This window comes from Sphingomonas kaistensis (assembly GCF_011927725.1).
Classification (GTDB): Bacteria; Pseudomonadota; Alphaproteobacteria; order Sphingomonadales; family Sphingomonadaceae; genus Sphingomicrobium; species Sphingomicrobium kaistense.
The window spans coordinates 165,976-223,646 of the sequence record NZ_JAATJC010000001.1 but is presented as its reverse complement, the minus strand read 5'-3'; the positions used below and the strand labels follow the sequence as shown (position 1 = coordinate 223,646).

46 protein-coding genes, 1 tRNA gene and 1 pseudogene (1 of these 48 running past the window's edge) are annotated in these 57,671 nt (G+C 68.2%); 30 read left to right on the top strand and 18 right to left on the bottom strand.

Features of this window, described 5'->3' with window-relative positions; translation table 11 throughout:
• Positions 1-1,354 carry the 3' portion of a hypothetical protein gene (locus tag GGQ97_RS01040; RefSeq protein ID WP_245197791.1) on the top strand. The gene continues 149 nt to the left of window position 1, outside the view, so 1,354 of the gene's 1,503 nt are visible here — the last part of the coding sequence; its start codon lies beyond the left edge, outside the window; its stop codon occupies positions 1,352-1,354.
• Complete coding sequence (locus GGQ97_RS01035; protein WP_168067240.1) at positions 1,351-2,115, top strand: OmpA family protein; 765 nt, start codon at positions 1,351-1,353, stop codon at positions 2,113-2,115. Before GGQ97_RS01040 ends, GGQ97_RS01035 begins: the two co-directional genes overlap by 4 nt.
• Here GGQ97_RS01035 and GGQ97_RS01030 read toward each other — a convergent pair.
• Genes GGQ97_RS01030 through GGQ97_RS01010 form a run of 5 tightly spaced genes read right to left on the bottom strand, consistent with a single transcriptional unit; the run spans position 2,096 to position 9,728 of the window.
• The gene (locus GGQ97_RS01030; RefSeq protein ID WP_168067239.1) at positions 2,096-3,610 is read right to left on the bottom strand and encodes a tannase/feruloyl esterase family alpha/beta hydrolase; all 1,515 of its coding nucleotides are present in this window, start codon (positions 3,608-3,610) and stop codon (positions 2,096-2,098) included. The genes GGQ97_RS01035 and GGQ97_RS01030 overlap by 20 nt on opposite strands.
• Positions 3,610-6,348 (bottom strand): TonB-dependent receptor domain-containing protein, encoded by a 2,739-nt coding sequence (locus tag GGQ97_RS01025; protein ID WP_245197790.1) that lies wholly within the window; start codon positions 6,346-6,348, stop codon positions 3,610-3,612. The genes GGQ97_RS01030 and GGQ97_RS01025 overlap by 1 nt, the downstream gene beginning before the upstream one ends.
• 58 nt (positions 6,349-6,406) lie before the next feature.
• Positions 6,407-7,435, bottom strand: a complete 1,029-nt coding sequence (locus GGQ97_RS01020) for a hypothetical protein (RefSeq protein WP_168067238.1) — start codon at positions 7,433-7,435, stop codon at positions 6,407-6,409.
• Positions 7,432-8,553 (bottom strand): CapA family protein, encoded by a 1,122-nt coding sequence (locus GGQ97_RS01015; protein WP_168067237.1) that lies wholly within the window; start codon positions 8,551-8,553, stop codon positions 7,432-7,434. Before GGQ97_RS01015 ends, GGQ97_RS01020 begins: the two co-directional genes overlap by 4 nt.
• Complete coding sequence (locus GGQ97_RS01010; protein WP_168067236.1) at positions 8,550-9,728, bottom strand: cytochrome P450; 1,179 nt, start codon at positions 9,726-9,728, stop codon at positions 8,550-8,552. The genes GGQ97_RS01015 and GGQ97_RS01010 overlap by 4 nt, the downstream gene beginning before the upstream one ends.
• Before the next feature lie 76 nt (positions 9,729-9,804).
• On the opposite strand from GGQ97_RS01010, the gene GGQ97_RS01005 reads away from it, so the two are divergent.
• Entirely contained in the window at positions 9,805-10,797 is a 993-nt protein-coding gene (locus GGQ97_RS01005) for a LacI family DNA-binding transcriptional regulator (protein ID WP_168067235.1), read from the top strand.
• Here GGQ97_RS01005 and GGQ97_RS01000 read toward each other — a convergent pair.
• Positions 10,794-12,068: an alpha/beta hydrolase family protein gene (locus GGQ97_RS01000; protein ID WP_168067234.1), complete on the bottom strand. Its 1,275-nt coding sequence runs from the start codon at positions 12,066-12,068 to the stop codon at positions 10,794-10,796. The genes GGQ97_RS01005 and GGQ97_RS01000 overlap by 4 nt on opposite strands.
• Before the next feature lie 49 nt (positions 12,069-12,117).
• Between GGQ97_RS01000 and GGQ97_RS00995 the strand changes: the two genes are divergently transcribed.
• From GGQ97_RS00995 to GGQ97_RS00975, 5 genes are all read left to right on the top strand, one after another.
• Positions 12,118-13,467: an MmgE/PrpD family protein gene (locus GGQ97_RS00995; RefSeq protein ID WP_168067233.1), complete on the top strand. Its 1,350-nt coding sequence runs from the start codon at positions 12,118-12,120 to the stop codon at positions 13,465-13,467.
• 55 nt (positions 13,468-13,522) lie between these two features.
• A complete protein-coding gene (locus GGQ97_RS00990; protein WP_168067232.1) occupies positions 13,523-14,944 on the top strand; it encodes an aldehyde dehydrogenase in 1,422 nt (473 codons plus the stop codon).
• A 61-nt stretch (positions 14,945-15,005) separates the two neighbouring features.
• On the top strand, positions 15,006-15,842 hold the full coding sequence (locus GGQ97_RS00985) for a p-hydroxycinnamoyl CoA hydratase/lyase (protein ID WP_168067231.1): 837 nt from the start codon (positions 15,006-15,008) through the stop codon (positions 15,840-15,842).
• 68 nt (positions 15,843-15,910) lie between these two features.
• Entirely contained in the window at positions 15,911-18,004 is a 2,094-nt protein-coding gene (locus tag GGQ97_RS00980) for an acetate--CoA ligase family protein (protein ID WP_168067230.1), read from the top strand.
• 6 nt (positions 18,005-18,010) lie between these two features.
• Entirely contained in the window at positions 18,011-18,874 is an 864-nt protein-coding gene (locus GGQ97_RS00975) for an amidohydrolase family protein (RefSeq protein WP_168067229.1), read from the top strand.
• Here the strand turns inward: GGQ97_RS00975 and GGQ97_RS00970 are convergent.
• Entirely contained in the window at positions 18,871-19,323 is a 453-nt protein-coding gene (locus GGQ97_RS00970; protein ID WP_168067228.1) for a MarR family winged helix-turn-helix transcriptional regulator, read from the bottom strand. The two genes, GGQ97_RS00975 and GGQ97_RS00970, sit on opposite strands and share 4 nt — an antisense overlap.
• A gap of 71 nt (positions 19,324-19,394) precedes the next feature.
• Here GGQ97_RS00970 and GGQ97_RS00965 point away from each other — a divergent pair, with 71 nt between their 5' ends.
• Positions 19,395-20,888, top strand: coding sequence for an alpha/beta hydrolase domain-containing protein (locus GGQ97_RS00965; protein ID WP_168067227.1), 1,494 nt, complete (start codon positions 19,395-19,397; stop codon positions 20,886-20,888).
• Here the strand turns inward: GGQ97_RS00965 and GGQ97_RS00960 are convergent.
• The gene (locus GGQ97_RS00960; RefSeq protein WP_168067226.1) at positions 20,885-21,388 is read right to left on the bottom strand and encodes a MarR family transcriptional regulator; all 504 of its coding nucleotides are present in this window, start codon (positions 21,386-21,388) and stop codon (positions 20,885-20,887) included. The two genes, GGQ97_RS00965 and GGQ97_RS00960, sit on opposite strands and share 4 nt — an antisense overlap.
• A 102-nt stretch (positions 21,389-21,490) precedes the next feature.
• Here GGQ97_RS00960 and GGQ97_RS00955 point away from each other — a divergent pair, with 102 nt between their 5' ends.
• The 8 genes from GGQ97_RS00955 to GGQ97_RS00920 are packed head-to-tail and all read left to right on the top strand — an operon-like array spanning position 21,491 to position 31,229.
• Positions 21,491-22,015, top strand: coding sequence for a TRAP transporter small permease subunit (locus tag GGQ97_RS00955; RefSeq protein ID WP_168067225.1), 525 nt, complete (start codon positions 21,491-21,493; stop codon positions 22,013-22,015).
• Complete coding sequence (locus GGQ97_RS00950; RefSeq protein ID WP_245197789.1) at positions 22,005-23,306, top strand: TRAP transporter large permease; 1,302 nt, start codon at positions 22,005-22,007, stop codon at positions 23,304-23,306. The genes GGQ97_RS00955 and GGQ97_RS00950 overlap by 11 nt, the downstream gene beginning before the upstream one ends.
• The gene (locus GGQ97_RS00945; protein WP_168067224.1) at positions 23,303-24,346 is read left to right on the top strand and encodes a C4-dicarboxylate TRAP transporter substrate-binding protein; all 1,044 of its coding nucleotides are present in this window, start codon (positions 23,303-23,305) and stop codon (positions 24,344-24,346) included. Before GGQ97_RS00950 ends, GGQ97_RS00945 begins: the two co-directional genes overlap by 4 nt.
• On the top strand, positions 24,343-25,533 hold the full coding sequence (locus GGQ97_RS00940) for a CaiB/BaiF CoA transferase family protein (RefSeq protein WP_168067223.1): 1,191 nt from the start codon (positions 24,343-24,345) through the stop codon (positions 25,531-25,533). The genes GGQ97_RS00945 and GGQ97_RS00940 overlap by 4 nt, the downstream gene beginning before the upstream one ends.
• Positions 25,530-26,507 carry a CoA transferase gene (locus tag GGQ97_RS00935; protein WP_168067222.1) on the top strand — a complete coding sequence of 326 codons (978 nt, stop codon included), beginning with the start codon at positions 25,530-25,532 and terminating at the stop codon, positions 26,505-26,507. Before GGQ97_RS00940 ends, GGQ97_RS00935 begins: the two co-directional genes overlap by 4 nt.
• Positions 26,504-27,670: a CaiB/BaiF CoA transferase family protein gene (locus GGQ97_RS00930; protein WP_168067221.1), complete on the top strand. Its 1,167-nt coding sequence runs from the start codon at positions 26,504-26,506 to the stop codon at positions 27,668-27,670. The genes GGQ97_RS00935 and GGQ97_RS00930 overlap by 4 nt, the downstream gene beginning before the upstream one ends.
• Positions 27,667-28,914 (top strand): CaiB/BaiF CoA transferase family protein, encoded by a 1,248-nt coding sequence (locus GGQ97_RS00925; RefSeq protein WP_209022763.1) that lies wholly within the window; start codon positions 27,667-27,669, stop codon positions 28,912-28,914. The genes GGQ97_RS00930 and GGQ97_RS00925 overlap by 4 nt, the downstream gene beginning before the upstream one ends.
• Positions 28,914-31,229, top strand: a complete 2,316-nt coding sequence (locus GGQ97_RS00920; RefSeq protein WP_209022762.1) for a 2-hydroxyacyl-CoA dehydratase family protein — start codon at positions 28,914-28,916, stop codon at positions 31,227-31,229. The genes GGQ97_RS00925 and GGQ97_RS00920 overlap by 1 nt, the downstream gene beginning before the upstream one ends.
• On the opposite strand, the gene GGQ97_RS00915 is transcribed toward GGQ97_RS00920, so the two are convergent.
• A complete protein-coding gene (locus GGQ97_RS00915; protein ID WP_168067220.1) occupies positions 31,226-32,923 on the bottom strand; it encodes a CocE/NonD family hydrolase in 1,698 nt (565 codons plus the stop codon). The genes GGQ97_RS00920 and GGQ97_RS00915 overlap by 4 nt on opposite strands.
• A gap of 105 nt (positions 32,924-33,028) precedes the next feature.
• Positions 33,029-33,874 (bottom strand): formyltetrahydrofolate deformylase, encoded by an 846-nt coding sequence (gene purU / locus GGQ97_RS00910; protein ID WP_168067219.1) that lies wholly within the window; start codon positions 33,872-33,874, stop codon positions 33,029-33,031.
• Positions 33,875-34,003: 129 nt separating this feature from the next.
• Here purU and GGQ97_RS00905 point away from each other — a divergent pair, with 129 nt between their 5' ends.
• Positions 34,004-34,459 (top strand): Saro_0803 family transcriptional regulator, encoded by a 456-nt coding sequence (locus GGQ97_RS00905; RefSeq protein ID WP_168067218.1) that lies wholly within the window; start codon positions 34,004-34,006, stop codon positions 34,457-34,459.
• A gap of 91 nt (positions 34,460-34,550) precedes the next feature.
• On the top strand, positions 34,551-35,954 hold the full coding sequence (gene ligM / locus GGQ97_RS00900) for a vanillate/3-O-methylgallate O-demethylase (protein ID WP_168067217.1): 1,404 nt from the start codon (positions 34,551-34,553) through the stop codon (positions 35,952-35,954).
• A 43-nt stretch (positions 35,955-35,997) separates the two neighbouring features.
• Here ligM and GGQ97_RS00895 read toward each other — a convergent pair whose 3' ends face one another.
• A complete protein-coding gene (locus GGQ97_RS00895; RefSeq protein WP_245197787.1) occupies positions 35,998-36,852 on the bottom strand; it encodes a methylenetetrahydrofolate reductase in 855 nt (284 codons plus the stop codon).
• Positions 36,853-36,944: 92 nt separating this feature from the next.
• Between GGQ97_RS00895 and GGQ97_RS00890 the strand changes: the two genes are divergently transcribed.
• On the top strand, positions 36,945-37,124 hold the full coding sequence (locus tag GGQ97_RS00890) for a hypothetical protein (protein ID WP_168067215.1): 180 nt from the start codon (positions 36,945-36,947) through the stop codon (positions 37,122-37,124).
• A 37-nt stretch (positions 37,125-37,161) separates the two neighbouring features.
• On the opposite strand, the gene GGQ97_RS00885 is transcribed toward GGQ97_RS00890, so the two are convergent.
• Both GGQ97_RS00885 and GGQ97_RS00880 read right to left on the bottom strand, forming a co-directional pair.
• A complete protein-coding gene (locus GGQ97_RS00885; RefSeq protein WP_168067214.1) occupies positions 37,162-39,897 on the bottom strand; it encodes a TonB-dependent receptor domain-containing protein in 2,736 nt (911 codons plus the stop codon).
• 2 nt (positions 39,898-39,899) lie between these two features.
• Positions 39,900-41,630 carry a CocE/NonD family hydrolase gene (locus GGQ97_RS00880; protein ID WP_168067213.1) on the bottom strand — a complete coding sequence of 577 codons (1,731 nt, stop codon included), beginning with the start codon at positions 41,628-41,630 and terminating at the stop codon, positions 39,900-39,902.
• 232 nt (positions 41,631-41,862) lie between these two features.
• On the opposite strand from GGQ97_RS00880, the gene GGQ97_RS00875 reads away from it, so the two are divergent.
• From GGQ97_RS00875 to GGQ97_RS00860, 5 genes and pseudogenes are all read left to right on the top strand, one after another.
• Positions 41,863-42,336: a Csu type fimbrial protein gene (locus GGQ97_RS00875; protein WP_245197786.1), complete on the top strand. Its 474-nt coding sequence runs from the start codon at positions 41,863-41,865 to the stop codon at positions 42,334-42,336.
• A pseudogene (locus tag GGQ97_RS14690) lies at positions 42,337-42,648 on the top strand (fimbria/pilus periplasmic chaperone); the annotation flags it as partial.
• 88 nt (positions 42,649-42,736) lie between these two features.
• On the top strand, positions 42,737-43,033 hold the full coding sequence (locus GGQ97_RS14225; RefSeq protein ID WP_245197784.1) for a fimbrial biogenesis chaperone: 297 nt from the start codon (positions 42,737-42,739) through the stop codon (positions 43,031-43,033).
• Between the two features lie 157 nt (positions 43,034-43,190).
• Positions 43,191-45,419 carry a fimbria/pilus outer membrane usher protein gene (locus GGQ97_RS00865; protein WP_168067211.1) on the top strand — a complete coding sequence of 743 codons (2,229 nt, stop codon included), beginning with the start codon at positions 43,191-43,193 and terminating at the stop codon, positions 45,417-45,419.
• Positions 45,416-45,901, top strand: coding sequence for a Csu type fimbrial protein (locus tag GGQ97_RS00860; protein ID WP_168067210.1), 486 nt, complete (start codon positions 45,416-45,418; stop codon positions 45,899-45,901). The genes GGQ97_RS00865 and GGQ97_RS00860 overlap by 4 nt, the downstream gene beginning before the upstream one ends.
• A 19-nt stretch (positions 45,902-45,920) precedes the next feature.
• Here the strand turns inward: GGQ97_RS00860 and GGQ97_RS00855 are convergent, their stop codons facing one another.
• The 4 genes from GGQ97_RS00855 to GGQ97_RS00840 all read right to left on the bottom strand — a co-directional run bounded on the left by GGQ97_RS00855 (position 45,921) and on the right by GGQ97_RS00840 (position 51,542).
• Entirely contained in the window at positions 45,921-47,228 is a 1,308-nt protein-coding gene (locus GGQ97_RS00855) for a PQQ-dependent sugar dehydrogenase (RefSeq protein ID WP_342448413.1), read from the bottom strand.
• A complete protein-coding gene (locus tag GGQ97_RS00850) occupies positions 47,225-47,650 on the bottom strand; it encodes a DUF2231 domain-containing protein (protein ID WP_168067208.1) in 426 nt (141 codons plus the stop codon). The genes GGQ97_RS00855 and GGQ97_RS00850 overlap by 4 nt, the downstream gene beginning before the upstream one ends.
• 175 nt (positions 47,651-47,825) lie before the next feature.
• Positions 47,826-49,097: a surface lipoprotein assembly modifier gene (locus GGQ97_RS00845; protein ID WP_168067207.1), complete on the bottom strand. Its 1,272-nt coding sequence runs from the start codon at positions 49,095-49,097 to the stop codon at positions 47,826-47,828.
• 9 nt (positions 49,098-49,106) lie between these two features.
• The gene (locus GGQ97_RS00840) at positions 49,107-51,542 is read right to left on the bottom strand and encodes a transferrin-binding protein-like solute binding protein (RefSeq protein WP_168067206.1); all 2,436 of its coding nucleotides are present in this window, start codon (positions 51,540-51,542) and stop codon (positions 49,107-49,109) included.
• A gap of 416 nt (positions 51,543-51,958) precedes the next feature.
• Between GGQ97_RS00840 and GGQ97_RS00835 the strand changes: the two genes are divergently transcribed.
• Positions 51,959-52,459 (top strand): biliverdin-producing heme oxygenase, encoded by a 501-nt coding sequence (locus GGQ97_RS00835; RefSeq protein WP_168067205.1) that lies wholly within the window; start codon positions 51,959-51,961, stop codon positions 52,457-52,459.
• Positions 52,452-55,031: an HWE histidine kinase domain-containing protein gene (locus GGQ97_RS00830; RefSeq protein ID WP_168067204.1), complete on the top strand. Its 2,580-nt coding sequence runs from the start codon at positions 52,452-52,454 to the stop codon at positions 55,029-55,031. The genes GGQ97_RS00835 and GGQ97_RS00830 overlap by 8 nt, the downstream gene beginning before the upstream one ends.
• Positions 55,032-55,156: 125 nt before the next feature.
• Here GGQ97_RS00830 and GGQ97_RS00825 read toward each other — a convergent pair.
• A tRNA-Leu gene (locus GGQ97_RS00825) sits at positions 55,157-55,243 on the bottom strand.
• 122 nt (positions 55,244-55,365) lie between these two features.
• On the opposite strand from GGQ97_RS00825, the gene GGQ97_RS00820 reads away from it, so the two are divergent.
• The 3 genes from GGQ97_RS00820 (at position 55,366) to GGQ97_RS00810 (ending at position 57,657) form a co-directional block, all read left to right on the top strand.
• Complete coding sequence (locus tag GGQ97_RS00820) at positions 55,366-56,319, top strand: complex I NDUFA9 subunit family protein (RefSeq protein WP_168067203.1); 954 nt, start codon at positions 55,366-55,368, stop codon at positions 56,317-56,319.
• Between the two features lie 6 nt (positions 56,320-56,325).
• Complete coding sequence (locus tag GGQ97_RS00815; RefSeq protein ID WP_168067202.1) at positions 56,326-57,126, top strand: undecaprenyl-diphosphate phosphatase; 801 nt, start codon at positions 56,326-56,328, stop codon at positions 57,124-57,126.
• 75 nt (positions 57,127-57,201) lie between these two features.
• Positions 57,202-57,657 carry a hypothetical protein gene (locus GGQ97_RS00810; protein ID WP_168067201.1) on the top strand — a complete coding sequence of 152 codons (456 nt, stop codon included), beginning with the start codon at positions 57,202-57,204 and terminating at the stop codon, positions 57,655-57,657.
• Positions 57,658-57,671 lie beyond the last annotated feature (14 nt).

Below are 57,671 nucleotides of genomic sequence, written 5' to 3'. Positions count from 1 at the left end.
TACCCTGCGGCTGCTCCTCGACGGCGGGCCACTCGACACCAAGGGGCATCCCTTTTTCACCGCCAGCGGGCCCAACGGCCGCGCCTGCGTGACCTGCCACCAGCCGGCCGACGCAATGAGCCTGTCGGCCGAATCCGCGCGCCGGCAGTGGGACCGCAACGGCGCCAGCGATCCCCTGTTCGCGGCAAGCGACGGCTCCAATTGCCCCAGCCTGCCGCAGGCCGAGCGCGCCTCGCATTCGCTGCTGATCGACCACGGTCTGATCCGGATCGCCCGCCACTGGCCGCCGCGAGACCTTGGCGGAAAGCCGATCAAGCCCGACTTCCGGATCGAGGTCGTGCGCGACCCGTCGACCTGCAACACGGACCCGCGTTACGGCCTGACCTCGGCCACGCCGATGCTGTCGGTGTTCCGCCGCCCGCGCCCGGTCGCCAACTTCAAATATATCGAGGCGATGGGCTTCGCTTACGACCCCAAGGCCGGAATGCCGCTGCAGGTCGATCCGGAAACCGGCAAGCCGGTCAGCGGCAATCTGATGGCCGATGGCCGGGTGCCGACCCTTGCCGCGCAGATGCGCGACGCGGCAAGCGCCCACCTTGGTTTCCTGAAGGACATGGACGCGCAGGACATTGCGCGCATCCTCGACTTCGAGCGGCGGCTCTATGTCGCTCAACAGCAGGACCGGACGGGCGGCGCGGTCGATGCGGATGGCGCGATCGGCGGGCCGCGCACGCTTCAGGTGTCGCAGCCCGGCCGGCTCGGCAGCGACGGCGGCGCGCCGGTGTGGAGCGAGTTCGAGGCGTGGGAAAAAGCGCCCGAAGCGACCAGGGCGAAGTGGGCGCCGGAGGTCCGCAAGTTCCGCGAGTCGGTCGCGCGCGGCGCTCGGGTCTTCCGCGAGAAGACCTTCCTCATCAGCGATACCGCCGGGATCAATTCACCGATCGGTTTCGGCAATCCGGTCCGCAACAGCTGCGTGTTCTGCCACAACATGTCGTACATGGGGATGGACGTCGCACCGGGGCAGGTCGACCTCGGAACGACAAACCAGCCGTTCGCCGATCCGGCGCCGCACCTGCCGCTGTTCCGCGTCACCTGCCTCGGCAAGCCGCACCCGCATTACGGGCGGACGATCCTGACCAGCGATCCCGGCTATGCGCTGACCACCGGGCGCTGCGCCGACGTCGGGCGGATCACCTTGCAGACGATGCGCGGCCTGTCCGCGCGCGCACCCTACTTCTCCAACGGCAGCGCGCGCGATCTCCTTGGTGTGATCGACTATTACGACCGCCGCTACACCATCGGCTATTCGGAGCAGGAAAAGCAGGACCTGGTGAACCTGATGAGGGCGCTGTGATCCGCGCGGCCATCCTGTCGCTGCTCGCGTTGGCGCCGGCGGTCGAGGATAGCGCGACGCTGCGCTTCGTCGCCTGCCCGGTCTATCGCGACACCGACAATGGCCGGAAGTCGGGCTGCTGGCTGACACAGGACCCGGCGACGGGCGTGCGCTACGACGTGACCGCGGCACCGACCAAGCCCGACTGGAACCATGCCATCCTGGTCGAGGGCAAGGTGTCCGCCGACGCCACTGACCATTGCGGCGGCCGGGTGGTCGAACCGGTGCGGGTGTCGGTGCTGGAAGGCGCCTGCACCCGGCACCAGCTTCCGGCCGAAGGCTATAAGGGCCGCCGCTTCGCGCTTCCCGAGCGCAACGTCCGCCCGCTGTACCAGGCGCGCAAGCAGCAGGTGAAGCCGTTCGTCGAGGGACGATTCACCATCCCCTTCGATTATCGCAGCAGCTTCATCAGCTACCAGATCAGCGATTATTATCTCGATGCGACGATCAACTATGCGCTCGACGTCCAGCCGGCGCGGATCGAGATCGCGGGATCGGCGCAGACCCGGCCGGCAATCGTCTCGGGGGTCAGGCTGGTCGAGGAGGCCGAGCTTGCCCGCGCCCGGGCCGAGGTCGTGCAAAAGGCGCTGATCCTGCGCGGCATTCCGGCGGACCGGGTGCGGGTGGTGGCGAGCCTGCCCGGCCCGTACGTCGCAGCCGCCTTCGACGGCCTCATTTCACCGGTCGACCGGCGGGTCGATATCAGGATCCGACCAGAGTAGGCCTGGACAGCGAGCGGGTCAGGGCCGGGTCGGGCGCGCAGCTATAGGAAGCGGCGGCGTTGGTGTCACCCTTGCCGCGATAGCGCGCTGCAAGCGGATAGGGGCAGAGGGTGCGCGTGAACCGCGCGCTCGTGCCCTCGAGCTTGGTCGCGACCAATGTGTCAGGGGCGCGACCTTTTTCGACCCACTCGATCAGCGCCCAGAGGGCGTCGCGTTGGGGGTCGCCCGGCCATGGCTGCTGGCCCGAACCGCCGAACTGGTCGGCGCCGGGCCCGCGCGCGCAATGGTACATGCCGGGAACCATGAACAGCCGCAGCCCCTGCGACAGGCGGGTCATTCCGCCCTGCTTGCGCGCCGCCGCCGCGACATAGTCGATGGTCGGGCCGGCGTTGGTCGAGGGATCGGCCCAGCCCTGGTAGACGATCGCCTTGCCGCCCTTCTTGAGGAACGGGGCGATGTCGACCTTGTCGGTGCGCAATTCGGGCATGATGCGATTGGCGGCCGCGAGGTCGGCGCTGCGGCGGAAGCGATTCTCGTCCCACTCGGGATCGTTGTAGACTCCGTCGGCCCACATCGCGCGCAGCAGCGGGGAGGGCGGGCCCGGGCGGGTGCGGACGCCGGGCAGCAGGCCGCTGTCCATCGCCTTCCCACCCTCGTCCGTCATTGGCGAGACGATCGCTTCCAGCATCGCGACCTTGGGCGCGGTGAGGCAGTCGGTGGACTGCCCGGCCGTGCAGAGCAGGGCGGCAGGGCGGAAGCGGCAGCTCATCGGCGCACCGATGATCCCGTCGGTGACCCCGTCGCCGGCGTCGCACGCCCGGGTAGCGCGGCTTTCGTAAAGGCTCCAGTCGGCGTCGCTCAGCGCGGCGTTCGGCTGCTGCTTCTGGAGCAATGAAAAGTACATCATCCGTACCGACTGCAACGGCATGTAGGGCCCCGGTGCGCCGGCCAGTACGCCGTCGTAGTCGCCAGGATAGTTCTGCATTTCCTTCAGCGCCTGTCGACCGCCGCCCGAGCAGCCGGTGAAGTAACTGCGATCGGGCTTGCGGCCGTAGAGGCCGGCGATCAGGCTCTTGGCAGCGACGGCCGTCAGGTGGACTGCGCGATGCTCGTAGTCGACGCGGGCCTTGGCGTTCGCCATCCACCGTGCCTCGCTGACCTTGTGCCCGCTGTCGGTGGTGACGGTGGCGAAGCCCTCGCCGATGCGGCGGCTCATGTCGCCGAAGTTGAACACTCCGGCGTCGCCGCCGACCCCGGCCCCGAGCATTCGCCCGTTCCACCTGTCGGGCAGCCACGCCTCGAACCCGATATTGCCTTCGATCCGGCCCTGCACGCGGCAGAAGGGGACGGTGACCGGAACGCTTCGGGCGTTGTCCACCTTCCACGCCGGCGCGGGGACGACACGCTCGGCCGAGGTGATTACGACATTGCCGTCCCGCGCGCCGGCCAGCGCCGGGCAGGCACTTGCCGACGCGAGGAGCAGCAACAGGCTCATCAGAACTTCACGCTTGCGGTCAGCGCGTACAGGCGCGGCACGGGGTTGGAGGCCTGGGGGTCGTAGCCGCCGGTGGTATCGACGAATGGCGGGTCTTCGTTGAGCAGGTTGCGGACGTCGAAGGTCAGCCCGATCCGCTCATTGAGGTCATAGCCGACCAGCAGGTCGAGCGTGTTGTACGCGCCGATCCGCTGCCGCGGCGTGATGGTCGTGTTGTCGTAGCCGCTGAGGTGGTTCCAGGTCAGCCGGGTCCGCGCCCCGCCCAGCCGTGCCCCGATGTCGGCCTGGCTGCGGAACTTCTGGTTGAAGCCGATGGTGTTGCGCACGTCGACCAGGCCCGATCCGGGCACCGCTTCGAACAGATAATCGGTGATGTAGGTGCCCTGCACCCCGGCATCGAATTCGGCCGCGCCCAGCTTCCAATTGTAGGTGGCGGTGAAGTCGATTCCGCGCAGCTTGGTGGTGCCGAGGTTCTGCCGGCGGCCGTCGGCGATGAAGGTCACCAGGCTCTGGTTGATCGCGCTGTTGATCGGCAGGCCGGAGCCGACCAGTGCGGCCACCTGCGCGGCGCTTGGATTGAACTGCACGAACTGGCTGTAGAGCGGGTTGGTCAGCAGGCCTGGGGTCCCGCGCAGGGCCTGGATCTGATCGGTATAGTCGATGTGGAAATAATTGAGCGTGGCGACGAACCCGCGCAGCGCGCGCGGTGCAAGCTCGACGCCCGCCGACCAGGTCTTGGCGGTTTCGGGCTTGAGGTCGGGGTTGCCGCCGGCGATCCCGATCCCCTGCAGGTTACCACTGGGCCCCGGCAGGGTGTCGAAGTAAAGGCCCGCACCGCCCGCGATGGTCGACACTTCGGTGAAGGTCGGAGCACGGAAGGAGGTGCCGTAGGTGGCCTTCAGAACCACGCCGCCGAGCGGCTGGTAGGTGACCCCGATCTTGGGATTGGTGGTGCTTCCGAAGTCGCTGTAATTTTCGTGGCGGAGCGCGAGGCTGAGGTTGAGCCGCTCGATCCCGGTCATGGCGTTGCCCGAGCCGACGATCGGGACGAACAATTCGCCGAACACCGCATCGACGTCGCGGCTTCCGGCATCGGCGACCCGCAGCGGGGAGGCCGACCGCCCGCTGAGCAGTTCGGTGTAGGTATATTCATTGCGATGCTCGGCGCCGACCGCGATCCGGACCTTGCCGCCCGGAAGTTCGAACAGCGATCCGTCGAGCTGGCCGTTGAAGACGCTGAGCCGGGTGCGGCCGGTAATCACGAACAGATTGTCGGTAATGGTGGCGATGGTGGCGGGATTGTTGGGACCGCCAAACACGTTAAACGCGGTCGCCGGATCGGTGCTGTTGAGAGCCGCCTGAAGCGCCGCGGCATTGACCCCGTTGCGGCGGCGGTCGTCGACCTCCTCGGAGCGGCCATGGGCGAAATAGCCCGTCGCACGGAAGTCACCGAACGGTTTGAACTCGATCCCTGCCGAGCCATTCCAGCTCTTGGAATGATAGGGCCGCGTGATGACGCCGATGCTTGGGAACAGCGAGGTGGCAACGGTCACGCAGCGGGTGCCGGCGGGAACCCCGACGCTGCCAGCGCACAGCCCGGGCGTCGAGCCGGGAGGCGCGACGTAGAAGGGGTTGGTGCTCGGCACCGTGGCGTTGACGTTGGCAAGCAGCGGGAGGGTGCCGTTGCGCCGCGACCAGAAGCCGTCGACGAACAAGCGCACGCCGCCCAGTTCCTGGCTTGCATTGCCGACCACGCTGTAGCGCTTCTGGTTGGGGATGACGGCCAGCGCGGGGTCGTAGAAGCAGCGGTTGGTGCCGAGGGTCAGTGCACTGGCATTGGCAGCGGTCACCCCGCCGGCCGGGATGGCATAGGCGACGCCGCCGCTGGTGATGGTGCCCGGCGCGCAATTGGCGACGCGCAGGTCACGCCCGCCGCGCGCACGATTGTCGTTCTGGAAGAAGTCGAGCTCGCTTCCGAACAGGGTGTTGTTCTGCGAATATTCGCCGGCCAGGGTGACGTAGCCGCCATTCCAGCGCTGGCCGCCGAGCAGGGCGATCTGCTTTTCGCGATAATCGCCGTCGGTCATGCCGTAGCGGGCGCGCGCCTCGAGCCCGGAGAAGTTGCGGCGAAGGATGAGGTTGACCACGCCCGCGACCGCGTCCGAGCCGTAGATGGCGGACGAGCCGTCGGCGACGACCTCGACCCGGGCCAGCGCGATCGAGGGGATCACCGACGGATCGGTGAACTGGCCCTGCGTTCCCTGCGGCGGGAAGCGGCGGCCGTCGTACAGCAACAGGGTCGCGTTGGTCGACAGGCCGCGCAGGTTGATTCCGGCGCCGCGGGTCGCGTTGGCGGCGCCGTTCTGGGCGCTTCCTCCGGCGCGGTTGGCACCCAGCGAGACGACCTGCGGAACGCGGCGAAGGACGTCGTTGGTGGAGATCACCGGTTCGTCCTGAATCTTCTGCGCGTCGAGCGCGATCACCGCCGAACCGACCGGGGCGATGCCGCGGATGCGGCTTCCGGTGACGGTGATGGTGGTGTCACCCGAACCATCCGCCGCTGGAGTCGTCGGCTCACCCCCCGGGGTGGTCGGCGGCGCGTCCGGCGTGGACGGAGTGACCACCGGTTCGGCGGTCTGGGCGGCTGCGGGCACGGCGAGCAACGCCATCGCCATCGCGCCGAGCGCGGCGTGACCGAGCAGTCGGGGCAAGCGCCCCCCATTGGTTTGTTCGATCATCTTTTCCCTCCTCGAATGTCACGGCGCCGGCGGATCGCGACCGGCTCCGGGACGGGTTTCAGTTCGCCTCCGCCCGAGCCGCGCGTGCCTTGGATTCGGCAAAGCGCGGTGCGAGCGACAAGAGGACGATGGCAGCAATCAGGATGGCGGCACCGACCAGCTCGGCCGGGCGCGGGTGCGGAAGCCCCCACACCCAGGCGAGGATCAGCGAGCCGCCGATGCCCGCGATCAGGCTCGCGGCGCGCTCCAGCGGCACGCAATAAGCGTTCTCGCGCGGGTCGAGCAGGATGATGATCGCGAACACCGAGATGATGGTCAGGGTGACGCCGATAGCGAGCAATGGGAGGATGACGGGGTCGGTCCAGACCTCGACGAACCCCCAGCTCAATGCGCCCGACTGGCTTCCGAAGCCCGAGGCCGAGATGGCGGCTAGGATCGCCACCGACAACGGCAGGGCGAACACCTTTTCCTCGACGAAATATTGCCGGACGGAGGCGGGATCGCCGGTCTTCGACACCTTGGTCATCACCGCGAGGCGGACGAAGTAGCCGACCGTGTAGAGCACCACCGTCAGGATCGCGAGCGGAGGCAGGTTGAAGCCGCCGCGGTCGCCAATGGTGATGATCAGCGCGACCAGCACCATGAACAGCGCGACCCAGCTCCACCACCGCACCTTGCGGCCGAAGGCGAGATCGACCAGCGGCGCGATGACCAGGATGTCGCCGCGCATCAGCAGCTGGATGAAGGGGATGCTGACCCCCTGAAAGGTGAAGGACAGGGGCACGGTGAACAGCACCAGTGCGGTGCCGAAGCCCGACCACAGGGTGTATTTGGTCGGCACCGGGAGACGCCGGCCCAGGACCATCACGCCGTGGGCGTCCTTGTGCCAGCCCGACAGCCAGATGAAGAGATAGGTGATGACCGTGCTGATGATCAGCGAGGCGGGCAGCGTTTCCAGCCCGGTCAACGGCCGGCCGAGGCCGGGGTGGACCTGGCTGGTGACCAGCTTGGTGACGATGACGTTGGGCAGGTAGGCGCAAAGATAGAGGAAGACATAGGCTTCCAGCGGCAGGGCACGACCGCTCATGCGGCCTGCTCCAGCTCGACCATGTCCTGGCCGTTGCGATAGCGGGCGTTGAGCCCGGCCTCGCGGGTGATGGCGGTCATGTAGGCGACGACCTCGTCATGCTCGGCGCTGCCGGGTTCGGCGAACCGGGGGACGGCGTCGGTGCCGATGGTCAGCGGCAGGAAGCCGCTGCGGACGATCTTGCCGTTTGCGATCTCGAAACGGGCGACGATCGACAGGCGCGACGCCGCCGGGAAATTGTACAGGCTGTCGAAGTCGGGTTCCCACTCCTCGGCGAGGACGCGGATCTCGTTGAAGCTTTTGGATGCGGCGTGGACCGGGTCCATCCGGAGGTCGGTCGCGAAGTTGCACAGCGAATAGAAGACCGGCGCGCCGTCGATCAGTTCGCAGCCTTTCAGGATGTGGGCGTGGCCGCCGAGGATCGCGTCGGCCCCTGCCGCCACCGCCGCCCGGGCGACGTCGCGCTGATAATCGGCGATCACCGCGCGGACGAAATGGATGCCCCAGTGGAGCGACACGAAGACCAGGTCGGCGTCGGCCTTGGCGGCGCTGATGTCTGCCTCCAGCGCGGCAAGATCCTCGCGATGCGGGAAGCTGTGGACCCGCGCCGGAGTGCCCGGCTGGTCATGCTCGATCTGCTCGTACAGCGTGTGCGCCCGCATCGGCGCGCAGCCGGGGCGGCGCTCGTCGGCCCAGTAGGAATGGGGCAGGATGCTGGAATAAGCGAGGATCGCGATGCGGGTGCCGTCGCCGAGCGTGATCCGCACCGGCCGTCGCGCTTCGGCGATGTCGGCACCGGCGCCGACTACCTGTAGTCCGGCGGCCTGGAGGTTTTCCCTGGTCTCGAAGAAGGCGTCATTGCCCCAGTCGAGCACGTGGTTGCCGGCCATGGAGATGACGTCGAACCCGCCGCGGGCAAGGGCGGCGGCGCCGTCCGGGCGGGCGAGCACCGCGTGGCGGGCCTGGGGCAGGCGCACGCCCTTGGCAGCGAAGCTGGTTTCGAGCTGGCCGAAGGTGATGTCGGCAGCGTTCAGCACGTTGCGGGTGGCGACGTAGCTTTCGTCGTAATCGTCACGATCGGGGGCAAGGTCGCCGGCAGCGAGCAGGACGTGGGTCATGCCGCATCCTCGAAGCGCACCGGGACCGACAGCGCGCCGATTTCCGGGAAGCGGGTCTGGCGCGGCTCGCCGTCGAGCGCAAAGCCGGGTGCGGCGGCCAGCATTTCCTCCAGCGCGACCGTCAGTTCAAGCCGGGCGAGCGGGGCGCCAACGCACATGTGCGGGCCGCGGCCGAAAGCGATCGAGTCGCGGATGTTGGGACGGTCGATGCGGAACCGGTCGGGCTCGGGGAAGACCTCGGCATCGCGGTTGGCGGAGGCGTAGAGGAGGGCGATCGGCGCGTCCTTGGGGATCGTCCGGCCGCGGATGGTGACGTCGTGCAGCGGAGTGCGGGCAAAGCCGCGATAGGGCGTGTAGAGGCGCAGGAACTCCTCGATCGCGGCGGGCACCAGCGAGGGGTCGGCGCGCAGCTTAGATTGCAGCGCGCGGTCGCGGCCGAGGTGGACGGCGATCGATCCGATCATCACGCTGGGTGCGATGATCCCGACCACCAGCACCTGGCGGATGGTGCCGACGATCATCTCGTCCGGCAGCGGTTCGCCATCGACCCGCGCGGCGAGCAGGGCGCTGGTGGCGTCCTCGGCGGGCGGCATGGGATTGGCGCGGCGATCGGCGATCACCCCGCGCGCCATGTCGTACAGGGTGAGGCTGGTTTCCTTGGTCGCTTCCACGTCGTTCGACTGGACCGCGATGTTGTAGCGCCGACCGGCCTCGGTCAGCTGCTCGACCGCGTCCGGAGTCAGGTTCATCCAGTGGGCGAAGGTGGCGATCGGCATCGGCGCCGAGAAATCGGACACGATGTCGCCCCCGCCGCGCGTCACCATCGTGGCGAGCAGGCGGCGGCTGGTGTCGCGGATCACCGGCTCGAGCCGAGAAATTTGCTTCTCGCCCAGCAGCGGCGCGAGCGCACGGCGGTAGGGCGTATGCTCGGGCGGATCGAGGTGGAGCGGCGGCCGGCGGCCGGTAAAGGCGACCTTGGGAATGACGTTCTGCTTAGAGGTGGTGAAAGTCCGCCAGTCGGCCGCTGCGGCGGCGACATCGTCATGCTTGGTCAAGGCCCAGAACCCGCCCCACGCTTCGCTGTGTGCGACCGGGCATTGTTCGCGCAGGCGCGCATAATCGACGTGCGGGCTGTCGAACGTCTCGGCGACAAGCGGGTCAAAGTCATTCGACATAACAAATGGCTATCGCTCAATGAAAGCGCTTGCAAGCACTTTTGCAGCGAGCCCGGTTTTGCGCCAGAACGGAAGCATGGCGAACCGCAACCCCCGTCTCGACGATGTCGCCGCCATGGCCGGCGTGTCGGCCGCGACCGTGTCGCGCTTCCTCAACAATCCGGCGGTGGTGGCTTCGGCGACCGGGGTCCGGATCCGCGAGGCGATCGAGGCGACCGGCTATGTCCAGAACCTCGCGGCCGGAGCGCTTGCGACCAGCCGCAGCCGGATCATCGCCGCGCTGGTGCCCGACATCGCGCAATCGATCTTCAACGACACGGTCGAAGCGATGATCGAGGAGCTGGCGAGCGACGGCAACAGCGTGATGCTGGCGTTGACCGGGGCCGACAATCGCGGCCTGACGCGCGAGATTAACATGGCGCTCGCCCGCCGGGTCGACGCGATCATCCTGACCGGGATCGTGTCCGAGCCCGAGACCCGCCAGCGCCTGCGCTCGGCCGGGATCACGGTGGTCGAAACCTGGGGCATGCCCGAGGACCCGATCGATATCGCGGTCGGCTTCTCGCACCGGGCGGTCGGGGAGGAACTGGCGCGGTTCCTGCGCGCCCGGGGCTATCGCCGCCCGCATCTGGTGGTGCCGCGCTCGACCCGCGCCGAGCGCCGCGCGACCGGCTTCACCACCCGCTGGGTACATGACGGAGGGCCGTCGCCGACCCGGATGGAGGTCAATGTGCCGAGCCACTTCGGCCAGGGCCGGCTGTCGTTCCGCGCGCTCGCCGATCTGCCCGAGCAGCCCGACGTGGTGGTGTGCGGGTCGGACTGGATCGCACAGGGGCTGATCGTCGAAGCGAATGCCGCGGGCGTGCGCGTTCCCGATCAGCTTGCGGTGGTCGGCTTCGGCAACCTGCGCATGGCCGGCGACATGCGGCCGACCATCACCTCGGTCGACGTCGACGGCGCACGGATCGCCCGCGAAGTGCTGCGCGCGCTCCGGGCCCGCGCGGCGGGCGAGCCGTTCGATACGATGATCGACGTGGGCTTCCGGGTGATCGCCCGCGAAAGCGCCTAGCTGCAGCGGCGGTTGCGGAAGCAGGAACGCAGCATCGGGCTTGGCCGGTAAGCGGTGAAGACGCCCGGCGCGGGCGGTGACCAGCGGCCGGTGGCGACCCGCGCCTCGACCATCCGGATCGCGGCCAGGACGGCGGTTGCGGGCGCGGTGCAATGACCGGCGCGCTCGACGAACAGGCTGCGCACCCGCGCTGCTCCGGCCGCATCGGCATAGGCGCGCTGCATGGTGGGGGAAGTCAGCCCGTCGCCGACCGTCTGCAGCGCGACCAGCGGCACCAGCGGGCGCGCGTTCGGCGCATAATGGGCGCGCATGTAGGCCACCGCGGCCGGCGCGGCGCGGACTCGTTCGCCGCGATTGAGGGTGGCGAGGTCCCGGTCGAGGTCGAGCCCGGCCTTGCGATACAGCGCCTCGACCAGCGGGCGGCGTCCCGAGGCGGCAAGCTGCTGGCGATAGTCGACGCCGTCGTTCCACGAAAAGACGCCGCCGGCGCGCTGCTCCTGGTCGCTACGGGGCAGGAACACACCCATCACGAACGAGCGCGAGATTTCGTCTGCCTGCGCGTCAAAGTCGCTCTCGGCCGGACGCGGGTTGTCGGGGCTGGTCCATGACGGGATGCCAGCCAGCACTCCGGCCAGCGCGACTCGCGCCCTTCCGCCGGGACTCTTCACGGCCTCGGCGAGTGCGCCCGCAACTCGTTGTCCGTTGGCGCGATCGTCCTTGATTCCGACCAGCTGGATCCCCGCGTTCGGTGCGACCAGGGTGCGGAAGGCATAGGCCCCGTTCAGCGCCATGTTCATCATGCCGAGCGACCCGCCGATTGACGCGCAGACCGCCAGCGCCCCGTCGATGCCGCTGCCCGGCTGCTCGGCCAATGCGGTGGTGACGAGCCCGCCCATCGAGCTGCCCCAGGCGATCACCCGGCGCGGCTTGCCGTAGCGGGCGGCAAAGGCGGCGATGGTCCGCCGCTGCGCCGGAACCGCCTGCTCCACGGCCCAGCCGCCGCTGCCATAATCGGAGGCGGCGATCGCATAACCGGCGTCGAGCAGGGCCTGGCGCTGCCCGGGCGAACCGGGCTCGGGCTTGCCGGGGGAGGGCGAATATCCGCGGCTGTAGAGCAGCAGCGTGCCATTCCAGCGCGGCGGCATGGCGGCCGCCCAGCGGGTGCGCTCGTCGAGGCTGTAGACGGCGGTGGGAGCAACGGCTGCGGCGGGCGCGACGTGCGCGGAAACGGCGGCGAGCGCCAGCCAGGACACCATGGTACGAACCTCCATCGGCTTTTCGCTTGCTTCTTTCGTAGCGCTGATGAAAGCCCTTGCAAGAATGTTTTCCGGTAAAGCAATCTCGGACGAAATTGCGGCGCATATGGCGATGCCGGGCGAACGGCTTCCGCGCTCCGCCATCCGGGCCGCCCGCCGCGCCCTGCTCGACGCCTATGGCGTGATGCTTGGGGCGACCGGCCTCAGCGAGGACGTCCTTCCCTATCGCCGATTGGCCGAATCCGAAGCTGGTCCGGCCCGGCTGATCGGATCGCGGCGGACCAGCAGCGTGTCGCGGGCCGCGCTCGCCAATGGTGCGCTGGCGCATGCGCTGGATTATGGCGACACCTTCGACGCCGGCCCCGCACACCCCCACGCCGCGCTGGTTCCGGCGCTGCTCGCGCTGGCGTCTGCGCGGCGCGAGGCGACGCTGGGCGAGCTGCTCGATGCGCTGGCGCTGGGCGGCGATCTGGCCTGCCGGCTGTCGCTGGCGCCAGCCCGGCCTTTCGAGGAGGGCGGCTGGTATCCGCCGCCGCTGGTCAACCTCCTCGCCGGCGCAGCGGCCTGCGCGCGCTTCCTCGGGCTGGACGACGACGGCATCCGCGCCGCGATGGGACTGGCGATGCTGCAGGGCGCGTTTCCGGGCGAGATCAAATATGATGCGGGCTCTCCCATCCGCGGGGTGCGGGAGGCGTTTGCTGCGCGCGGCGCGGTGGACGCGACGCTGCTGGCTGCGGGCGGTGCAGGCGCGTTCGCCCAACCGCTCGAAGGCCGCGCGGGCTTCTTCGCCGTTTACGGCGGCGGCGGTCCGGGGTCAGCGCTGCTCGACCGGCTTGGCGAGCGGTTCCTTGGCGAGGAAATGAGTTTCAAGCCGTGGCCGAGCTGCCGCGGAACGCATCCGTATATCGAGGCGGCGCTGCAAGTTCGGAACGCGATCGAAGCGGGCGACATCGACCGAATCGAGGCGGAAACCGGGCCGATCCAGGCCATGCTGATGCGCCACGATCCGAAGCATCCCGGCGACGCCAAGTTCAGCATCCCGTTCACCGTCGCCACCGCGCTGCTGCACGGCGAGGTGGGCCTGCTGAGCTTTCTTCCCGAACGCCTCGCCGATCCCGCGATTCGCGAGCTTGCGGGCAAGGTCGGCGAACGGCCAAATCCTGCATGGGGACGGGAGCAGGCCGCGTCGGGATCGCTGACCATCCACCTTCGCGATGGCCGGAAAGCCAGGGCCGAGATCGCGATTGCCGCAGGCGACCCGCGCCGGCCCTTGAGCGACGACGATCTCGAAGCCAAATTCGCCGCTTGTGCCGCCTTGGCATCGGAGCCGTGGTCGGCCACCCGGTCGGCAGATTTCTGCGCGGCCCTGCTCGGCGGCGCTCCGCAGACGGCGATTGCCGAATTGTTCGATTGACCACCCGAAAATTGGTGTTTAGGTTATATTGCATAACAGTTCTTGAGGAGGAACTATGGCTACCGCAGCGCAGGCGAGCGATCGCAGCTTTACCAGGCTCAACCCGGTGACCGGGGAGACCGCCACCACCGCCCCCGCATTCGGCGTCGAACAGGCCAATGCCGCGGTGGACGCGGCTGCTGCGGCATTCCCCGAATGGTCCGCGCTCGGTCCCAACGCCCGCCGCGCCAAGCTCAACGCCGCCGCCGACGCGCTTGCCGCCAAGGCCGACCAGTTCGTCGACGCGATGATGGGCGAGATCGGCGCAACCGAGGGCTGGGCCCGCTTCAACCTGATGCTGGCGGTCGGCATGGTCCGCGAGGCTGCGGCGTTGACCACCCAGATCGGCGGCGAGGTGATCCCCTCGGACAAGCCGGGCTGCATCGCCATGGCGCTGCGCGAACCGGTTGGCGTGATGCTCGGCATCGCCCCGTGGAACGCCCCGATCATTCTTGGCGTGCGCGCGGTGGCGGTGCCGCTGGCGTGCGGCAACACCGTCGTGTTCAAGGCCAGCGAGCAATGCCCGCGCACCCACAGCCTCATCGCCGAAGCCTTCAATGAGGCGCTGCCGGCCGGCGCGGTGTCGATCGTCACCAACGCTCCCGAGGATGCGGCCGAAATCGTCGGCGCGCTGATCGACCATCCGCAAGTCCGCCGGATCAACTTCACCGGCTCGACCAACGTCGGCAAGATCATCGCCAAGCGCGCGGCGGAGCATCTGAAGCCCGTGCTGCTCGAGCTCGGCGGCAAGGCGCCGTTGATCGTGCTGGAGGACGCCGACCTCGACGAGGCAGTCAAGGCGGCGGCGTTCGGGGCGTTCATGAACCAGGGCCAGATCTGCATGTCGACCGAGCGGATCATCGTCGTCGACAGCGTCGCCGACGCCTTTGTCGAGAAGTTCGGCGCCAAGGTGAAGACCATGGCGGTCGGCGATCCGCGCGAGGGCAAGACTCCATTGGGCGCGGTGGTCGATCGCAAGGCGGTCGACTGGTGCGCTTCGCTGGTCGCCGACGCGGTGGCCGAGGGCGCGGTGCAGGTCACCGGCGGCGAGGCGAATGGCGTTCTGATGCCCGCGCACGTGGTCGACAAGGTCACGCCCGAGATGAAGCTGTTCCGCCACGAAAGCTTCGGCCCGGTGGTCGGCATCATCCGCGCCCGCGACGAAGCGCATGCGATCGAGCTTGCCAACGACACCGAATATGGCCTCTCGGCCTCGGTCTTCACCCGCGACACCGCCCGCGGCCTCAAGGTCGCGCGGCAGATCAAGTCGGGCATCTGCCACATCAACGGGCCGACCGTGCACGACGAGGCGCAGATGCCGTTCGGCGGGGTCAAGGCCTCGGGCTACGGCCGCTTCGGCGGCAAGGCCGGCGTCGACGCCTTCACCGAACTGCGCTGGATCACGATCGAAACCCAGCCCGGCCATTATCCGATCTGAGCGGCCTCCCGCTTCAAACCGCATAACGAGCGCGCCCACGCGCCGACGAGGAAAGACAAAGATGAGCGAGACCAGCAGCAACGGCGTTGTCGCCTATGATGTCGTCGACCGGATCGCCTGGGTGCGGTTCAACCGCCCGGACAAGCGCAATGCGATGAGCCCGACGCTCAACCGCGACATGATGGAGGTGCTCGACCTGCTCGAATTCCGTTCCGACGTCGGCGTGCTGGTGCTGTCGGGCGAAGGACAGGCGTGGAGCGCGGGCATGGATCTCAAGGAATATTTCCGCGAGACCGAGAAGGACGGCCTTGCCGGCACCCGCAAGGCGCAGCGCGAAAGCTATGGCTGGTGGCGGCGCCTGCGCTGGTACCAGAAGCCGACCATCGCGATGGTCAACGGCTGGTGCTTCGGCGGCGGTTACGGCCCGCTGTTCGCCTGCGACCTCGCCTTTGCGGCAGAGGAAGCCAAGTTCGGCCTGTCCGAGATCAACTGGGGCATCCTGCCCGGCGGCGGAGCGACCAAGGTGGCGCACGAACTGATGCCGCTGCGCAAGGCGATGTATCACGCGATGATGGGCGAGAATATCGACGGCAAGACCGCCGAGGCCTGGGGCCTGGTCAACGAGGCGCTGCCGCTTGCCCAGCTCAAGGACCGGGTGAGCGAAGTCGCCCGCGTGCTGCTGGAGAAGAACCCGGTGGCGCTGAAGGCGACCAAGGATGCGATGAAGCGGGTCGGCACCATGACCTATGACGAGGCCGAGGATTATCTCGTCCGCGCGCAGGAAGCGGCCAACAGCTACGACAATGAAGGCCGCAAGGAAGGCATTCGCCAGTTCATCGACGAGAAGAGCTACAAGCCGGGGCTCGGCGCCTACGACAAGGATCGGGTCGCTTCCTGATCCCCTGCCGCCCCGGATCGGATCCGGGGCGGTTCGTCCTTTCACGCCTTTCGCAGCCGGACCCGCCGATGCCCGATCTTTCCCGCCTGATTACCCCTCGTTCCGTGGCGATCGTCGGGGCGTCGCCGACGCTTGGCGCGCTTGGCAATTCGGTGATGCGCAACCTCGACCGCCACGGCTTTTCCGGCGCGGTCCACCTCATCAATCCCAAGCGGAGCGAAATCGACGGGCGGCCCTGCCTGCCATCGATCACGGACCTGCCCGAGGGCGTCGATGTCGCGGTGCTTGCGATCCCCGGGCCGGCGGTGCTTCCCGCGGTGCGCGAGCTTGCCGCGCGCAAGGCCGGTGCTGCGATCATCTTTTCCGCCGGGTTCGCCGAGGGCGGTGACGAGGGGCTTGCGGCGCAGGCGGAGGTGGCGCGGATCGCCCGCGACCATGACATGATCGTGCTCGGCCCGAACTGCCTCGGGCTGGTCAATTATGCCGCGGGCGTGCCGCTGACCTTCATCGAGGCGCCGGTGCTGGCCACCGAGAACAAGCCGGCGGTGGCGATCGTCAGCCAGTCGGGCGCGATGGCGGTGGTGCTCGGCACTACCCTGATGGCCAAGGACCTCGCGCTGACCCTGTCGGTCTCGACCGGCAACGAGGCGGCGTCGGGCGTCGAGGATTATGTCGAGCATCTGCTCGGCGACTCCGGGACGCAGGCGATTGCGATGATCGTGGAGCAGTTCCGCCAGCCGGCCCGCTTCCTCTGCCTGGTCGAACGCGCCCGCGACATCGGCAAGCCGATCGTCCTCCTCCACCCCGGCACTTCCAGCGCCGCGCGGGAAAGCGCCGCGACCCACACCGGGGCGATGGCCGGCGACTGGCAGCTGATGAAGGCCAAGGTGACCCGCGCCGGCGCCATCCTGGTCGACAGCCTCGAGGCGCTGGGCGACGTCACCGAACTTGCGGTCCGCGCAGGCAAGGTCAGGGCCGGGGGCACTGCGGTGCTGACGGAGAGCGGCGCCTTCAAGGCACTGACGCTCGACCTTGCCGAGCAGATCGGGCTCGACCTGCCGCCGATGTCGGGCGCCACCGCCGACGCGCTGCGCGGCGCCATTCCCGATTTCATCCCGGTGTCCAACCCGATGGACCTGACCGCGCAGGCGCTGGTCGATCCCGACCTTTACCGCCGGACGTTGATCCCCCTGCTGGCCGACGACGCCTTTGCCGCGCTGGTGTTCGGGATTATTCAGACCGATCCCGCCACCTCCTCGCGCAAGTTCCTGCCGATCACCGAGGCGATCACCGCGCTGGCGCCCGAAAAGCCGATCATCTTCGCCGGGCTGGACGAGGGCGCCGAGGTGCCGGCCGACTATGTCACCGGGCTGCGCGCGGTGGGGGTCACCTATTTCCCGTCGCCCGACCGCGCCTTCCGCGCGCTGCGCCACCTCATCAGGGCCGCGGCGCAGGACCATGGCAGCGCCCCGGCATCACCGATCCGGCTCGACGTGCCGGGCGGGGTAGTGCCCGAATATGCGGCCAAGCGGCTGCTCGGCCCGGTCGGACTTCCGTTCCCGCCGGGGGGCTTCGCGGCCTCGCTGGAGGAGGCCGTGAAGATCGCGGGCGAGATCGGCTATCCGATCGCGCTGAAGGCGCAGGCCGCGGCGCTCAGCCACAAGAGCGATGCCGGCGGCGTGATCCTGTCGATCGCCGACGAGGCGTCGCTAGAAGCGGCATGGGAGCGGCTGTACGGCAATGTCGCCGCCTATGACTCTGCGATCGCGCTCGACGGCGCGCAGGTCGAGGCGATGGGCAAGCGCGGGGTCGAGCTGATCGTGGGCGCGCGCAACGATCCCGAATGGGGGCCGGTCATTCTGGTCGGCTTCGGCGGCGTGACCGCCGAGCTGCTGCACGACGTGCGACTGCTGCCGATCGACCTCCCGCGCGAGGCGATCGTCGCCGAACTGCGCGCGCTCAAGCAGGGGGCGCTGCTCGACGGCTATCGCGGCTCCCCTGCGCTCGACGTCGAAGCGGTCGCCGCGCTGATCGAAACGCTCGGCCGGGTGCTGGCGGGGACGCCGTCGATCCGCGAGATCGACCTCAATCCGGTGATCGTCTTCCCCAGGGGCGAAGGCGTGGTCGCGCTCGACGCGCTGATCCTCGCGGAACAGGAGTAACGACAGGTGGACGTGTCCAGGCTCAAGGCGATCGACATCCACGTCCATGCCGAAGTGTCCTGCCACGACCCCGAAGACCCTATCTTCGCCGAGTTCCTCGACGCCAGCACCCGCTATTTCAAGACCGACCGCCGCCGCCCGACCATCCCCGAAACCATCGCTCATTATCGCGAGCGCGAGGTCGGGTTCGTCATGTTCGCGGTCGACATGGAAGCGGGCACCGGCATCCGCCGGATCCGCAACGAGGAGATTGCGGAGGCCGCTGCCGCCAACAGCGACATCATGATGGCCTTCGCCTCGATCGACCCGCACAAGGGCAAGCTGGGTGTGATCGAGGCCCGCGACCTCATCGAGAAGCATGGGGTGAAGGGCTTCAAGTTCCACCCGCCGCTGCAGGGTTTCGATCCCTCCGACCGGATGGCGTGGCCGCTCTACGAGCTGATCAATCACTACAAATTGCCGGCGATCTTCCACACTGGCCATTCGGGAATGGGCACCGGCATGCCGGGCGGTGGCGGGATCCGCCTGCGCTACGGGCAGCCGATGCTGGTCGACGAGGTCGCGGTGGCCTTCCCGGAAATGAAGATCATCCTGGCCCATCCCGGCTGGCCGTGGACCGACGAAAGCCTGTCGATGGCGCTGCACAAGCCGAACGTGTTCATCGACCTGTCCGGCTGGAGCCCCAAATATTTCCCGCCGCAGATCATCCGCTACGCCAACAGCCAGCTCGGGCACAAATTCCTGTTCGGGTCCGACTTTCCGCTGATCACCCCCGACAAGTGGATCGCGGCCTATGACGAGGCGGGGTTCAAGCCCGAGCTTCGCGACCGGATCCTCAAGGGCAATGCGGCGACTCTGCTCGGCCTCTAGTCGACCGCGGGCTCGTGCCGTTCGATCCGCCCGAGCAGGTCGAGCAGGATGCGGGATTCGTCAGCGGTGAAGCCCGCCAGCAGCTGCTGTTCGTGCAGTTCGATCCGGACCAGCGCATCCTTGAGAGCGGCGCCGCCACGGCGACTGACCTTGAGGGTGAAGGCGCGGCGATCGCTCGCATCGACCTCGCGATCGACCAGTCCGGCATCGATCAGTTCGTTGATCAGCGACACCATGTTGGCGCGCTTGATCCCGAGCAGCCGGCCGACCGACCCCTGGTTGATCCCTGGATTGGCCGACACCACCGCCAGGATCCCGAGCAGCACCTGGCGCAGCCCAGTCCCCTCCATCGCCCGCGCGAAGTCCGCGGCGAACACCGACGAGGCGCGCCGGAGATGATAGCCGGTGAGTTGGCTGAGGGGTCCGTGAGGATTGTGGTTTGCTGCCATGTGCTGCGGGAAGCCATTTTTTGCGCAAACGGTCAAATCGAATGTGACAGGATGGCGAGGATCGGTTCCCGATGAGATGGCTCATTCCCGCCCTGATGTGGCTTTCGGCCCTCGTCGCGCTCGCCCCGGGAAGGGCGGAGGCGGCGGAGGTCCGGCGCGCGCCCGCGCCGACTGCTTCCTCCCCGATGTGGCTCGATCCGGCCGAGCCGGGCTCCACCGCCGACGCCGCGCTGCGCCGGGCAGGCTATGTCCGCGAGGAGTGGTTCCAGTCGGGCGTCGCCAATGTCTATGGCGACGGGCTTGCGGTGGTGCAGCGCGGCGTTCCGTACGTCACTCGCTTGATCGTGATCCGTCCGCGCGACCCGCGGCGTTTCAGCGGTACGGTGCAGCTCAACCCGGCGCATCCGTTCCGCGGCAACGACAATTGGCAGACCCTCGCGCCCTATGTGCTGGAACGCGGCGACGCGTTCGTGTCGGTGATGAGCGGCGCGGACGAGAATACGCGGCGGGCGAGGCCCGGGCCGGTTCCCGTGATGGCGCCGCTGACGCTGCGCTGGTTCAACCCGGAACGCTACGCCCCGCTTCGCTGGCCGGCGGAGGAGGATGGCATCCGCTGGGACGTGCTGACCGACAGCGCCCGGCTGCTGCGCGATCCGGCCGGGCCGCTGAGGGGCCTCGCGGTGCGGCGGGTGTTCTCGTCGGGCTGGTCGTTCACCGGCAGCCTGCTTCGCACCTTCATCAACGAGGGCTTTCACGATCGCGCCCGAACGGCCTCGGGCCGACCGCTGATCGACGGCTACCTGATCGGGATCTCGGGCTTCAGTTTCCGCTCGGGCTATCTCCCACTCAACGGGCGCTTGCCGATGCCGGGGGTGGACGATCCGCGGCGGCCCAACCGCCCCGTCGACGTGCCCGTGATCGAACTGCAGAGCGAGAATGAGGCGATCACCAACCGCGAACCGCAGACCCCCGATCGCGACCGAAGCCCCGGGGCGCACCGCCTGTACGAGCTGCCCGGCACCACCCACGGCTCGGGCGGGCTCCGCACTTTTCTTGCCGAGCGGCAGATCGCGTGGCGGCTGAAACAGCCGTTCGCGCCACCCGTCGACGCCTGCCCGTATCAGCCGAGCGATATCGACATTGCGGCCTTTGCCCGGGCCGCCCACGCCAATCTCGAGCGCTGGGTGCGGGAGGGCGTTCCGCCGCCGCGCGCCGCCCGGCTCCGGCATCGCGAACTGGTTCAGGTCCGCGACTCCAACGGCAACACGTTGGGCGGCATCCGCCCCGCCCAGATCGCCGTTCCGCTCGCCCGCTACGGCAAGGCGCCGGAAGGATCGAACTGCGACCAGGCGGCGCCGGGTATCGGCAGCCCGGCCATCCCGATGCGCCGCGTGCCACTGTCACGCGAGCGGTTGCGGCAACTCTATCCCGGCGGCGCGACGGACTATCTGCGCCGCTTCGACGCGGCGGTCGACGGGCTGGTCCGGGCCGGGTGGCTGCGGTCGCCCGAGGCGCGCGTGCAGAAAGCCGAAGCGCGGCGGCAGGCGGCGAGCGCTTTTCGCTAGCGGTGGAAGACGCCGTACATGCGGTCGAGCGCAGCGTCGAACATCGGCCGCTCGTCGGCATCGAGCTGGGCCAGCACCTTGGCCTCCACATCGACCATGATCGCGAACAGTTCGTCGAGCGTCTTCTCGCCGCCCGGCAGGATGGTCAGCGAATGGCGGCGGCGATCGACCGTGGAGCGCTCGCGCTTCGCCCAGCCGCGCTTCTCGAGCTCGTCGACGATCTGCACCGTGATCGACTTGTCGAGACCGACCGTGCTCGACAGTTCCTGCTGCGAGATGCCGGGATTGGCCTCGATCAGCGCAAGCGAGGAGAACAGTCCCGAGCGGATGCCGTAGTGAGTGGTCGCCGCGGCAAACAGGGCGGACAATTGGTTCTGGACGCGGCGCATGCGAAAGCCGACATAATTGCCGAGCCGCCCGAGCTTGATCCCGGTCGCCCCATCGCCGTCGGACGGCCTTCCCGCGGTGCGGGCCACCCGCCTCTTTTCGTCAGTTTTCACGAGAAGACCCTGTTGACAGATGGTTGATAATTTCTACGGTTTTGCCTGAGCGATCACTAAAGTGGTCGAACGAGTGCCTGTCAATCGGGGGAGGACGATCGCGTGGCGGAGGAGATGGCGACCTCGACCGACTCGAGTGACGGCGACGCTCCGGCGCCGGTCACGGGCGGACCGGTCGCCAGGATCGCGTTCGTGGTCGGATGCTGCGGCCTCCTGCTGGCGACGGCAGCCGATTCCATCGCGGTGCTTGGCCGCCATGCCGGCTTCCAGTTGCTCGGCGCGATCGAGGTGGTTCAGGCGGCCATCGTCCTGATCGCCGCTTCCTCGCTGGTCAGCGTGACCCTGGCGCGGGGGCATGCCGGGGTCCATATCCTGACCGAGCGGCTGAAACCCGAACCGCGCCGGCGACTGGCGATTGCCGCCGACATCGCCGCCTCCCTTACCGTGCTGGTGCTGGTGATCGGCTCGACGATGATCCTTGCCGACCTGTGGAACGGGTTCGAGCGCTCGGAGCTGCTCCACATCCCCCTGCGGTTGCTGCGCCTACTGATGACGCTGGCGCTCGTGGTGGTCGCGATCGCCTTCCTTCGCCAGGCCTGGCGGGCGTGGAGGCGACATGACGCCTGAGCTTGTCGGCCTCATTGGAATCATCGCCCTGCTGGCGATGCTGACGCTGGGCGTGCCGATCGGCATCAGCCTGGCACTCGCCGGCATCGGCGGCCTTGCCGTCATGCTCTCGCCCGAGGCGGCGGTCGCCAAGGCGGGCGTGGTCATCTTCGAGGTGGCGACCAAATATGAGCTGGGGGTGCTGCCCCTGTTCCTGCTGATGGCACACCTGTGCTTCGCGGCCGGGGCCAGCCGCGACTTCTTCGATGTCGCCGCGCGCTTCGTCGGCCATCGCCGTGGCGGCCTCGGCCTCGCCTCCATCGCCGGGTGCGCGGGCTTCGGATCGATCAGCGGGTCGAGCCTTGCCACGGTGGCCACCGTCGGTTCGGCCGCGCTCCCGGAAATGCGCCGTGCCGGCTACCAGCCGGGGTTCGCCGCTGGTGCGCTGGCCGCGGGCGGCACCCTTGGGGCGCTGATCCCGCCATCCGGCGCGCTGATCGTGTTCGGGATCATCGCCGAGCAATCGATCGGCAAACTGTTCATCGCTGCGGTCATTCCGGGCCTCAGCCAGGCGCTGTTCTACATGGTCGCGATCGCCATCATGTGCTGGTTCAAGCCCGAGCTTGGGCCGCCGTCCGAGCGCGTGCCGTGGCGCGAGCGGATGCGGGCGCTGCTGGGCGTCATCGACGTGTTGTTGCTGGTGGTGTTTGTCATCGGCGGGCTGATGATCGGCTGGTTCACCCCGACCGAAGCGGCCTCGGTCGGCGTGATCTGCTCCTTCCTGCTGTGCGCCTTCCGCGGCGCCTTCAACCGCGCCGCGATCGGCGATGCGTTCGCCAAGACGTTGTCGACCACGGGCATGATCTACCTGATCATCTTCGGCGCGATCCTGTTCGCGACGTTCGTCAGCGTCACCGGCCTCGCCGACCTTATGAGCCAGACCGTCCGCGACCTCCACGCCAGCCCGGTCGTCGCGATCATCGCCATGGCGCTTATCCTGCTGCTGCTCGGCTCCTTCCTCGACGGGCTGGCGCTGATGCTGCTGACCACGCCGATCTTCCTGCCGATCGCGGTCGAGCTTGGGTACAGCCCGATCTGGTTCGGCATCTTCCTCGTCCGGACGATGGAGATCGGCTTCGTCCACCCGCCGCTCGGGCTCAACGTCTATGTCATCCAGTCGATCGGAAAGGACATTCCGCTGGGCGCCATCTTCCGCGGCATCGTGCCCTTCCTGGTCGCCGATTTCTTCCACCTCGCGATGCTGATCGCTTTTCCGATCGTCACCCTGTGGCTGCCCAAGGTGCTGGCATGAGAAAGCTTCTGGGCCTGCTTGCGGCGATATTGCTGCTCGGTGGCTGCAACGCCGAGAAGCCCGCGCCCGGCACCCATGTCCTGACCTACGCCAGCCCCTATCCGCCGACGCATCCGTTCGGATTGGCCGATCAGGAATGGATGAAGTGGGTGACGCAGCGCAGCGGCGGGCGGATCGCGTTCAAGCCCTATTGGTCGGGCGCCCTGCTGTCGTCGGACATGAGCATGGAGGAGATCCGCCACGGCATCGCCGACATCGGCCTCATCACCCCCATCTACTCGCGCGGCGGTGCGCACCTGCTGCGCGGGCAGGCGGCCTTTTACGGCGGGGTCAAGGACATTCCCGATCAGGTCACGGTCTACGATTGCCTCGCCGCCCGCTTCCCGGCGTTCGGGCACGAGCTGGAAGGGCTTCACGTGCTGGCGGTGCAGGGCGGCAATTTCCCCGGCGTGCTGACTCGCAACCGTCCGGTCCGCACCCTCGCCGACCTGCGCGGCCTTCGCCTACGCGCCCAGACCGATGCCATCGACGTGCTGAAGCAGCTTGGCGCGGACCCGGTGAACATGCCGATGGGCGAGGTCTATTCCGCGCTCGCCAAGGGCGTGATCGACGGGGTAGTGGCGCCGGCCGACACTATCCGCAGCCTGCACTTCGCCGAGGTCGCGAAGCACTTCACCACCATCCGCTTCAGCCGGGGTGCCTACCCCGCCCGGGCGATGTCGGACCGGGCGTGGAAGCGGCTTTCGCCCGACCTCCAGCAGATCATGATCGAGGGCAAGCCGCGCTGGGAAGCCGCTTTGAACCGCGAGTTGCTCAAGGCCGAGGCGGCGGGAATCAAATATGGCAAGGAGGAGGGGATCAGCTTCTCCGATCTCACTCCCGCCGAGCAGCAGCGCTTCGACCAGCTCTACAATCAGGACGCCCGCGACCAGGCGGTCCGGCTGAAGTCGGTCGGCGTCGATGCGCTTCCGATCTACGAGGAAGCGCAGCGCCTGCTGGCCCAGCCGCAGGTTCAATGCGCGAAGGGGCCGACGCCATGACGCTTCCGCTGGCCGGGGTGAAGGTCGCCGACTTCTCCTGGGTCGGGGCGGGTCCGCGCGCGACCAAGGATCTCGCCGACCTCGGCGCCACCGTGATCAAGATCGAATCGCGCAAGCGGCTCGATCTCGGGCGGCTGAGCGGACCGTTCGCCGGCGGCGGGCGCGATCCCGATGCGTCGACCTTTTTCGCGATCACCAACACGAGCAAGATGGGCGTCACCATCAACCTTGGCGACCCGCGCGGGGTGGCGGTGGCGAAGAAGCTGGTCGCCTGGGCGGACATCGTGGTCGAGAATTTCAGCCACGGCTACATGGACCGCGTGGGCCTGTCCTTCGCCGAGCTGCAGCGCATCAAGCCCGATATCATTCAGGTAAGCGTCAGCGTCGCCGGGCGGGCCGGGCCGCTCGGGACCATGCGCGGTTACGGCAATTCGGCCGGCGCGCTGTCGGGCATGGCGGCGCTCTCCGGGTGGGAAGATCGCGGTCCGCACATGCCGCCCTTCGCCTATGGCGACGTGGTGGCGCCGATGTTCGCGACGGTGGCGATGCTGGCCGCGCTCGAGCATCGGGCGAGGACCGGCGAGGGACAGCATATCGACATCAGCCAGGTCGAACCGCTGGTGCACGTCATGGCCGACCAGTTCGCGGCGCTGCAACAGGGTCGCGGCGGCAAGCCGGCCAACCGCTCGGCGACCATGGCCCCGCATGGCGCATTTCCGGCACGCGGCTCCGACCAGTGGATCGCAACTGCTGTGCGAGACGATGCGGAGTGGGCGCGGCTGGCGGAGATGAGCGGCATCGACGATCCGCGCTTCGCGACGCTCGCGGGTCGCAAGGAGCATGAGGAGGCGTTGGAGAAGGCGCTCGGCCGCTGGACCGTGCTGCACGACGCGCACATCCTCGCCGATCGCCTCGCCGCTGCCGGCATCCCCGCCGAGGCGGTGGCCGACGGCCGCGACGTCTACACCGATCCCGAACTGGTCGAGCGCGGCCATTTCCGGACCATCACCCACGACAAGCTCGGCACCTGCGACATGCCGGCGCCGCCGCTGCGGTTTTCCGGTAGCGAAGTACGGGTCGGACCGCCGCCCAACCTTGGCCAGCATAACCGCGCGATATTCGTCGACCTGCTTGGACTGCCGGAAGCGGAGGTCGAGGAATTGATCGCGGCCGGGGCGCTGGCATGAGAGGGATTCTGGCCCACCTGCTGGTGATCGATCTCACCGAGGAACTCGGCGCCATCGCCGGGCGGATGCTGGCCGAGCTCGGCGCCGAGGTGCGGCGCGCGTCTCCCGGGGAGCTGGCCTGGAACCACGGCAAGCAGCCGCTCGGTCCGGGCGAGGCCGAGGCGCTGCTCGGCGAGGCCGACATCGTGCTGCGCGGGCCCGGCCTCGACCACGACACGCTGACCGCGGCCAACCCCGCGCTGATCGACGTCGTGATCGCGCCGTTCCTGCCGGGCGGGCTCAATGGCGACAGGCCGGAAACCGACCTCACGCTGATGGCCCGGTCGGGCCTGATGGCCATCGTCGGCGATCCCGATCGCGCGCCCCTGACCCTGCCCGGGCAGCAGGCTTATGCCCTGGCCGGGATCCAGGCGGTGATCGGTGCCCTGACCGCCTTGCGGGCGCGGGCGGAGAGCGGGCGCGGGCAGCTGGTCGAGGTCTCGGCCTATCAATCGGCGGTGCTGGCCAATTATCGCGAGCCGCTGACCTGGGGCTGGACCGGCCGGATCGGCAAGCGCACCGGCAACCTCCTGATCCGCGGCAAGTCGGGTGTGCGGCAGGTGTGGCCGTGCAAGGACGGCTGGGTGACCTGGGCGCTGGTCGACAATCCACCGATGATGCGCGCGATGGTCGGCCTGCTGGGCGACCGCGCCGGGCCGCTGGCCGAGGTCAACTGGGACACGGTGCTGGTCGCCGACGTCGCGCGCGAAACCCTGGTCGAGTGGGAAGAGATCGTCGCCGGCTTCTTCCAGTCCCGCACCCGTGCCGAGCTTGGCGAACTTTCCGCGCGGAAGGGCCTCGGCCTGTCCTACATCGACACCCCCGAGGACGCGCTTGCAAGCGACCATCTCGCTGCCCGCGGCCTGTGGCGCGAGGTCGACGGCGTGAAGCTGCCCGGGCCCTTGTGGCTGTCGTCGCTGGATGCCCGGCCATGACCGCGCTCGGCGGCATCCGCATCATCGACTTCAGCAAGTTCCTGCCGGGGCCCTATTGCACCTGGCTGCTGGCCGAGATGGGGGCCGAGGTGATCCGCATCGAGAACCCGCGCGAGCTTGCCAAGCAGCGCAAGGTGTTCGGCTGGGACCGATTGTCCGAGGAAGAAAACGCCCGGCTGCGCGCGCAGGACATCTTCGCCCGCGGCAAGAAAAGCGTTCTGATCGATCCCGGCTCGGACGGCGGACGCGAGGCGATCCATCGCCTGATTGCCGCCGCCGACGTGCTGGTCGAGGATTACCGCCCGGGCGTGATGGCCGCGATGGGCTATGGCGCCGGGGAGATGGCGGCGCTCAACCCGGGCCTCGTTTATTGTTCGATCTCGCTGTGCGGCCAGACCGGGCCCTACGCTCGCCGCCCCGGCCACGACCCGGTCGCGCTGGCCATTTCGGGGGCGCTGTCGCGGATCGGCGACGATCCCGAGCGGCCGTCGTTTCCCGGCGTTCCGGTTGCCGACCTGCTGAGCGGATCGAACGGGGCGATCGCCATCCTCGGCGCGCTGCTGGCGCGGGCCGGCTCGGGCAAGGGCCAGCGGCTCGACATCGCGATGAGCGACGCTTCCTTGCCGCTGGTCGCCAACGTCGTCTCGCGCAATCCCGATCTCGCCACGGCGCCGCCCAAGGGCATGCACCGCGCCGACAGCGGGATCTGGCGCACGGCCGATGGCCTCTATCTCGTCACCACCGACATGGAGCCGCGCTACTGGAGGCTGTTCGTGGAGGCGATCGGCCTGCCCGAGCTGGCCGAGCGCCAGATGGAGCGGACGGCCTGGCCGGAGATGAAGCAGCGCATCGCCGAGGTGATGGCGACCCGGACGCGCGCCGACTGGCTCGCCATTCTAGCCGCCGCCGACACCCAATATGCTCCGGTCCTGACCATCGCCGAAGCGCTCGACGATCCGCACAACCGGGCGCGGGGCATGGCGGTGGAGGTCGCGCTTCCGGGCGGCGGGACGGCGCTGCAGATCGGCAGTCCGGTCCGCCTCGAAGGCCAGCAGCCGGCCGGCACCGCAGCCTCCCCGCCCGGCGCCGACACCCACGAAATCCTGTCCGGCCTCGGCCTTACCGACGACCAGATCAACGCGCTCAAAGGAACCATCGCTTGACCGAGCATAGCCGCGAACGCCCGCTCGACGGGCTGCGAGTCATCGATCTCACCCGCGCGCTGGCGGGTCCTTATGCGACCCTGCTGCTGGCCGGGCTGGGCGCGGAGGTGATCAAGGTCGAGGACCCGCGCGGCGGCGACCTGGCGCGCGACAACAGCCCTTATGTCGGACGTGACGGGATCACGGTCGAAAAAACCCACGACGATGACATCTCGATCTCGCACCTGACCCGCGCTCGCGGCAAGCTGGGCATGTCGCTCAATCTCAAGGCACCGGACGCGGCGGCGGTGTTCTCCGACCTCGTCCGCACCGCCGATATCGTGGTCGAGAATTTCACCGCCGGCACCGCCGACCGGCTCGGCATCGGCTACGAGGTGGCCAAGGCTGCCAACCCGCGCATCATCTACTGCTCGCTGTCGGGCTTCGGCGCGACCGCGCCCGAGGGCGGCAAGGCGATGGACATCATCATCCAGGCGCTGTCGGGCGCGATGTACGCCAGCGGCGGCGCGAACGAACCGCCGGTCCGCATTGGCATTCCGATCGCCGACATGCTTGCCCCGGTGTTCTCGGTGATCGGAATCCTTTCCGCGCTGGAGCAGCGCCATCGCACCGGCCTTGGCCAGCATATCGACGTGTCGATGCTCGGCGCGCTGACCAGCTTCGTCGCGATCGAGAACTGGTCGGCGATGGCTGCGGCGGGGATGCAGGCGCGGACCGGGCTGACGGTCCAGCGCCTGTCGCCGTTCGGGGTGTTCGAATGCGCCGACGGCTATATCGCGCTGGTCGCGGTGCACGAAAAACTGGCGCGCGGCCTGTTCCGCGCGATGGGCCAGCCGCAGCTGGGCGACGACGCTCGCTTCGCTTCCCGCGACACCCGCGTCGCCAATGCCGCCGAGTTAGAGCGACAGATCAATGCCTGGTCTAGCGGCCTCACCGTCAAGCAGGCGGTCGCGTTGCTGGAAGCCGAGGGCGTTCCGGTCGCACCGGTCCGTCATCCCGACGAGGCGCTTCAGGATCCCCGCGTGATTGCGCGCCACGAGGCGGTGCCGGTCGCGCACCCGGCTTATGAAAACAACGATAACCTCAGGACCGCAGGCATCCCGATCACTTTCTCCGATGCCGACACCGGCTTCGACGACGTGCTGCCGATCCACGTCGGGGAACATAACGACCGGGTGCTGGCGCAAACGCTCGGCTATTCGGAAGCGCGCATCGCGGAGCTTCGCGCCAAGGGCGTGATCTGATGGACGACGCGCTTGCCCGGCTGGTCCACGCCTGCGACCATCCTGGCGAGGTTGCGGACGAACTGCGGGGGCAGGGCCGCCGGGTGATCCGCGTCGTTGGCCAGGATGCGCCCTACGCCCTGCTTCGCGCCCATGGCCTTGCGCCGGTGCGGATGGTGCCCCGCCCGGGTCCGACCCCCGATGCCGATGCGCTGGCGGGTGCCGGCCTGCTGTCGCAGCGCGGCCAGTCGCTATTGCAGCAGATCGCCGCTGATACCTCGGGCGATCCGATTCTGTTCACCCGCGCCGATAGCGACCTGCCGCAGATCTTCGCCGCGGTGCGCGAACTGGTTCGCATGGGCGACCTGCCGCCGCGCCCGATCCACCTGCTCGACCTCCTGCACCTGCCAAGGCCATCGAGCCGTCACTACAATGAGCAACGCTTGGCGCAGCTGGTCGAATGGCTGGAGGAGCTTGGCGGGCCGGCCGGGGAGGGGGCACTGGCCCGCGAGGCAGCGCTCGAACGCGCGCGCGTGGCGCAGGTCGCGCCGCTGGCCGGCGTCGCCCGCATCGCCGCCATTGGTGCCGCCTGCGCGCTGGAGCCGGTCAGCTGGACCCAATTGGTCGCAGCCTTGCCCGACGCGCATCCCAACGGCCGGCGGACCTTCGTGCTGGGCTCGCCGCAGTTCTCGACCGCCCGCCAGCGCGAGCTCGAACAGCAGCACTATGTGGCGGGCGCCGACGACCAGGATTGGGGCGACCCGCTGCTCGCCGCCTGGGCGACCAGTCCGGACACGCCGGCGGGCCTCGCCGATCCGGAGCGCCTCGCGCCGCGCATGCTGTTGCCCGCGGCCCAGCGCCTGGAGGCGATCACCGGGCGAATGGCCGAATTGCAGCTCGATCACGCCTTGATCGTGCAGAGCCGCGGCGAGGAAGCGACCGCTTGGGACTCCGGCTTCCTGCGCGACGGCCTCAAGGCAGCCGGACACAGGGTCGACGTGATCGGAAGCTTCTCGGAAGCGCCACCGCCGGCCACGGACGCCGCCCGACCCCCGCGCGCCGCCGGCCAGCGCAGCCGCAAGTCGCTGGCCTCGATCGCCAGCTTCGGAAGCTTCCAGAGGGGCTGGTTCCAGGGCATCCGCGAGGCGGTGGCGCGCGGCGAAAAGCTGGCGGTGGTCAACGCCAACTCGCCCCAGGAAGTGCTTCGGGCGATGAACATCCCATTCGTGGTCAACCAGTGGTGGGCCTCGATCGTCGCCGCCAAGCAGCAGTCGGGGCGCTATTTCCACCTGTTACAGGAGCATGGCTACCCGAGCGAGGTCGAGGCCTATAGCGCGCAAGGGATAGCCTCGGCCTTTGACGAGAGCGAGGCCGATGCGCCGTGGGGCGGGCTTCCGCGGCCGGCCTTCGTGCAGGCGGTTCTGGGCACCGACGCGACGCCGCGCATCTACGACCATTGGGCGCGCGAGACGGGCGCCGACCTGTTCCTGTTCGAACGCAGCGCCGAGACCCGGCTCGAATTTCCGATCGACTGGTGGGACAGCCTGCTTGATCGCTGGGAGGAGACGCTGGAGCCCGAGCGGCTCGACCTGATGACCGCCGAGCTTCACGCGCTGATCGAGCGGCTCGAACGGGCAAGCGGCCATCGCTTCGACCCGGCGCGCTTTGCCGCGATCATGGAGCTGGTGAACGAGCAGGAGGATTATTACCGCCGCACCCGCGACCTCATCGCCTCGGCGCCAAGGGCCCCGGTGTCGATCAGCGACACCATGCCCGCGACCATGGTCCCGCAGTGGCATCGCGGGACCGAATGGGCGCGCGATGCCGCCAGGGCCTTTTACGAGGAAGTGGCGGCCCGCGACGCGGCGGGGGAGGTGGCCTGCGCCGACGAAAAGCTGCGGCTGATGTGGATCGGCCGCGGCATGTGGAGCGACATGGGCTTCTACCAGCGCTGGGAGGAAAGCCACGGCGCGGTCTTCGTCTGGTCGATGTATCTCGCGCTCGCCGCTGACGGCTATATCCGACGCACCGCGCCCGGGCAGGAGCCGATGCGCGCGCTGGCGGCGCGGTTCGTGACGATGGGCGATGAACTGCGGATGCCGACCTGGGCCGGGGCGTGGCACGTCAAGGAAGCCGAAACCCACCGGGTCGACGGCGCGATCGCCTTGTCCGACGCCGACCCGTTCGTGCTCCGCGCGCTGCGCCGGGCGGGGGTGCCGGTGCTTTCGCTCGACCTCGACAATTACAATCAGGAAAGCAGCGACGCGGCCGAAGTCGACGCCCGGATCGTCGCCTTCCTCGAGGGCGAGGTCACCCGCTTCCGCGCGCGCCGCTAGTTGTTGGGGACGATCGGAAGCAGCAGCCGCGAGGGGTGCGCTGCGTCGCGCAGGACCGTGATGGTCGGGGCCTTTCCGCGATTGGCGGACAGCGCCTGATAATCCTTGCCGATGGTGGTCGCGATGCTCAGCCGCAGGCGGTGCCCGCGCTTGAACACGTAGGAGATGGGGTAGAATTCGAACGCCGCCTCGACCACCTCGCCGGGCTTCAGCGGCTGTTGGTCAGAGCCATAGTTCGGCTTCCAATATTGGATCGAGTTGGGAAAGGGCGCGGTGGTGATCCGCCGCGACGCGACCCGCAGCCGGCCATCGGTGACGTAGGTCGAGCGCCCGTCCGGGCTGACATCCTGCAGCACGGCGAACAGATTGACGTCGGGCGTGTCGGACCCCAGCCACAGGCGCAGGGCCGGGGTGCCGGTGATCCGCGTATCGGCGGGAAGCGGGCTGCTCTGGTGGCCGAGCATCCTGGCATCGGTCGCGGCCATGTCGCCGCCCCACCAGTGGCTGAGCGGTTCGTAGCGGCCCTCGAACCAGGTGGCGGCCTGCTCGGCATAGGAGGCGGGCGGTGCCGCAGGGACCGGCGTGCGCGACAGGCCGGCCGGCGACAGGTAGAAACTGGTCTGTCCCTCGCTCACTGATGGCCAGCTTGCGCGCCAGCCCCATTCCCGGCCCTTGGGCGCATTCATCGTGTAATAGGTGATCCCCGGCCTGTCGGCGCCGTTCGCCACGCCCTTGGCATAATGGTCGAACCAGCGGCCGGTCTCCTCGAGGAGGTCGCGGGCGGCGTTGGGGAAGGTGGCGCCCGCAGGCAGGCCATTGCCGTGGACCCACGGACCCATGATCACCTTGCCGCCCCACAAGCGCTGGCCCTGCATCTGGCCCAGCACCGCGGCGTCGTACCAGCCGCCGATCTGCAGCATCGGAATCCCGGAATCGCGGACCGCCTGCCACTGGGTGATGCTGCTGTCGGCAAGGCCGGGCCGGGTGCCGGTCACGGGGTTGAGGCCGTCGCGCGTCATCGTCCGCCAATATTGTCCCAGCATCGGAGCGTTGCAGCCGCGCGTCTTCTGCGCCGCCTTGAGCAAGGCTCCGTCACGGTCGTCGGCCACCGGACGGGCCGGAAAACGCTCAGGCGCCGCCTGGCGGCACTCCCCGGAGAAAGGCGCGGTGCCGGCCGGGAACATCGGCACGCCATTGGTCATCACCCCATGATCGAAAAACTGCGGACTCGCGCAGGAGGGTGCAATGGCGACCAGATGGCGCGGCTTCAGCGTCGCGACCAGATATTGCCAGGCACCCTGGTTGGAACAGCCCCACGACACCACCCGGCCATTGCTGAACGGCTGCGCGCCGGCCCACTCGATCACCGTCTTGGCGTCCTCGGCATCGAAGGCGTTGACGAAGCCCTTCTGTATTCCGAACGACGCCCCGACCCCGCGCCGGTCCTGCGCAACGATGACATAGCCCCGGTTGAGGAAGAAGCGCCGCGCGGCCGCGACCCGCTCCGATCCTTCCTGGCCGCGATCCTGGGTGACGATCACCGGCAGCAGGGCCGTGATGACCTGCCCCGCCTGCGCCGGGCGAAGGATGGTGATGGCGATCCGGGTGCCGTCGAAGCTTTCGAGGTAGCGCGAGGTTTCAACCACCGGGACATCGCTCTGCGCCGAGGCCGGGGCGGCAGCCCCCAGAGCCATGACGGCAAGGGAGAGCCCAGGCACCGATCGCAACATCGTCATTCTCCCGCAGCAATTTGTCATTCAGCATAGCAACCGCCGGGATGACTGCAAGCGCTTGCAGGCCTAACGGAAGACGACGGTGCGGGACCCGTTCACGAGGACCCGGTCCTCGAGATGGAAGCGGACTGCGGTGGCAAGGACGCGACGTTCGATGTCGCGGCCCTTGCGGACCAGGTCGGCAGGCGTGTCGGCGTGGCTGATCTGCTCGACGTCCTGGGCGATGATCGGGCCTTCATCGAGGTCGGCGGTGACATAATGGGCAGTCGCGCCGATCATCTTCACCCCCCGCTCGTGCGCCTGGTGATAGGGCTTGGCGCCCTTGAAGCCCGGCAGGAAGCTGTGGTGAATGTTGATGCAGCGTCCGGCCAGCCAGGCGGAGAATTCGTCGGACAGGATCTGCATGTAGCGGGCAAGCACCACCAGCTCGGCGCCGCCGTCCTCCGCGATCTTGCGCACCGCGGCTTCCTGTTCGGCCTTGGTCGCTGCCGTGACAGGCAGGTGGTGATAGGGGATGTCGCCGATCAGCGAAGTGGTCAGCACCTCGCGCGGGTGGTTGCCGATGATCGCGACGACCTCCATCGGCAGCTCCCCGAGCCGGTAGCGATACAACAGGTCGCCGAGGCAATGGTCGAACTTGGACACCATCAGCAGGACCTTGCGCGGCTGGTCGACCGAGCGGATCCGCCAATCGAAGCCGAACTCGTCCGCGATGGGCTGCAGGCCGGCCTGCCACGCCGCGACGTCGCGCTCGGTGTCGAATAGGATGCGCATGAAGAAGCGGTCGTTCGACTGGTCGTTGAACTGCTGCGCCTCGACCACGTTGCCGCCGTCGGCGAACAAGCGCTGGCTGACAGCCGCCACGATGCCCGGACGGTCCTGGCAGGACAATGTCAGCACCATTCGTCCCATGCCGCTTCTCCCTTAATCTGCTCCACAAGTGTAAGCGTGCACAAAACGTTTGTGCAACATACAATATCAGCCGTGCTTGAACCTTCCGGTTTCTTGGGCAACAGCAAGTGGCAACGTGGGGAGCGACGGGTGAGCGACGAGGTGACATTGCCGGAAGGGCTGGGGGCGATCGGCGACATCCTCGGCTTCCACATCCGGCTCGCGCACGGCGTCGTGTACCGGCATTTCACCGATACGTTCAGCGACCTCGACCTCACGCAGAAACAGGTGTCGGTCCTGTGGCTGGTGCACGATCATCCGGGCATGGCGCAGGCCGACCTCGGACGGTCGCTGCAGATGGACCGCGCGACGGTGATGGCGATCGTCAACCGGCTGCAGGGCAAGGGGCTGGTGGTACGCGGCGCCTCGGCGGTCGATCGCCGCCGCCAGACCCTGACCCTGACGGGCGAGGGGGACGCCGCGCTGGCGCAGGCGCGCGCTGCGATCGAGCAGCATGAAGCCTGGCTCAAGGATCGCTTCTCGCCGGCCGAGGTGCGCACGCTGATCGATCTGCTGTCGCGCATCCACCAGAGCGGCGGGGCCTGATTCCGTCGCAACCGCGGCACGCCGCCGCCCGTCGGATATTGTATGTATCACCTACAAATGTCATGGTGCTCCGGTAAGTGAGGAGATCCCCATGGCGACGAATCTGGAACAATTGCTTCAGGGTGCCGGCAATCCGGTCGAGATGCTGCGCAACTCGCAGCTTGGTGCCTATGTCTATCCGGTCGTCGCGGCCGAGTTTCACAACTGGCGGTCGGAGCAATGGGCGTGGCAGCATAGCGCCGTGCTGTTCGACCAGTCGCACCACATGGTCGACCTGTTCATCCGCGGAAAGGATGCGCTTCGACTGATCAGCGATACCGCGATCAACTCGACCAAGAACTTCCGGGTCAACCAGGCCAAGCAATATGTGCCGACGACGCCTTACGGCCACGTCATCGGCGACGGCATTCTGTTCTACCTCGCCGAAGAAGAGTTCGTGTACGTCGGCCGCGCGCCGGCGGCGAACTGGCTGATGTTCCACGCCGAGACCGGCGGCTACGACGTCGAGATCGTCAAGGACGACCGAAGCCCGTCGCGGCCGATGGGCAAGCCCGTCAAGCGGATCAACTGGCGCTTCCAGATCCAGGGCCCGAACGCCTGGTCCGTCATCGAGAAGCTGAACGGCGGCCCCGTGGAGCAGCTCAAATTCTTCAACATGAGCGAGATGAACATCGCCGGCCGCAAGGTCCGCACGCTGCGCCACGGCATGTCGGGCGCGCCGGGGCTGGAAATCTGGGGTCCGTATGAGGAGCAGGAGGAAATCCGCGCCGCGATCCTCGAGGCCGGCAAGGAGTTCGGGATCGTTCCGTGCGGCAGCCGGGCCTATCCCTCCAACACCCTCGAATCCGGGTGGATCCCCTCGCCCCTGCCTGCGATCTACACCGGCGAAAAGCTGCGTAGCTATCGCGAATGGCTGGGCGAGGACAGCTATGAGGCGACCGGGTCGATCGGAGGCAGCTTCGTGTCCGCCAACATCGAGGATTATTACCTCAATCCGTGGGAGCTGGGCTACGGGCCGTTCGTCAAGTTCGACCATGATTTCCACGGCCGCGAGGCGCTGGAGCAGCTCGATCCGGCCAGCCAGCGGCGCAAGGTGACTTTGGCCTGGAACCCCGAGGACATGGCGGCAATCTTCCGTTCGATGTTCGAACCGGACGAGACGCCCTACAAGTTCTTCGACCTGCCGCTCGCCAACTATGCCTCGTCCAATTACGACGAGGTGCGCGATGCCGCGGGGGCGCAGGTCGGCGTGTCGATGTTCACCGGTTACAGCTACAACGAGAAGACCGCGCTCAGCCTCGCGACGGTCGATCCCTCGGTCGAGATCGGCAGCGAGGTGACGGTGACGTGGGGCGAGCCCGACGGCGGCACCCGCAAGACCACGGTCGAGCCGCACCGCCAGATCAAGGTTCGGGCGACGGTCAGCCCGGTGCCCTATTCGCGCGTGGCGCGCGAAACCTATCAGCAGGGCTGGCGGACCGAAACCGTCGCCTGACGCCTCTGAACGGGCGCCGCACCGTCACTGGTGCGGCGCCCGTTCAGGCCAATTTCTTTCGATAATTGCGGATCCACGCGGCGGTGTTTTCAATCCCGCCGAAGGGATAGAAGTGCAGGCGCACGTCGCCGTGGATCGCCGGGTCGAGGCCGGCGGCGAGATCCTCGATCAGCCGGTCGGGGCCGGCATTGCCCAGCAGCCGGGTCATCGACAGGCCATAGCGGCTCATCACCTTGGCCGAGGCGCCGACCCCGCAGCGGGCGGCGAAGCGGAGCAATGTCTTGACGCTGGCGGGTCCCGGCACGCCGACCCGGATCAGCGCCTGGATGCCCTCGGCGCGCTGATGGGCGATCCACTTCAGCACCGGCCCGGCATCGAACGCGAATTGGGTGACGATGGCGAAGTCATGGCCGCGCTCCTGCAGCGCCAGGCGCTTGTCGCGGCCTGCGTCCCACAATTTGTCGCTGCCAATCTCCGGGTGGCCTTCGGGGTAACCCGAGATGCCGACCCGGGTGACGCCGTGGGCGGCGAGCAGGTCCGACTGGATCAGAGCCAGTGCATCGGCGAACGGGCCCATCGGCTCGGGCGGATCGCCGGCGACCACGAACGCATGATCGATCGCCGCCTCGCGCTGGAGGGCGGACAGGAAGCCCTCCAGTTCCTCGCGCGAGTGGATCCGGCGGGCGGAGAGGTGAGGGATGGGGATGAAGCCCAGGCGGCGCACGGTGGCCGCCGCGCTGACCCGCGCCTCGAACGTCTCGTTCGGCAGGAAGGTCACCGGGATCTTGGTGCCCGGCGGGATCAGCGGCGCGGCCCGGACCAGGTCGTCGGTGTCCTTGGCGGTAATCTCGATCGACCAGTGATCGAGCAGCGCCCGGGGATCGATGCCCGTTGCCATGCGACCTGACGATGCCATCACCTGCCTCCAGCAAAACCGTATGCCTTACGTACGATCTTGCTGGGGCCGGGTAAAGCCGTTAGGCATCGGTCATGGCTCAGGAGCGCAGTTTGTCGGAAGGCGAGATGCTCGACCGGATGGCCCGGGCGATCGCCTGCGTCCGTACCGGTGCACCGCCGCGCGGCGATCTTCAGCAGCACCGCTACCTGCTGGAAGCCCGGCAGCGGTGGCGCGGCCTTCGCGCCGCCGGCCTGGCGCCGTCTTACCGCTAGGAGTGGCGGGGGCGGCCCGCAAGCCGCCCCGTCGCGCTCAATATTTGGCCCGGATGGTGACCGCGAGCTCGCGGCCGATCGGGCTTGCCACCGTGGCGTCATAGCCGCCGCTGCCATTCCCAGACGGCGCCAGGTTCACGTACGGCGGCTTGATGTCGAACATGTTGCGCACTTCCGCCCCAAGCGTCAGCCCCGACAGCATGCCCGAACCGTCGCGGCCGCCGATATCCCACGAGATGCTGGCATCGATGGGGGTGTAGCTCTTCACCTTCTGCGGGATGGCGACCGCATTGTTGGTGTAGCCGTTCACGTGCGTCGCCTGGACGTAGAGCTTGATCGGATCGAGGTCCCACGAGATCGCCCCGCGGGCCTTGAACTTGAGCGGGAAGAAGATCGTGTTGCGGCGATCGATCAGCGGCGCATTCTCGGTGATCGCGACCTTGTAATGGGTCAGGTAGGTGCCGCTGAGATTGAACTGGAACGTCCCGACAGTGTCGGTCGGCAGGGTATAGTTGGCGACGAAGTCGATGCCGCGCGTCTCGGACTTGCCGAGGTTGTTGTTGCGGCCATCGACGAACAGGGTGACGTTGGTCGGGAGCGAGCCGACCACGCCGATCCCGGACGAGATCAATTGCGCGACGCGGGTTGCCGCATCGGTCCCGCGGAAGATGATCCCGGTGCCGGCGAACTGCTGCTCGCGCGACAAAATGGCGAGGTCGGACAGATAGGCTTCGACCTGGTTGGTATAGTCGACATTGAAGTAAGTGGCGCTCAGCCGGAGCCGTCGGCCGACGTCCACGTCCGCGCCGACCGACCAGGTGGTCGCCTCCTCCGGCTTGAGGTCGAGGTTGGCGCCGGACAGCGCCACGCCGACGATCGGGGAGCCGGAGGGGTTCTGGTAGGTCTGGACGAAGAGATTGTTCGAGTTGCCGTAGATCTGGGAGATCAGCGGCGCACGGAAGGACGTGCCGTAGCTTCCGCGCAGGGACACGCCCCGGGTCGGCGACCAGGTCACGCCGACCTTGGGGTTGGTGGTCTTGCCGACGTCGCTGTACTTGTCGTGGCGCAGGGCGACGTTGACGTCGAGCTTCTGGAAGCCCGCCATCGCATTGTCGGCGCTGAAGATGGGAAGCAGCAGTTCGGCGTACACCGAATCGACCCGGCGCTGGAACTTGCGGAACACGATCGGGGTGCCGGTGACCCCGCGGGCCGAGCCGAGGCTGGTGCGGATTTCCTGGCCTTCGTAGCCGGTCGCCAGCTTCACCCCGCCGCCGGGCAACTGAAACAAGGTCCCGTTGAGCCGCGCCTCATAGCCCTGGAATTTGTTCAGGGTGGGGGCGAGGAAGATGCTGTTGCTGATCCTTTCCAGCGTCGTCGAGGAGGTCCGGCCGAGGCCGTACGGATCGAACGCCAGCGCCGGATCGCTGCTTGCGAGCGCCGCGTTGAGATTGGCGGTGGTGACCCCGCGATAGGTGTTGGACTGGTCGTTGCCGCGGCCGAGGCTGAAGATGCCCTCCGCCTCGAAGTCGCCGAACAGCTTGACCCGCACCCCCGGCGTGATCTGCCAGTTGGTGGCGCTTCCCGGGTTCCGGTTGATCGGCAGGTCGTTGATGAAATTATAGGCGATCGTGTAGCTCGTTCCGGTGAAGCCTGCGGGACGCACGAAGAAGGCGTTGGTCTGCGGCACCGTCAGCGTCGCCGCCTGGGAGGCGGGCTGGCGGACGAACTTGCGCTTCGAATAAAAGCCGTCGGCGAACAGCGTGACGCGATCGCCAAACTCCTGCGTGAGGGTCATGTTGCCCGAATCATATTGCTGCTCGGGAATGAGGTCCTGCCCGATGAGATCGTTGCAGCGATTGGTCGTTCCGGCGATCAGCGAGCCGGCGTTGGCCGGGGTCAGGCCGCCCGCCGGGATGGCGTAGGTGACCCCGCCGGCGGTGATGGTGCCGGGCGCGCAGCGCGTCACGCTATAGTCGTTGCCGCCGAACGCGCGCTGGTCGGAGCGGAAGAAGCTGCGGTCGTCGCCGCTGAGGTTGGAGCGGTAGACATGCTCGTAGGCGACCATGAACTGGCCGGTCGTCCAGCGCTGGCCGATCGCCGCGCCGACCTGCCACTGGTTGAAATCGTCGGCGGTGCCGTAGCGTCCGGTGAGCTCGATGCCGTTCAGCGAACGGCGCGGGATGAGGTTGACCACGCCTGCGACCGCGTCCGACCCGTAGATGGCCGACGCACCATCGGCGACGACCTCGACCCGCTCGAGACCGAGGGTCGGGATGGCCGAGGGGTCGAACGAGCGGCTGTTGTTCACCACGCGATGGCCGTCGACCAGGATCAGGGTGGCATAGGGGCCGATACCGCGCAGGTTGACGCTGTTGCCGTAGGTGATGTTGCCGTTGCCGCCCGACTGGCCGCGCGAATTCTCGCTGACGCCGAGGTCGAACACCTGCGGGATCTGCTTGATCAGGCGGTCGGTGGTAACCGCGCCCGAGGCGATCACGTCCTCCCGGCCGAGCGAGATGACGGTCGAGCCGACCGGCGCGGCGCCGCGCACCCGGCTTCCGGTGACGACGATGTCGGGTGCGACGTCTGCTTCGGTGACCGGGGTCGGGCCGGCGTCGGCGGGCGCGCCGCCGTCCTGGTGCGGCGACAGCGGCGTGACGGGCGCGGCGACCGGCGGCTGCGGCGCCGGCGGTCCGACGGGCGCGGTCTGCGCCACGGCCGGAACCGCGAACAAGGCAGTCGTCGCGAGAAGGGCAACGTGGATGGTCTTCATGGTCAATTTCCCCCTGTTCTGGCTGGCTGCCACCGAGGCGCGGCAAGAAAGGGAAGATCGACACGCGATCCTCCCGCTCCGCCGGCCAGCACGTCGATTACAGGTGCTGGATCGGTTTTCAGTTCAGCCAGGTTGCGTTGACGCGGATCAGCCCCGGTCAGGGTGACCCGGATGCGGTGTCCGGCGGCAAAGGTGTAGGCGCGCGGCGACAGGCTGAAGGCCAGGTCGGCGGGCACGCCGGGAACCATCGGCGTGACGTCGCGCCGGAGGCCCGAATGATAAGGCAGGTCGAGCCGGCGATAGGGCGGCGCCGACAGCTTGCGGTGCGACGCGGCAAGCCGGCCGTGCGAGATGACCTTCGCCTTGCCATCGGGGGCGACATCCTCGACATAGGCGAACAGGATGCCGTCGGCGCGGTCGATCGCCGCCCTGATCCGCGCGATCGGATAGCCCTGCATCACCGCGGGCGCGGCGAGCGGCGGGCTGGTCCAGGCCGGGCCGTAGCCGGTCAGCGGCGCCGGCCAGAAAGCGAAATAGGCGTCGGTGTTGAGGTCGTAGCGAACCCGGAAGGGCGTGGTCGCCGGGCGCGACGGACGTGATGCAAGGATCAACCCGCCCGACAGATAGAGCGGCAGGCGAGCCACCCCTGCGCCAGGCAGGCGATTGGAGCGGACCAAAGTGCCCGAGGCGCCGTTTTCCTGCCACCATGTGTAGCGCGGCTCACGCTCGATGCCGTTATTGGTGCCACGCAGATAATGGTCGAAGAAGCGCCGCTGCTCGCCCGCGATGTCGAACTGGCTCGGCGCTTCGCAATGGCTGCCGGGGCCGACGATCAGCTTGCCCGGGATGTTCTCGGCGGCGAGGATCATCTGCTCGGTCGGCTCGTCCTCCCAGTTGCTCCAGAAATACCAGGCAACCTTCGGATCGCGCAGCGCGGGGAGGTGGGTGTAGGGCCCGACCTCTTCCCAGAAGCGGGTCCCGACCAGCGGCGAAACGCTGTCGCGATAGGGCATCTGCGCCCACAGCCTGGCCATCGGCGTGTTGGCGGCATGTTGCGCAACGGCCTGCCTGAGCAATGCGCCGCCGGCATCGCCGTCGACCGGAACACTGGCCGCGTCGACGCTGAGCGGCTCGTCGGGCCGGGTGTTGAACTGGGCAGTGATGCCGCCGTTGCGGACGAAGCTGTACTTGTCGAGATCGGTGGCGGCGCTGAATACCGCCCTCACCGCAGGCGGCCGGGTGCCGGCGATCAGCATGGTCGTGCCGCCCAGATAGGAGCAGCCGGTCAACCCGACCTTGCCGTCCGACCAGGGCTGGCGCGCCACCCACTGGACGAGGTCGTGGCCGTCCATCGCCTCGGTCCGGTCGAGGAAGCCGCGGCGGGCGCCGAACGACGCGCCCTTGCCGCGCACGTCGGCGATGACCACCGCATAACCGGCCTGGACGAGCTCGCGGAAGCCGAAGATCTTCTGGTTGAAGGTTTCCTCGATCTTGCCGTCCTTGAAGTAGCGGGCGCGGTAGGGAGTGAAGGCGAAGATGGTCGGGTGACGTGCGGACGAGGCGGCGGCCGGACGATAGATGTTGACCGCCAGTCGGGTCCCGTCGCGGACCGGGACATAGAGCGATTGGCGCTGGACCCGCGGGTCGCCAGGCTGGGCGGAAACAGGCGCGCACGCGAGCAGCGACGCGGCCAACAGGCCGCCGGTAAACCGGATGGCGCTCCTCCTCGGCACAGATCCTCCATCTGCGGGCAGCCCATCGCTGCCGGGGCTTAGCTTATCCAGTTACATCGGAACTTCAACAGTTAGTTTTCCACCCCTTCCCGTGATTTAGGCGTTCGGACCGGCAGGGTCGGGCCGCTAGTTCGATCCGCATCGGTGTGATCGGAAAGCCGGTGTTGAGGCATGCGGTTTACTTGGCGTGAAACCGAAGGAAAGCCATCATGTACCATTAAGCATATCCTTTTTGGGACTATCCGCCGTGCTGCTCTCGGTGGCGCAATCCGCCGCTGCCGGGTCCACGCAGACCACGATGAACGTGTCGGCGACCGTGCAGAACAGCTGCCTGGTCAGCGCCTCGCCAATGCTGTTCGGAAATTACGACCCGGTCGGCGCGGCGGTCACCAACGGGACCAGCGCGATCACGGTGACGTGCACCACGGGGACCAACTTCGTGGTCGGCCTCAACGCCGGCAACGCCGCCGGGGCGACGGTCGCGGCACGGCAGATGTCGAATGCCGCGCACCGCCTGAACTACAGCCTGTTCAGCGATGCCGCGCGGTCGAGCAACTGGGGCAATACGCCGGGCCTCGACACGCCCGCGACGACCACCGCCACCGGCTCGCCCAGCGTCCTCACCGTCTACGGGCAGATCGCGGCGAACCAGAATGTGCCGGGCGGCGCTTATGCCGACACGGTCACGATCACGGTTTCCTACTAGATGCGCCGGCGGCCCGGTCTGCCGAGCCTTGCGGTGCTGGCCGCCGCGGTCTTGGCCGCAGGCGTCCCGGCGCAGGCGGCGAAGATCGCGGTCATCCCGATCAGGATCGAGCTTGCCCCGAGCGCCAGATATTGTTCGCTGCACGTTAGCAACCAGGGCGCGGAGCAGGTCGCCATCCAGGTGCGCGGCTTTGCCTGGTCGCAGGCGCCGGACGGAAGCGAGCAGCTTGGTGCGGCCGACATCCGGGTCAATCCGGCGATCTTCGAACTGGCGCCGGGGGAAAAGCGGCTGATCCGCTGCAGCCTGCCGGCGCACGGCGGAGCCACTGAAAGCGCCTACCGGCTGCTGGTCGACGAACTGCCGCGGGGCACACCCGAGCCCGGTACAATGACGCACCCTGTTGAGGCTCAGCCTGCCGCTCTTTCGCAAGCCGGCGGGGGCCGCGCCGTTGCTGCAATGGCAGGCCGGCGCCGACGGAACGCTGGACCTCATCAACACCGGACAACGCCATGCGGAGGTCGGCAGGCTGGTGGTGAGCCGCGCCGGCCGGTCGCCGGAAACGCTGGGACGCGGCTTCTATCTCCTTGCCGGAACGCGCCGCAGCATCGCGCTCGCGCCGCTGCAGGGAGAGATCACCAAGGTCGAAGCGGTCACCGGCGAGGGCCAGGTCAAGGCCGTCCCCAAGCGCCACGATTAGCCTTGTGCCCGGCAAGCCTTGCCGAAGCCCGGCGTCGCCGCGAGGCCGGGTGCCGCGTTCCCTCCTGGCCGCGCTGACCCTTGCCTCGGGCTGTCATGCGGTCACTCCTGCTCATGCCGGTGGGGGTGAAGGCTCGTCCGTTTCCGAAGCCGCGGCCATGGCGCTGAAACCCGTCGAGCTGGTCCTGAACGGGCTTGCGCAGGACCGGCCGAGCCTTGCCGGCATCGTCGATGGCGAGCTGGTCGTCCTTCGTGACGATCTCGTCGCCCTCGGGCTGCTGGTTCCCGAGGGGATCGACGTGGCGATCGAGGGGCAGCGTTTCGTACCCGTCGCCGCGGTGCCGGGACTGGCCGGAAAACTGAACGATGACGAGGCCGCCTTGTCGCTGTCCGCAACCCCCGACGCATTCAAGCCGACCCTGCTCCAGCGGCGGGGACGGACGGCGTCGCCCGCCGTCGGACCGGTCGTGCCGATGGCGTTCCTCGGCTATGACCTGTCGCTCGGCGGCACCATCGGTGACTTGCGGGCAGGGGGCCTGCTCGATCTCGGCGCGTCGGGTCGGTGGGGTGTCGTCGGGACGACCGCGATCCTCCAGCCCGGTGCCGGTCGCCCGGTCCGCCTCGAGACCAGCGTGCGGCGCGACTTTCCCGGCCGGCGGCTGCGGCTGGTGTTTGGCGATACCTTCACCCGCGGCGGCGACTTCAACAATGCGGTGCGCTACGGCGGGGTCCGGATCGGCACCGACTTTTCGTTGGCGCCCGGCGAGATCACCTTTCCGGTGCCGGTGATCGCCGGCTCGGCGCTGGTGCCCTCGACGGTCGAGCTGCTCGCCGCCAGCGGCCGGCAATCGCACCAGGTCGGGCCCGGGCGCTTCCTGATCGACGCGCCGCCGACCATCAATGGCGCGGGCGAGGTCACCATGGTCATCGAGGACGCCACCGGAGCAGTCCGCCAGCTGAGCCAGAGCTTCTATTCCAGCGCCAAGCTGCTGCGCCCGGGCCTTGACGATTTCTCGCTCGAGGCTGGCGTCCTGCGCCGCCGCTTCGGCACGCGCAGCCTTGCTTATGGGGACCCGTTCGCGGCGGGGAGCTGGCGGCGTGGGCTGGGCCGAAGGCTTACCGCCGGGGCGCGGGTCGAAGCCAGCCGCGCCAATGCGATGGCGGGCGTCACCCTGGTGTCGACGCCGTTCGACCTCGCCGAAGTCGCGCTGACCGCGGCGGCGTCGCGCAATGCGCTTGGGGCAGGGCGCCAGTGGCGCGCCCAGTTCCAGCGCCGCGGCCGCCGCGGGGCGCTCACCGCCAGCTACCGGCGAAGCAGCGCGGCCTTCGCGCAGGTCGGTGAGGTCATCGCGGCCCGGCGCGGACACGGTCGCCACGAACTGAGCGCCACGGCAGGCCTGACCCTGCCGCGCGGCGAGGTCAGCCTGGCGCTGGTCGATGCCCGGTTGCGGGACGGGACCGGTTTCCAGCTGCGCACCTTGTCCTATTCGGTCACCCTGCGGAATCTCTACCTTTACGCCAGCCTGCGCTCGTCCCGCTTCGCGCAGGGCAAGGACAAGGGCTTCTTCCTGTCGCTCAGCCGTCCGCTCGGGTCCCGCGGAAGCGCCGCTTTCAGCGCCGAGCGGGGGCAGTTCACGACCAGCTTCCAGCACAGCGCGCCGAGCGACGGGGGCCTGAACTACGGCGCCGCCGCAACCCGTGGCCGTGGCGGCGACCGGTTCAACGGCTATCTGATCGCACGCGGCGCAGCGGGCGATCTCGAACTGCAGGCGGCCCGCTCGCCCCACGGCGTCGATCTTCGCGCCAGCGGCCACGGCGGACTGGTCTTCATCAGGAACCGGCTGATCCGCACCGCGCAGATCGAGAATGGCCTGGCGGTCGTCGATGTCGCCGGCGACCGCGCGGTGCAGGTGTTCCGGGAAGGGCGGCCAGTCGCGGTTCGCGCGGGCGCCGGGCGGACCGTGGTGCTGACCGGGTTGCAGCCTTATGCCCCGAACCGCATCGCCATCCGGACCGACGACCTGCCCCTCGACGTCGAGCTCGACGAGGACGAGCAGGCGGCGGTGCCGGGATTCCGCCAGGCGGCGATGGTCCGGTTCGGCCGGGTCAGCCAGTCGGCGCCGGTAACGATCCGGTTGGTCGACGAGGCCGGACACAAGCTGGCCGCCGGGCTCGACGTCTTCCTCGATGGCGCTCGCGCCGGGCTTACCGGGCTTGATGGGCTCGTCTTCCTGACGGGGGCGGGCAAGGGCGGCAATTTGAGCGTCGGCATGGCCGGAGGAGCGCGCTGCACGGTCCGGCTGCCAACCCGGCTCACGCCCTCGCCCGACGGCATTGCGGGGCCTTTGCGCTGCGTTTCCGCAAACAGGACCGGGGAGGTGAAATGAGCGGATCCGCACGCCTGCTCAGGTGGTGCCTGCTGGCGATCCTCGCGGCGATGCTGCCGGCGGCGGCGCAGGCCTGCACCCTGTGCTCCTGCACCACCTCGAGCACGTCGCTCAGCTTCGGGTCGTACAGCCCGGTCACGGCAAGTCCGACCGATGCCACCGCGCAGGTGTCGATCAATTGCACCGGGGTCGTGTCGCTGTTCGGACAGGTCGAGATCACCGCCAGCCCTGGCGCCTCAGGCGCTGCGCTTCAGCGAACCATGAGCCATGGCGGCAGCACCCTGCGCTACAATCTCTACGCCGACCCGGGGCGCACGCAGGTGCTGGCCGATGGCACCGGGGGCACCACCACCATCGCCACCCCGCTCAACGGCTTGCTGGTCTTCAGCACCTCGGCACCGGTCTACGGCCGGATCACCGCCGGCCAGTGGGTGGCGAGCGGTTCTTATGCCGACACGATCGTAATCACCGTTCAATACTGATCCGCTGGACGCGATCGGCTTACCGGGCGGAAGCGACCCGCGCCGGGGCTTGTACCGGGGTGACCCGCCAGACCGTGTTCGACAGGTCGTCCGCCACGATCAGCGCGCCGCGCGGATCGACGGTCACGCCGACCGGCCGCCCGAAGGTCTTGCCGTCCGCCTGCATGCCGGTCACGACATCGACCGGCGGCCCGGCCGGGCGCCCGCCGCGGAACGGCACGAAGATGACCTTGTAGCCGACCGGCTGCTCGCGGTTCCAGCTGCCGTGCATACCGATGAACACCCCGTCCGCAAACCGCGCGCCCATCGCCGCATTCGAAAAGGCGAGGCCGAGCGGCGCGGTGTGCGATTGCAGCGAATAATCGGGGCGCACCGCCTGATTGACCATCTCGGCCTTGAACGGCTGCACCCGGCGATCGGGGTTGGGCCCCCAGTAAGCGTAGGGCCAGCCGTAGAAGGCGCCCGCCCGGACCGAAGTCAGGTAATCGGGGACGAGGTTGGGGCCAAGCTCGTCGCGCTCGTTGACCACCGCGAACAGCTGCCCGCTGCCCGGCTGGACCGCAAGCGCGGTGGGGTTGCGGATGCCGGTGGCGAAGCGGCGATGGGCGCCGGTTTCGGCGTCGATCTGCCATACCATCGCCCGCTCTTCCTCGACCGACATCCCGCGCTCGCCGATGTTGCTGTTGGAGCCGATGCCCACGAACAGGAAGCGGCCGTCGGGGCTTGCCGCAAGCGACTTGGTCCAGTGGTGGTTGATCTCGCCCGGAAGCCGGGTGACAAGCACGGGCGGGCCGCTCGCCCGGGTCTGGCCGGGCCGGTAGTCGAAGCGGACCAGCGAGTCCTGGTTGGCGACGAACAGGCGATTGCCGACCAGCGCCAGGCCATAGGGAGCGTTGAGGTTTTCCGCGAAGACGGTGCGCCCTTCGTAGGTGCCATCGCCATTGGCGTCGCGCAGCAGGGTCAGGCGGTTGCCGCCCTTGACCGAGCTCGTCCCCTTGCGCTTGAAATAGCCGGCGATCAGGTCCTTGGGCCGGAGGATCGGCGCGTCGCCGCCGCCCTTGCCCTCGGCGACCAGAATGTCGCCATTGGGAAGCACCAACGTCTGGCGCGGGATCTTGAGGTCGGTGGCGATCGGGGTCACCTGATAGCCCTCGGGCACGGCCGGACGACGATCACCCCAGCCGGCGGGGCTGGCGATGGTCATGGTCGGGATCAGCCCGCGCTGCGGCTTGGGCAGGTCCGGCTGCGAGCCATACTGGCTGATCTCGGGGTCGCCGCCGCACGACGACAGTGCGAGGACAAGGGCGATAAGGGGAAGGCGCTTCACCGGACTGCTCCCGCGCGAAGGGTGGAGAAGCCCAGCCACACCGCGGCGAACGCGAGCAGGAAGGTGATGACGGAAAGGGTCAGGCCGGCCGGCATCGCCGCCCATGCATCCTTGCCGTGGACCAGCGCAGTGATGAAACCGACCACCAGGGTCGTGATCAGGGCCAGCAGGTAGAGGGCGGAGCGGGCGTCACGACGAACGTCGGCGCGCAGGAAATCGATCGCCGCCCACAGCAGCGCCGCCCCGGCGAACACCAAGGCGCCCGCGTTCAGCCAGGCGGCGAAATTGACCCACTGGACGGACTGGGTCGTCGAATAAGCCCAGTCGGCCAGCATCGCGCCGAGGAACAAGGGAAGACTGGAGGCGAGAAGTAGGGCGTGCACCGGGTGGATCACCCGTCGTGGCGCGGTCGTGCTGGCCATGAAGCCTCCTTGCGCATCGGCCCCGATCCCGACCGGACCGGCGCGGGGAGCCGATGAAAATGCTCATGCTCCGCCAAGCGAAGCACATCTGCCGAATGCAGGGCGCGGGGAGAGGGTTCCGTGGGCTGCGGATCGTTGGAACCGTAAAGGGGAAGGGCGAAAGGCCAGCGTTCCGCTAGAAGGCGCGAACCACGCCCGCTTCGATCGCATGGCGGCGGTAATCGTAGATGCCGATGCTGCTCCGGTTTCGCTCGGCGACCAGGCGAAGTTGCGGCGCGAAGCCGGCGACTTCTGCTTTCCTGAGGACCATGCCCAATTGGCCGCGAAGCAGCGTCTCGCGGCGCTTCTCCGGGTAGAGGAAAAGGCGCTCGTCGGCGGTCAGGCGGCTGGCGGACAGCGACAGCGTCAGGGTCAGCGATCCCGCCTCCTGGTAGCCATAGAGGTTGAGGCCGCGGGTCCAGTAGCTGAAGCCGGCGTCGCGCGCGGTGGTGCGACCGAGCGACAGGCTGGCACCGATCGCGCGGGTCGGCGCAAGCGCCCGGTCGAGCTGGAGCGCGGCACCGTGGTTCCAGCCTTCCTCCAGCCGGTTGCGATGGCGCGCAAGGCGGGCCGTGGTGGCGCCAAGCCGAAGCTGCGTTCTGGGACCGAGCGGTTGCAGCACGTCCGCCGCAAGGCCGGCCTGGTCGCTGAGGAAGTCGCCGCCGAACCAGCGCCGGGCACCCGTCAGGGCAAGGCTGAGGCGGCGCGGGCCGAGGGCGAGTTCGGGACCGGCCCGAAGCGACAAGGCGACGTCGTTGAACTGCTCCTCGCGGTAGAGGCTGGCCGACGTCCCGGAAGAGATGGTCAGGTTGTGCCGCCCAAGCCGCAGGCGAGCATAGACCTGGCCTTCGGCCCGCAGCCCGGTCCCGCTGGTTTCCCGCGCGTCGTCGTTGAGCGCGAAGTCGCCGATCACCGTGCCGAGCGTATCGCTGCGCGTGGCGCGGTTGATGTTGCTGTCACTGGCGAGGCCAAGCTGGAGCGACGCGCCGAACGGCTTGACCGAGCGAAGGGCCAGCGCCGAACGCTCCACCAGCAGCCGGACTTCGGGAGGAAGCGGGCCGGCGCTGATCGCCCGCAATTCGCGGCGGGCGGAGGACAGGTCGCCAAGCTCCGCCAGGAGCGAGGTGAGTTCCAGCCGGACCCGCTGCGCATCGGGCTTTTCGTCCAGGATCTGGCGCAGCAGAAGCGCCGCGTCCCGCTTGCGGCCCTGCTTTGCAAGCAGGCTCGCAAGGCGAAAACGGGCCTCGGTCCGGAGCTCGATGTCGGGATTGGTGGCCAGCGCGCGATAGGCGGTTTCCGCCTCGGCCTGCTGACCCGCCGCTTCCATCCTTGCAGCGACGTCGAACAGTTGCACAGGCGTGAGCTCGACCGCCTGGGTGGCTGCGATTGCAAGCGCGAGGGTGAGCATTTGCCTGCCCTAATTCTTCCTGCCCACCGTGATGCCCTGAAGCTCGAACCGCTGGCCGTTCGGGTCGGTGCCGCCGATATTCCAGTTGGCGCCGATCTCGGCCGCACCGGGTCCGTAGAAGCGGCCCATCAGCGATCCAAAGGTGCCCGGCGTGGACGCATTGCCGAAGAAGCCATTGGTCGCGACCTGCCCCGAATAACCAAAAGTCCCGATCGTGCCCGGGGTTGCGGTCGAACCGAAGGGTGCCCCGCGAAGCGCAAGGCTGCCGGTCCAGGTCATGGCGCCGAAGTCGATCTGGAAGGCACTCGTGCCGGTCACGTCCGTCGTCAGCGAGATCGGCTCGAACCGGCCCTGGCCGAGCACCAGGCCGGAGTAGTTGGCGACGCCGCTTCGCGGCAGGCTCGCGCCGGTGGTGGGGATGCCGTAGTGGAAGAGGAAGCGATCGGTACTGGCGAAGCCTGTCCGGTTGTAAGTCACCATGAAGTCGCCGAAGCTCGCATAGGTGAGTGCAAGGCGGGGATTGTTGGGCCCCGGATTCAACAGATAGCCGGTCAGTCGGACATCGCCCGACACCTTGTCGTAGCCGGTGGTGCCGTCCGGACCCATCGTCCGGTCACCGGTCCCGAGCGTCACGTCGAAGCCCCGTCCGGTCAGGTCGTAGGGCAACGTGTTGATGCGATAGCTTCCCGCCGCCGGATTGTAGGTCAGGTCGGTTTGCTGGTCGGAGGTCTGCCCGATACGGGCGGCACCGACGCTGAAGGTGGTGGTGACGCCGAGGTCGGTCAGACCGACTTCGGCGGCAAGGATGCTGTCGTCGCGCTTGCCCAGGATCGTGCCCGACGCCGCGCCGCCGGTGCCATCGGTGGCCTTGAAGGTCGCCCCAAGCTCCTGTCCCGCGGGGCCGAAGAGCTGGCCGGCGAAGGTGCCGGTGTAGGCGCCGACACCCGACAGGGTGAGCGATCCATTGAAGGCATTGGCACTGCTGGACAGCGTGCCGGTGCCGCTCAACTGGCCGTTGGCGGTGAACGCCGCGCGACCCGAGGTGAACCAGTCTTCGCGATAGTTGACGCCGCTGCTCAGGCTGAGCGCGCCGCTGCCGAAATTGACGCGGACCAGGCCGGTTCCGCTGAAGTCCATGCGGTTGGGATAGTCGCCGTCGGCGGCCGAGCCGGCGACGTCGATGACATAGGCGCCCTCGCCCGACCGGGGCACGCCTGCGGTCGCCGTCGGCATCCCGAAGGCGAACTGCTGCAGGCGAATGTCGAGATTGCTGGACTGCGGCACGTTGGCGCTGCTGATCCACTTGCCCGCGCGAACGTAGGTCCCCGTGCCCGACACGCTGAGCCTGTCGTTGGCGGTGCCGCTCAGCGCCATGAAGGACCCATTGACGACGTTGGCGCCGCCGCCGCGGAACACGACGCTGCGGTCGGGGGTGACCAGCGTGTAGCTTCCGCTGGCGGCATTATACTGGATGGTCAGCGGGGCGTCGGCGACCGTTCCGTTCTGCGGCGTCGTCGCGGTCTGGCGATAATCGAGACGGCTTGCGGTGGAATAGAAATAGTCATTGTTCCTGACCTCGGCGAACGACACGTTCCCGGGCTGGCCGTCGCGCCGGCCGAGGATCACCCCGCTCGCCGCGCCGGTGGCGCTTTCCTGAGCGGTCCAGGCGCCGCCCACTTCATCCGCGGCCGGTCCGAAGAACAGTCCTTCGATGGTTCCGGAATAGCTTCCGAACGCGTCGATGTTGAAGCTTCCGGTAAAGGAGTTGCTGGTGCTGGAAAGCGTTGCGGCCGAGCGGAAGGAACCGCTGAATCCGGTCGCCGGCGACATCGGGATGGTGCCGTTGGCGACCACCAGGCCGCGCGCGAAATCGACGTCGAGGCGGCCCGAGCCGGTGATCCCGAAGGGATTGGCCTGCGAGGTCACGTAGCCGATGAGGTCGATGGCGTAGGAAGCGGCGCCGGTGCGTGGCACGCCCGCGTTAGGAGTAACCGCGCCATAGACGCTGGATTGCGCGCTTGCGGTCAGCGTATTGCCCGACACCAGGCTCCGCTCCCAGAAGGCGCCGCCGACGTAGCGGTAGGTGAAGCGCCCGCTGGTGCCGGCCTTCGTCATGGTCAAAGTGTCGCTGTTCGCGTTGCTCGTGCCCTTGACGTAGACCGTCAGCGTGGAGGTCGAACGCGCTTGGTCGATGTCCGACGGCCCGAACACCAACGTCCGCCCGTTCGCGGTCAGCGTGTAGCTGCCGGACGCCGCATCATAGACCAGGTTCAGCGGCTTTTGCGCGATGGTCGAAGTGCCGGTGCCGGCGGCGACGTCCGCGGTCAGCGCGACTTCGGCATTGCGGTTGGTGAACGTCTCGCTGAGCAGCGGCGCGACGAGCGAGCTGTTGGTGCCGGTCGGGGGCGGGCTCGGGGTCGTGGGGGGCGTCGGCGGATTGGCCACGGGGGGAGCCGGCGTGCTTCCGACGCCACCACCTCCACCGCCGCAGGCCGACAGGGCGCACACGACCGCGACGAGCGGCAGGCGCCGAACCCCATTTACACGCATGATTTCCACTTCCCCCTGAAGCCCCGCTGCTCTGCGCCGGAGCCGTAACGAAAGCCCAGAATAGGCTTAGAATCAAGTTGCTTGTCGGTCACAGTTGAGAGTGCTGGCGGATGCGCGATGAAGCCGGCGTCGTCCCGTTTTAGTTGTCGCGACTGCGCCAGAAGCGGGGTGTTTGCCGCCATGTTTTGCAATTCCGTCCGCTTTGCTAAGGAGGTCGCTTGCTTCCTCGGCTGCCCCGGAGTCCTGTGCACGCGCGTCATCAATCTGCTCGCTTCCGGCTTCGGGAAGGCACTGCCGACAGTCATGAACGGGTGGACGCGCTGTTCTCCGCGGCCGACCTCTCAAGCCGCGAAGGCTACGGGCAATTCCTCGTCGCGCAGGCGGCCGCCTTTCTTCCCGCGGAAGCAGGCCTGGAGGCGGGCGGTGTCCACGACGTGCTGCCCGACTGGGCTCGCCGCCGCCGCTCGCAGTTCCTTGTCCAGGACCTGTCGGACCTCGGGCTGGCGGTCCCGGACGCAGCAGCGGCTCCGGCGGTTAGTGGCGGTCCGGCATTGCTGGGATGGGCCTATGTCCTGGAAGGATCGCGCCTCGGCGGCAATATGCTTCGCAGGGCGGTGCCGGCCGACATGCCGACCGCGTTCCTGTCCGACAGCTACCCCGAAGCCTGGCCGACGATGGTCGCCGCGCTCGACCAGCAACTGACGGAGCCGGTCGCCATCGGGCAGGCGATCGAGGCCGCCCGCACGCTTTTTGCCGTGTTCGAACAAAGCGCACAGGCTATGGTCGACAAAAGGATCACTGACGTTGCCTGATCAAGATCGTGTCGACCTAACCAATTGCGATCGGGAGCCGATCCATATCCTGGGGGCGATCCAGCCCGTCGGTTTCCTGTTGGCGCTGACGGCCGACTGGATCGTTGCGCGCGCTTCCGCGAACGTCGGCGATTACCTTGGTCGGTCGCCGGAGCAGTTGATCGGCGAACCGCTCGCCGGGTTGCTCTCCGCCAAGGTCATGCATGACCTGCGCAACCGGACGGCCATGCTTCGCGGCCCCGATGCGACCGAGCGGATGTTCGGCTGCGTCCTGATGGACGGGGGACAGTCCTTCGACATCTCGATCCATTTCTCCAACGGGCAGGTCGTCATCGAATGCGAGCCGGCGTCCGGAGAGCCGAGCGATGCCAGCGGAACCGTCCGCTCGATGATCTCCCGCCTCGACCAATGCGCCGATCTGCAGACCTTTTTCCGGGAAGGCGCGCGGCAGGTCCGGGCGCTGGTCGGCTTCGATCGGGTGATGGTCTACAAATTCGCGCCCGATGGATCTGGCGAAGTGGTCGCCGAGGCCGTGCGCGGCGGGATCGGCAAGTTCCTCGGGCTGCGCTATCCGGCGAGCGACATCCCGGTGCAGGCCCGCAAGCTCTACGAACGCAACCTCCTGCGGGTAATCGCCGACGTCCACGCAGTGCCCGTGCCGATCGTCCCCGCGCTGGACGAACATGGCACGCCGCTCGACCTGTCCTTGTCGACTTTGCGCAGCGTGTCGCCCATCCACATCGAATATCTCAAGAACATGGGCGTCGACGCCTCGATGTCGATCTCGATCCTGGTCGACGGCAAATTGTGGGGCCTGTTCGCCTGCCACCATTATTCGCCGCGCTGCCCGTCGTTCGAGCGCCGGTCGATCACCGAGCTGTTCGCCCAGATGTTCTCGATGCGCCTCGAAAGCTTCGAGCGGCAGGCGACCGTTCTCTACGAGCGGCGCGCCCGAGACATCTCCGACCAGCTGCTCGGCGCCGTTGCGTCGGACGAGACCTTGCTCAAGGATCCCGACTGGCTGGGGGACATCCTGACCAACGCGATCCCCGCCGATGGCGTCGGAGTCTGGATAAACGGGAGCTGCGCCTTTTCGGGTCTGACCCCCGAGGCGGATGATTTCCGCCGGATCGTCCGGGCGCTCAACGGGACCGCGTCAGGCAAGGTCTATGCGACCGACCAGATCTCATCGCTGGTCGAGGGCGCCGAGTCCTATGCATCGGCAGCCTCGGGCCTGCTTGCCATTCCCATCTCGCGGGCGCCGCGCGATTACGTGGTCCTGTTCCGCTCCGAACTGGTGCGCTCGGTGCGGTGGGCCGGCGATCCCCACAAGCCGGTGGAATATGGCCCCAACGGCCCCCGGCTGACCCCGCGCGAAAGCTTCGCCGAATGGCAGGAACTGGTGCGGGGACGCTCGCAGCCTTTCTCGCCATCGGAAGTGCGGGTCGCCGAAACGCTTCGCGCCACGCTGATCGAGGTGGTGTTGCGGCTTGCCGACGATGCATCGGCCGAGCGGCAGCGGGCAAGCGCGAGGCAGGAGCTGCTCATCGCCGAGCTCAATCACCGGGTGCGCAACATCCTCGGGGTGATCCGCGGCCTCATTCGCCAGTCCCAGCCTTCGGACCCGGCGGTGAAGGACTTCGTGGCGGTGGTGGACGGCCGGATCCACGCGCTCGCCAGGGCTCACAACCAGATCACCGACGATCATTGGGGCCCCGCACCCTTGCGCGCGCTGATCGATGCGGAAGCGCGCGCCTACATCGAGCCGAAGGAGCGGATCGTCGTTTCCGGCGAGCCGGTGATGCTCAATCCGCAGGCGTTCTCGACTATGGCGCTGGTCCTCCACGAACTGGTCACCAACTCGACCAAGTACGGAAGCCTGTCCGGCGAGGGCCAGGTGTCGATCGCGTGGGATCGCAACGAGGCGGGCGACCTGGTGCTGACGTGGGAAGAAAGTGGCGGGCCACCCGTGACGCCCCCGACCCGCCGCGGCTTCGGTACGACCATCATCGGCAAGTCGGTGCCGTACGATCTCGGTGGAACGGCCAAGGTCGACTACGCGCCCGAAGGCGTGACCGCCTCGTTCCGGATCCCCTCCCGCCACGTTTCGGAGCAGCCGAAAACGATTGCCGGTACGCCCATCCGCTACCCGCGGCCGGCGTACGGACATCCCACCGAACCGCCGGAGCCGATGCTGACCGGGCTGGACCTGCTGCTTGTCGAAGACAGCCTGATCATCGCGCTCGATGCCGAGGACGTCCTTCAGCGCCTCGGCGCGGAGAGCATCGCGACCGCCGGAACGGTTGAAGCGGCGCTGGACGCGATCGACGCCAATCGCCCGGCACTGGCGATGCTCGACATCAACCTGGGCGATCGTAACAGCTTCCCGGTCGCCGACCGGCTGCTGGAACTCGGCATCCCGTTCCTGTTCGCGACCGGTTACGGCGAGCAGGCGCAATTGCCGATGGAGCATCGCAACAAGATCATCGTCCAGAAGCCGTACACGCTCGAAAACGTCGCCCGCGCTGCCAGCGAACTGGTCGGGACAGGGCGTGGGGATGGCGAGCCGTAGCGCAACCGGAAGCGGCGCTCGCGCTCGTTCGTAACGTTTGTGGCGGGTCGCCGCGATCGCGCGCTGGGGCATGATGCGCCGTGCGCGGCGCTGCTAGGAGAGCCAGTGCCCCGCTCGACGGGAAATGGTGCCCAGGAGAGGACTCGAACCTCCACGACCTTGCGATCGCCAGCACCTGAAGCTGGTGCGTCTACCAATTCCGCCACCTGGGCACAGGAGCTATTCGCGAGAGGTTTCTCGCCGGTAGGAGGGCGCCTCTAGGGGGCGCAGCGCAGGGCGTCAACACCTCTCGCACCGCCTTGTCGCTTGGCCCACGCGCGGCTAGGGCGAGGGCATGACGGCGAGCGACTGGCAAGAGCGTATCATCACGGTTTTCGGCGGCGGCGGCTTTATCGGCCTTTACGTCTGCGAAGCCCTGTTCAAGACCGGCGTCCGGGTCCGGGTCGCCCAGCGCACCCCCCGCAACGCCTTCTTCCTGCAGCCGCTGGCGGCGGTCGGGCAGCTCGACCTGGTGCGCACCGATCTCACCCGTCCGGACAGCCTCGCGGCGGCGGTCGAGGGCGCGTGGGGGGTGATCAACCTGGTCGGCGCCTTCGACGGCAAGCTTGGCGCGGTCCACGCCGACGCCCCGGGGCGGATCGCGGAACTCGCCGCGGAGAATGGCGCCGCCAGCCTGGTCCATGTGTCGGCGATCGGCGTGTCGAGCGATAGCGCTTCCTTCTATTCACGGACCAAGGCCGAAGGCGAAGGAAATGTCCGTTCGGCGTTCCCCGCCGCCACCATCATCCGCCCCAGCGTCGTGTTCGGCCAGGAAGACCAGTTCACCAACCGCTTCGCGGGGATGAGCCGCCTGCCGGTGGTGCCGGTGCTGGGTGGCAGCACCCGCTTCCAGCCGATCTTCGTCCGCGACCTCGGGGCAGCGATCGCCAAGGCCGCGCAGGAGCCGGGGCGCTTCGCCGGCCAGACCTTCGAGCTCGGCGGGCCCGACGTCCTCACCATGCACGAGCTGAACCGGGTCATCGCCCAGGCCGCTGGGCGCAATCCGGGCCTCGTTGACCTGCCGAACTTCGTCGGGGACGCGATGAGCCGGCTCGGCTTTCTGCCCGGCGCGCCGATCACCCGCGACCAGTGGATCATGCTGCAGAAGGACAATGTCGCGACCGGACCCGGCCTCGACGCCTTCGGCATCCAGCCGACCCCGCTTGCCGCCGTCGCGCCCGAGTGGCTCGATCGCTTCAACGAAGGCGGCCGCTTCGCCAACCGTCGCGCCCAGGCCAAGGCCGGCTAAGCCTCGATGCCCGTTCTCTGGCTGGTCATCATCCTCGGCATCGTCGAGGGTCTCACCGAATATCTGCCGGTTTCCTCGACCGGGCACCTGATCCTGGCGACCGAGCTGCTCGGTTTCCGGGCCGAGGATTGGGAAGCGTTCAACGTCGCGATCCAGCCGGGGGCGATCTTCGCCATCGTGGTGCTCTACTGGCGGACCTTCTGGGACGTCTTCACCGGGCTGTTCCGCAAGGACGCCGGTGCCTGGCGCTTCGTCCGCAACCTGGTGGTCGCCTGCGTTCCGGCGGTGGTGCTTGCGCTGCTGTTCGGCGATCACATCGAGAAGCTGCTCGGCAACGCCGTGGTGGTGTGCTGGGCGCTGATCATCGGCGGCGCGGTGATCCTGATCCTGGAGAAAGTTGTTCGCCCGAAGGAATGCAACGGCGTCCAGAACCTGTCGCTGCGGCAGTCGGCGCTGATCGGCGCGGTCCAGTGCCTGGCGATGGTCCCGGGCGTCAGCCGTTCGGGTGCGACCATCCTTGGCGCAATGGCGCTTGGTGTCGACCGCAAGACCGCGGCGGAGTTCAGCTTCTTCCTGGCGATGCCGACCCTGTCCGGCGCCACGGCCTATTATCTGTTCAAGCATCACGACCGGATCGCGCCCGACATGGTCGGCAACATCCTGATCGGCAGCCTAGTCAGCTTCGTGGTCGCGATCGTGGTGGTGAAACTGTTTGTCGGCTTCGTCACCCGTTACGGATTTGCGCCGTTCGCCTGGTATCGCATCGTCGCGGGCGGGGCCGCGCTGGCCTGGCTGACGCTTCGCTGAACCGTTGTTCAGGCAGGCTTAGGGCTAAGCTGCTATAGCTTCGGCGGATTCGCTTCACAGCCGAGGACAAAGTTCATGCGTAAAATCCTCCCGCTCGCCCTGTTCGCCGCACTGGCGAGCCCGGCGTCCGCCCAGGTCAATCCGCGTCCGCCCGAGCCGCCGCGCTATTCGGACCCGGGCTATGCCCAGCTTCCGCCCGAGATCGCCAACGGCGGCGCGGTCGACCAGATCGGCAACATGGTCGGCGCGGTGACACGCGCGCTGCTCGACCTCCCGGTGGGTGAGCTCGAGGCGGCGGTGGAGAACCGCCCGGTGACCCGCCAGGACCGCCAGCGCACCGTTCGTTCGGTGACCGGTACCGACGAGCGCGACGTCACTGCCGGGATCGAGCAGAGCAAGGGCGCGGTGGTTGCCGGCGGCCGGGCGATGGCCCGCACCCTGCCGGTCATCCGCGAGGCGCTGAACAAGGCCGGCGAGGAGATCGAGCGGGCCACCGCCAACGTGCCGCAGCCGGGCTACCCGCGCCGCTGATCATCGCCGCAGGG

What these genes read in the sequence shown, in the direction of transcription:
- GGQ97_RS01030 (WP_168067239.1), bottom strand. Translation starts at nt 3,610, where the DNA reads ATGAGCCTGTTGCTGCTCCTCGCGTCGGCAAGTGCCTGCCCGGCGCTG.
- GGQ97_RS01025 (WP_245197790.1), bottom strand. Translation starts at nt 6,348, where the DNA reads ATGATCGAACAAACCAATGGGGGGCGCTTGCCCCGACTGCTCGGTCAC.
- GGQ97_RS01020 (WP_168067238.1), bottom strand. Translation starts at nt 7,435, where the DNA reads ATGAGCGGTCGTGCCCTGCCGCTGGAAGCCTATGTCTTCCTCTATCTT.
- GGQ97_RS01015 (WP_168067237.1), bottom strand. Translation starts at nt 8,553, where the DNA reads ATGACCCACGTCCTGCTCGCTGCCGGCGACCTTGCCCCCGATCGTGAC.
- GGQ97_RS01010 (WP_168067236.1), bottom strand. Translation starts at nt 9,728, where the DNA reads ATGTCGAATGACTTTGACCCGCTTGTCGCCGAGACGTTCGACAGCCCG.
- GGQ97_RS01005 (WP_168067235.1), top strand. Translation starts at nt 9,805, where the DNA reads ATGGCGAACCGCAACCCCCGTCTCGACGATGTCGCCGCCATGGCCGGC.
- GGQ97_RS01000 (WP_168067234.1), bottom strand. Translation starts at nt 12,068, where the DNA reads ATGGAGGTTCGTACCATGGTGTCCTGGCTGGCGCTCGCCGCCGTTTCC.
- GGQ97_RS00995 (WP_168067233.1), top strand. Translation starts at nt 12,118, where the DNA reads ATGTTTTCCGGTAAAGCAATCTCGGACGAAATTGCGGCGCATATGGCG.
- GGQ97_RS00990 (WP_168067232.1), top strand. Translation starts at nt 13,523, where the DNA reads ATGGCTACCGCAGCGCAGGCGAGCGATCGCAGCTTTACCAGGCTCAAC.
- GGQ97_RS00985 (WP_168067231.1), top strand. Translation starts at nt 15,006, where the DNA reads ATGAGCGAGACCAGCAGCAACGGCGTTGTCGCCTATGATGTCGTCGAC.
- GGQ97_RS00980 (WP_168067230.1), top strand. Translation starts at nt 15,911, where the DNA reads ATGCCCGATCTTTCCCGCCTGATTACCCCTCGTTCCGTGGCGATCGTC.
- GGQ97_RS00970 (WP_168067228.1), bottom strand. Translation starts at nt 19,323, where the DNA reads ATGGCAGCAAACCACAATCCTCACGGACCCCTCAGCCAACTCACCGGC.
- GGQ97_RS00965 (WP_168067227.1), top strand. Translation starts at nt 19,395, where the DNA reads ATGAGATGGCTCATTCCCGCCCTGATGTGGCTTTCGGCCCTCGTCGCG.
- GGQ97_RS00950 (WP_245197789.1), top strand. Translation starts at nt 22,005, where the DNA reads ATGACGCCTGAGCTTGTCGGCCTCATTGGAATCATCGCCCTGCTGGCG.
- GGQ97_RS00945 (WP_168067224.1), top strand. Translation starts at nt 23,303, where the DNA reads ATGAGAAAGCTTCTGGGCCTGCTTGCGGCGATATTGCTGCTCGGTGGC.
- GGQ97_RS00940 (WP_168067223.1), top strand. Translation starts at nt 24,343, where the DNA reads ATGACGCTTCCGCTGGCCGGGGTGAAGGTCGCCGACTTCTCCTGGGTC.
- GGQ97_RS00935 (WP_168067222.1), top strand. Translation starts at nt 25,530, where the DNA reads ATGAGAGGGATTCTGGCCCACCTGCTGGTGATCGATCTCACCGAGGAA.
- GGQ97_RS00930 (WP_168067221.1), top strand. Translation starts at nt 26,504, where the DNA reads ATGACCGCGCTCGGCGGCATCCGCATCATCGACTTCAGCAAGTTCCTG.
- GGQ97_RS00920 (WP_209022762.1), top strand. Translation starts at nt 28,914, where the DNA reads ATGGACGACGCGCTTGCCCGGCTGGTCCACGCCTGCGACCATCCTGGC.
- GGQ97_RS00915 (WP_168067220.1), bottom strand. Translation starts at nt 32,923, where the DNA reads ATGGCTCTGGGGGCTGCCGCCCCGGCCTCGGCGCAGAGCGATGTCCCG.
- purU (WP_168067219.1), bottom strand. Translation starts at nt 33,874, where the DNA reads ATGGGACGAATGGTGCTGACATTGTCCTGCCAGGACCGTCCGGGCATC.
- ligM (WP_168067217.1), top strand. Translation starts at nt 34,551, where the DNA reads ATGGCGACGAATCTGGAACAATTGCTTCAGGGTGCCGGCAATCCGGTC.
- GGQ97_RS00895 (WP_245197787.1), bottom strand. Translation starts at nt 36,852, where the DNA reads ATGGCAACGGGCATCGATCCCCGGGCGCTGCTCGATCACTGGTCGATC.
- GGQ97_RS00890 (WP_168067215.1), top strand. Translation starts at nt 36,945, where the DNA reads ATGGCTCAGGAGCGCAGTTTGTCGGAAGGCGAGATGCTCGACCGGATG.
- GGQ97_RS00885 (WP_168067214.1), bottom strand. Translation starts at nt 39,897, where the DNA reads ATGAAGACCATCCACGTTGCCCTTCTCGCGACGACTGCCTTGTTCGCG.
- GGQ97_RS00865 (WP_168067211.1), top strand. Translation starts at nt 43,191, where the DNA reads ATGGCGCTGAAACCCGTCGAGCTGGTCCTGAACGGGCTTGCGCAGGAC.
- GGQ97_RS00860 (WP_168067210.1), top strand. Translation starts at nt 45,416, where the DNA reads ATGAGCGGATCCGCACGCCTGCTCAGGTGGTGCCTGCTGGCGATCCTC.
- GGQ97_RS00850 (WP_168067208.1), bottom strand. Translation starts at nt 47,650, where the DNA reads ATGGCCAGCACGACCGCGCCACGACGGGTGATCCACCCGGTGCACGCC.
- GGQ97_RS00845 (WP_168067207.1), bottom strand. Translation starts at nt 49,097, where the DNA reads ATGCTCACCCTCGCGCTTGCAATCGCAGCCACCCAGGCGGTCGAGCTC.
- GGQ97_RS00820 (WP_168067203.1), top strand. Translation starts at nt 55,366, where the DNA reads ATGACGGCGAGCGACTGGCAAGAGCGTATCATCACGGTTTTCGGCGGC.
- GGQ97_RS00815 (WP_168067202.1), top strand. Translation starts at nt 56,326, where the DNA reads ATGCCCGTTCTCTGGCTGGTCATCATCCTCGGCATCGTCGAGGGTCTC.
- GGQ97_RS00810 (WP_168067201.1), top strand. Translation starts at nt 57,202, where the DNA reads ATGCGTAAAATCCTCCCGCTCGCCCTGTTCGCCGCACTGGCGAGCCCG.